The sequence below is a fragment of the Bacillus sp. NP157 genome, from assembly GCA_018889975.1.
In the GTDB taxonomy this organism is placed as follows: Bacteria; Pseudomonadota; Gammaproteobacteria; order Xanthomonadales; family Rhodanobacteraceae; genus Luteibacter.
The window spans coordinates 4,150,172-4,207,842 of record CP076546.1; the positions used below are offsets into that span (position 1 = coordinate 4,150,172).

General features: G+C 64.7%; 37 protein-coding genes (2 of these 37 running past the window's edge). 16 read left to right on the plus strand and 21 right to left on the minus strand.

The annotated features are described in order from the left end of the window. On the minus strand, window positions 1-549 hold the 5' portion of the coding sequence (locus tag KPL74_18875) for an AraC family transcriptional regulator (protein QWT19796.1). The gene continues 378 nt to the left of window position 1, outside the view; the window shows 549 of its 927 coding nt (coding positions 1-549); its start codon is at window positions 547-549; its stop codon lies beyond the left edge, outside the window. A 49-nt stretch (window positions 550-598) separates the two neighbouring features. Here KPL74_18875 and KPL74_18880 point away from each other — a divergent pair, with 49 nt between their 5' ends. Together KPL74_18880 and KPL74_18885 are read left to right on the plus strand one after the other, a co-directional pair. Next, on the plus strand, window positions 599-1,198 hold the full coding sequence (locus KPL74_18880) for a short chain dehydrogenase (protein QWT19797.1): 600 nt from the start codon (window positions 599-601) through the stop codon (window positions 1,196-1,198). Window positions 1,199-1,239: 41 nt separating this feature from the next. Further along, a complete protein-coding gene (locus KPL74_18885; GenBank protein QWT19798.1) occupies window positions 1,240-2,439 on the plus strand; it encodes a hypothetical protein in 1,200 nt (399 codons plus the stop codon). A gap of 193 nt (window positions 2,440-2,632) precedes the next feature. On the opposite strand, the gene ilvN is transcribed toward KPL74_18885, so the two are convergent. The 9 genes from ilvN to KPL74_18930 form a co-directional block, all read right to left on the minus strand. Further along, window positions 2,633-3,112: an acetolactate synthase small subunit gene (gene ilvN / locus KPL74_18890; GenBank protein QWT19799.1), complete on the minus strand. Its 480-nt coding sequence runs from the start codon at window positions 3,110-3,112 to the stop codon at window positions 2,633-2,635. Between the two features lie 2 nt (window positions 3,113-3,114). Then, window positions 3,115-4,980 (minus strand): biosynthetic-type acetolactate synthase large subunit, encoded by a 1,866-nt coding sequence (gene ilvB / locus KPL74_18895; GenBank protein QWT19800.1) that lies wholly within the window; start codon window positions 4,978-4,980, stop codon window positions 3,115-3,117. A gap of 90 nt (window positions 4,981-5,070) precedes the next feature. After that, window positions 5,071-6,102 carry a ketol-acid reductoisomerase gene (ilvC, locus tag KPL74_18900; protein QWT19801.1) on the minus strand — a complete coding sequence of 344 codons (1,032 nt, stop codon included), beginning with the start codon at window positions 6,100-6,102 and terminating at the stop codon, window positions 5,071-5,073. 82 nt (window positions 6,103-6,184) lie between these two features. Continuing rightward, a complete protein-coding gene (ilvD, locus tag KPL74_18905) occupies window positions 6,185-7,945 on the minus strand; it encodes a dihydroxy-acid dehydratase (protein ID QWT19802.1) in 1,761 nt (586 codons plus the stop codon). Further along, entirely contained in the window at window positions 7,942-9,009 is a 1,068-nt protein-coding gene (gene leuB, locus KPL74_18910) for a 3-isopropylmalate dehydrogenase (protein ID QWT19803.1), read from the minus strand. The genes ilvD and leuB overlap by 4 nt, the downstream gene beginning before the upstream one ends. Next, the gene (leuD, locus tag KPL74_18915; GenBank protein ID QWT19804.1) at window positions 9,006-9,602 is read right to left on the minus strand and encodes a 3-isopropylmalate dehydratase small subunit; all 597 of its coding nucleotides are present in this window, start codon (window positions 9,600-9,602) and stop codon (window positions 9,006-9,008) included. The genes leuB and leuD overlap by 4 nt, the downstream gene beginning before the upstream one ends. Continuing rightward, window positions 9,599-11,014, minus strand: coding sequence for a 3-isopropylmalate dehydratase large subunit (leuC, locus tag KPL74_18920; GenBank protein ID QWT19805.1), 1,416 nt, complete (start codon window positions 11,012-11,014; stop codon window positions 9,599-9,601). Before leuC ends, leuD begins: the two co-directional genes overlap by 4 nt. Then, window positions 11,011-11,958 carry a branched-chain amino acid transaminase gene (locus KPL74_18925; protein ID QWT19806.1) on the minus strand — a complete coding sequence of 316 codons (948 nt, stop codon included), beginning with the start codon at window positions 11,956-11,958 and terminating at the stop codon, window positions 11,011-11,013. The genes leuC and KPL74_18925 overlap by 4 nt, the downstream gene beginning before the upstream one ends. Before the next feature lie 11 nt (window positions 11,959-11,969). Then, window positions 11,970-13,199, minus strand: coding sequence for a 2-isopropylmalate synthase (locus tag KPL74_18930; protein ID QWT19807.1), 1,230 nt, complete (start codon window positions 13,197-13,199; stop codon window positions 11,970-11,972). A 743-nt stretch (window positions 13,200-13,942) separates the two neighbouring features. On the opposite strand from KPL74_18930, the gene KPL74_18935 reads away from it, so the two are divergent. The 5 genes from KPL74_18935 (at window position 13,943) to KPL74_18955 (ending at window position 22,173) form a co-directional block, all read left to right on the plus strand. Next, complete coding sequence (locus tag KPL74_18935; GenBank protein QWT19808.1) at window positions 13,943-18,490, plus strand: hypothetical protein; 4,548 nt, start codon at window positions 13,943-13,945, stop codon at window positions 18,488-18,490. Between the two features lie 526 nt (window positions 18,491-19,016). After that, window positions 19,017-19,898 carry a hypothetical protein gene (locus KPL74_18940; GenBank protein ID QWT19809.1) on the plus strand — a complete coding sequence of 294 codons (882 nt, stop codon included), beginning with the start codon at window positions 19,017-19,019 and terminating at the stop codon, window positions 19,896-19,898. A gap of 219 nt (window positions 19,899-20,117) precedes the next feature. Further along, window positions 20,118-20,990 carry a hypothetical protein gene (locus KPL74_18945; protein ID QWT19810.1) on the plus strand — a complete coding sequence of 291 codons (873 nt, stop codon included), beginning with the start codon at window positions 20,118-20,120 and terminating at the stop codon, window positions 20,988-20,990. A gap of 83 nt (window positions 20,991-21,073) precedes the next feature. Continuing rightward, window positions 21,074-21,622 carry a hypothetical protein gene (locus KPL74_18950; protein QWT19811.1) on the plus strand — a complete coding sequence of 183 codons (549 nt, stop codon included), beginning with the start codon at window positions 21,074-21,076 and terminating at the stop codon, window positions 21,620-21,622. Further along, window positions 21,619-22,173: a hypothetical protein gene (locus tag KPL74_18955; protein QWT19812.1), complete on the plus strand. Its 555-nt coding sequence runs from the start codon at window positions 21,619-21,621 to the stop codon at window positions 22,171-22,173. Before KPL74_18950 ends, KPL74_18955 begins: the two co-directional genes overlap by 4 nt. Window positions 22,174-22,285: 112 nt before the next feature. Here the strand turns inward: KPL74_18955 and thrC are convergent, their stop codons facing one another. From thrC to KPL74_18980, 5 genes are all read right to left on the minus strand, one after another. After that, window positions 22,286-23,569: a threonine synthase gene (thrC, locus tag KPL74_18960; GenBank protein QWT19813.1), complete on the minus strand. Its 1,284-nt coding sequence runs from the start codon at window positions 23,567-23,569 to the stop codon at window positions 22,286-22,288. Between the two features lie 2 nt (window positions 23,570-23,571). Continuing rightward, window positions 23,572-24,528: a homoserine kinase gene (locus tag KPL74_18965; protein ID QWT19814.1), complete on the minus strand. Its 957-nt coding sequence runs from the start codon at window positions 24,526-24,528 to the stop codon at window positions 23,572-23,574. Next, window positions 24,516-25,664: a hypothetical protein gene (locus tag KPL74_18970; protein QWT19815.1), complete on the minus strand. Its 1,149-nt coding sequence runs from the start codon at window positions 25,662-25,664 to the stop codon at window positions 24,516-24,518. Before KPL74_18970 ends, KPL74_18965 begins: the two co-directional genes overlap by 13 nt. 307 nt (window positions 25,665-25,971) lie before the next feature. Continuing rightward, on the minus strand, window positions 25,972-27,966 hold the full coding sequence (locus KPL74_18975; protein QWT19816.1) for a bifunctional 2',3'-cyclic-nucleotide 2'-phosphodiesterase/3'-nucleotidase: 1,995 nt from the start codon (window positions 27,964-27,966) through the stop codon (window positions 25,972-25,974). Window positions 27,967-28,076: 110 nt separating this feature from the next. Then, the gene (locus tag KPL74_18980; protein ID QWT19817.1) at window positions 28,077-30,002 is read right to left on the minus strand and encodes an alkaline phosphatase family protein; all 1,926 of its coding nucleotides are present in this window, start codon (window positions 30,000-30,002) and stop codon (window positions 28,077-28,079) included. Window positions 30,003-30,165: 163 nt separating this feature from the next. Here KPL74_18980 and KPL74_18985 point away from each other — a divergent pair, with 163 nt between their 5' ends. From KPL74_18985 to KPL74_19020, 8 genes are all read left to right on the plus strand, one after another. Next, on the plus strand, window positions 30,166-32,457 hold the full coding sequence (locus tag KPL74_18985; GenBank protein ID QWT19818.1) for a TonB-dependent receptor: 2,292 nt from the start codon (window positions 30,166-30,168) through the stop codon (window positions 32,455-32,457). 56 nt (window positions 32,458-32,513) lie between these two features. Further along, window positions 32,514-33,554, plus strand: coding sequence for a glycerophosphodiester phosphodiesterase (locus KPL74_18990; GenBank protein QWT19819.1), 1,041 nt, complete (start codon window positions 32,514-32,516; stop codon window positions 33,552-33,554). 149 nt (window positions 33,555-33,703) lie between these two features. Continuing rightward, complete coding sequence (locus KPL74_18995; protein ID QWT19820.1) at window positions 33,704-35,209, plus strand: amino acid permease; 1,506 nt, start codon at window positions 33,704-33,706, stop codon at window positions 35,207-35,209. A gap of 151 nt (window positions 35,210-35,360) precedes the next feature. Continuing rightward, a complete protein-coding gene (locus tag KPL74_19000) occupies window positions 35,361-37,073 on the plus strand; it encodes a ShlB/FhaC/HecB family hemolysin secretion/activation protein (GenBank protein QWT19821.1) in 1,713 nt (570 codons plus the stop codon). A gap of 16 nt (window positions 37,074-37,089) precedes the next feature. Then, the gene (locus KPL74_19005) at window positions 37,090-46,740 is read left to right on the plus strand and encodes a hemagglutinin repeat-containing protein (GenBank protein ID QWT19822.1); all 9,651 of its coding nucleotides are present in this window, start codon (window positions 37,090-37,092) and stop codon (window positions 46,738-46,740) included. Window positions 46,741-47,360: 620 nt separating this feature from the next. Beyond that, window positions 47,361-48,515 (plus strand): hypothetical protein, encoded by a 1,155-nt coding sequence (locus KPL74_19010; GenBank protein ID QWT19823.1) that lies wholly within the window; start codon window positions 47,361-47,363, stop codon window positions 48,513-48,515. 319 nt (window positions 48,516-48,834) lie between these two features. Beyond that, window positions 48,835-49,545: a hypothetical protein gene (locus tag KPL74_19015; GenBank protein QWT19824.1), complete on the plus strand. Its 711-nt coding sequence runs from the start codon at window positions 48,835-48,837 to the stop codon at window positions 49,543-49,545. A gap of 478 nt (window positions 49,546-50,023) precedes the next feature. Further along, window positions 50,024-50,308 (plus strand): hypothetical protein, encoded by a 285-nt coding sequence (locus KPL74_19020; protein ID QWT19825.1) that lies wholly within the window; start codon window positions 50,024-50,026, stop codon window positions 50,306-50,308. Between the two features lie 29 nt (window positions 50,309-50,337). On the opposite strand, the gene KPL74_19025 is transcribed toward KPL74_19020, so the two are convergent. From KPL74_19025 to KPL74_19040, 4 genes are all read right to left on the minus strand, one after another. Further along, window positions 50,338-50,763: a hypothetical protein gene (locus KPL74_19025; protein ID QWT19826.1), complete on the minus strand. Its 426-nt coding sequence runs from the start codon at window positions 50,761-50,763 to the stop codon at window positions 50,338-50,340. Window positions 50,764-51,636: 873 nt separating this feature from the next. Further along, a complete protein-coding gene (locus KPL74_19030; GenBank protein ID QWT19827.1) occupies window positions 51,637-51,930 on the minus strand; it encodes a DUF1697 domain-containing protein in 294 nt (97 codons plus the stop codon). Between the two features lie 21 nt (window positions 51,931-51,951). Further along, window positions 51,952-52,152 (minus strand): DUF1697 domain-containing protein, encoded by a 201-nt coding sequence (locus KPL74_19035; GenBank protein QWT19828.1) that lies wholly within the window; start codon window positions 52,150-52,152, stop codon window positions 51,952-51,954. 50 nt (window positions 52,153-52,202) lie between these two features. Then, window positions 52,203-52,865: an outer membrane beta-barrel protein gene (locus KPL74_19040; GenBank protein ID QWT19829.1), complete on the minus strand. Its 663-nt coding sequence runs from the start codon at window positions 52,863-52,865 to the stop codon at window positions 52,203-52,205. 326 nt (window positions 52,866-53,191) lie between these two features. On the opposite strand from KPL74_19040, the gene KPL74_19045 reads away from it, so the two are divergent. Next, window positions 53,192-53,896 carry a glutathione S-transferase N-terminal domain-containing protein gene (locus tag KPL74_19045; protein QWT19830.1) on the plus strand — a complete coding sequence of 235 codons (705 nt, stop codon included), beginning with the start codon at window positions 53,192-53,194 and terminating at the stop codon, window positions 53,894-53,896. Between the two features lie 96 nt (window positions 53,897-53,992). Here KPL74_19045 and KPL74_19050 read toward each other — a convergent pair whose 3' ends face one another. Then, window positions 53,993-57,040: a TonB-dependent receptor gene (locus tag KPL74_19050; protein ID QWT19831.1), complete on the minus strand. Its 3,048-nt coding sequence runs from the start codon at window positions 57,038-57,040 to the stop codon at window positions 53,993-53,995. 310 nt (window positions 57,041-57,350) lie between these two features. Next, window positions 57,351-57,671 carry the 3' portion of a porin family protein gene (locus KPL74_19055; GenBank protein QWT19832.1) on the minus strand. 324 nt of this gene lie beyond the right edge of the window, so the window shows 321 of its 645 coding nt (coding positions 325-645); its start codon lies off the right edge, out of view; it ends in the stop codon at window positions 57,351-57,353.

Here is a 57,671-nt window from a genome sequence, read left to right on the forward strand (position 1 = left end):
TGGACGGCGGGTCTCGTCTTCGGCGAGCGCTTCGACCATCTCGAAGAAGCTGGCGACGCGGCGCAGGCCGGGATGCTCGGCGACCCTGCGAAAATAGGGCTCCAGCGCGCGGCCCAGCTCGGGGTTGAAGACGATGCCATGCCGCGCTTCTTCGAGAAGCAGCGACTTCACGTGCTTCGCGGACGGGAAGAATTCGGTGCAGCGGCGGACGAAGGCTTCGGAAAACAGGATGACGCGGTCGCGCAGGGCCGCGGGCTCGCACGCCTCGTCGGTGACCCAGTTGTGCGGCACGTTCGGCCCGGTCAGCATCAGCGTGTACGGGGCGAAGCGGCCTTCGTAATCGCCGACATACGCCGTGCCTTCGGTGGCGACGATCAGGTGCAGTTCGTACGCGGGGTGGTAATGCCAGCGGATCAGCCGGCTACGCGATCCATGCTCGAGGTAATGGATCGATGGTTCGTCGGATAATCCCAGCAGGTCCTGCTCGCGGCCGAGCGCCGAAGTATCGGCGAGTGGCGGCGGCAGCGAGAGGGCGGCGCGACGGTTCATGCCGCTGAGCGTACTCTTTCCGGTTGGCAATCACCAAGGAGTCAGTGACATGAAGATCCTCATCGTTGGCGCCGGCGGTACGCTGGGCCAGGCCGTGGCGGCGGAGCTGGGCCAGCGCCACGAGATCGTGCGCGCGGGTCGCAGCAGCGGCGACGTACATGTCGACCTGCGCGATGCGTCGAGCGTGGCGGCCATGTACGACGCCGTGCCCGACCTGGACGCCGTGGTCTGCACGGCGGGCAAGGTGCCCTTCGCACCGTTGGGCGAGCTCACCGAGGCGAAGTATCTCGAAGGCCTCAACGACAAGTTGCTCGGCCAGGTAAGGCTGGTGCAGGCGGGCATGGCCAGGTTGCGCGACGGTGGCTCGTTCACCCTGATCACCGGCATCCTCACCGAGCAGCCGATCGCCGCGGGTGCCTGCGCGAGCATGGCGAACGGCGCGGTCGAAGCCTACGTGCGCGCCGCCGCCATCGAACTGCCGCGCGGGCTGCGCATCAACGTGGTCAGTCCCAACGTGCTCGTCGAGTCGATGGGCAGCTACGGGCCGTTCTTCCGCGGCTTCGAACCGGTCACCGCGGCGCGTGCCGCGCTGGCGTTCTCCCGCAGCGTGGAAGGCCGGCAGACCGGGCAGGTGTTCAAGGTCTGGTAACCGCGCTGGTATGGTGGGCCACCATCACGCTAAGGACAGCCATGCGTCGCCTGTTGATCGCCCTTGCCACCAGCGCGTGCACGTTGTCCGCGCATGCCATGCACGCAACCGCGTTGCCGCCGCCCGATCCGGCGATGGCGGCGATCGATATCCTGCTGAACAAGGGCGACCCGTGGCACGACTACGTCGCGCTGCGGGCGCGGCTCGCTGGCATACCGGCCAGCACCCGCCATCCCGCACTCGATCCGTTCGCGCAGGCCGATACCCTGTTCGGACGCTACGCGGATGCAACAAGGCATTACCTCGAGTACGCACCGAACGCCGCCGCGCCGATCGCGTGCCCCGGCACGCCGTGGCATCGCAGTGGCCTGGATGCCTTGCCGGCACTGATCGGCGATGCACGCGTCGTCGTCATCAACGAGGCGCACATCGAGCCGGCGACGCGGGCGACGGTCATCGCGTTGTTGCCAGCGCTCCGCAAGATGGGCTTCAGGCATATCGCGCTGGAAGCGCTGGTCACCGGGAAGGCCGAGGCACTCGGCAAGCGCGGCTACGCGCACGACGACACCGAGGCGGCGGTGTACCTGCGCGAACCGGTGTTCGCGGAACTGATCCGCGAAGCCGCCGCGCAGGGTTTCGACTTCGTCGCCTACGACCAGCCCGAGGCGGCCAACGGCGGGCGTGAAGCGGCCAGCGCGGCGCTGCTGAAGGCGTGGCTCGATGCCCATCCCGGCGAGAAGCTGCTGGTGCAGGTGGGCTATGCGCATGTCCGTCGCGAGCAGGGCTGGCTCGCCGAGCGGCTGTCGAAGCTGCCCGGGCTGGCCATGGTCACCATCGACCAGGTCTCGGGGATACGCGGGTGTGCTGGCGACGGCGCGGTCGCCGCCGCGCCCTCGGTGTGGACGCAGGCGGGAAAGGGCTGGAGCCTGCATCCGGCGCTGATCGACATCACCCTGACCTGGGCACGCGACGACCGGCGCGGCGCGGCGAACAGCTGGATGACGCTCGGCGGACAGCGACGCGAAGTGACACTTCCGTCATCGACCTGTGGCGGGAAACGACCGTGCCTGGTGGAGGCGCTGGTACCGGGCGAAGACAAGGGCGTGCCGGCGGACCGGCTCGGGCTGGCCGGGAAGAACGAGCAGCCGATCCTGTACCTGAAGCCGGGGAATTACGCGTTGCGGGTGACGGCGGGTTCGTCCGCCCCGACCACCACCACCCTAACCGTCCCCCCACTGTAGGAGCGCGCCTGCGCGCGATTGAGCGAAGCGATAACCTGTACTGACTGTAGTCATATCAACATGGACTGTGCCCATACCAATATGGACTGTGCCCATATCAACATGGATTGTGCCCATACCAACATGCGACACCACGCAAGAAGATGTCGCGCACAAGTGCGCTCCTACAGTGGGAGGCAACGTGTTGGGTCGCTTAGGCGGTGACGGTAGGCCGCTCGATCGCTGCGATCCCGCTGCGTGCATGGTCGGCGACATCCCCGGCGCGACGTAGCGCATCGAGGAACGTGTCGACTTCGTCCGCGCGCCCCGTGTACTCGACCACCGACTGCCCGGCTTCGCGTTGCAGTAGCCGGCCGCCGAAGCGTGCGAGGCAGCTGTCGACGGCGTCGCCGCCGGCTTCCACGCGCGCCACCAGCAGTTCGCGTTCCACGTGTTCCTTGCGGGTGAGTTCGCCGATCTCGAGCACGTCGACCAGCTTGGCGGACTGCTTGATGATCTGTTCCACCATCGCGTCGTCGCCGAAGACGACCAGCGTGAGCCGGGAGACATCGTCGTCCGGCGTGGCGGCCACGGTGAGCGATTCGATGTTGTAGCCGCGCGACGCGAACAGCCCCGCGACGCGGGCGAGCGCGCCGGCTTCGTTCTGCAGCAGGATGGACACCGTGTGGCGCATGGTCAGAACATCCCCGTCGGTGCGGCGGTGGTGGCGACGGGCGCGTTCCGGCTGCGGATCCAGTCGCCGGTGATCATCTCGGCGTAGGTTGCCCCGGGGCCGACCATCGGATAGACGCCGGCATCGGGATCGATCACCACTTCGAGGAAGGCCGGGCCGTCGAAGGCCAGGAAATCCGCGATGGTCGCGTCGATCGCCCTGGGGTCGTCCAGGCGCTGGGCCCATTCGAAGCCGTCGGCCTGTGCGGCGCGGACGAAGTCCTTCTTGTGCAGGCTCTTGTCCGACGCCGAGAAGCGTCCCTTGAAGAACAGTTTCTGCCACTGGCGAACCATGCCGTCGCCGCTGTTGTTGAGCACGACGATCTTCACGGGCAGGCCATAGGTCGTCACCGTTTCCAGCTCGCCGATGTTCATGCGGATGGACGCATCGCCGTCGATGTCGATCACGGTGAGGTCGCGGCGAGCGAACTGTGCACCGATCGCGGCCGGCAGGCCGAAGCCCATCGTGCCCATCGAGCCGGAGGTGAGCCAGCGGCGCGGTTCGCGGAAGTCGAAATACTGTGCGGCCCACATCTGGTGCTGGCCGACGCCGGTGGTGATGATCGCGTGGCCATCGGTGATGCGGTTGATCGCCTCGAGCACGGCGCACGGCTGGATGCTCTCACCGTCGCGCCGGAAGTCCATGGCGTGGTCACGCTTCAGCGCCGCCACGTGGGCATGCCACGCGCTGAGATCGCGGCGGAAGCCGATCCGCGCGCCGTAGGCCAGCAGGCGGTCCAGGGTCGTGTCCAGCGAACCGACGTGATGCCAGTCGACCGCTTTCACCTTGCCGATCTCGGCCGGATCGATGTCGACCTGGGCGATCGCCCTGGCCTTCGGTGCGAACTGGTCCGGCACGCCGACCACGCGGTCGTCGAAGCGTGCGCCCAGGGCCAGCACGAAATCGCAGTCGTCCATGGCGTAGTTCGCATACGCGGCACCGTGCATGCCCAGCATATGCAGGGCGAGCGGGTCGGTCGTATCGAAGCCACCAATGCCCATCAGGGTGGTGACGACCGGGATCCCGAACGCGTGGGCGAACTCGCGCAGCGGACCCGCCGCAGCGGCCGAGACGATGCCGCCGCCGGCGTAGATCAGCGGGCGATCGGCGGCGCCCAGTGCCTTGAAAAACTCTGCGCAATGCGCGTCGGTCAGCTTCGCGGATTCGACGGCATGCAGGCGGGTACGGTAACCGCGCACCGGCAGTTCGCGGCTACCTTCGAAGGTGAGCGGGGTGTTCTGGATGTCCTTGGGGATATCGATGACGACGGGGCCCGGGCGGCCGCTGCGCGCGATGTGGAATGCGGTGCGCAGCGTCGCTTCCAGGGTCGACGCGTCGGTGACCAGGAACACGTGCTTCGCGCAGGCACCCATGATCTGGCTGACCGGCGCCTCCTGGAACGCATCCGTGCCGATCGCCTTGGTCGCGACCTGGCCACAGACCACCACGAGCGGGATGGAATCGGCCATGCAGTCACGCACCGGGGTCACCGCGTTGGTGGCGCCGGGCCCCGAGGTGACCAGCGCCACGCCGACGCGACCCGACGCCCGCGCATAGCCGGCGGCCATGAAGCAGGCACCCTGTTCGTTGGCCGGCACGATCAGCGGCAGCGGCTCGCTGCCGTCGTCGCCGGCGTGGGTGCTGTTGTAGCGAAAGACCGCGTCGTACACGGGAAGGATGGCGCCACCGGAATAGCCGAAGAGCACATCGAGGCCTTCGTCGGCGAGTACCTGCACGACGATGTCAGCACCGGTCATCGCATGGCCGGCCAGGGGATGTTTCGCGTCGGGGCGACGAATGTCGCCGGGGGATTCCAGTTGCGCGTTCACGATGTTTTCCTTCCTATCAACCAACCCATGTAGGTGCGCGCCTGCGCCCGATAGCCCAGGCACGATCCCCCCATCAGGAAACAATGAATCTCAAGACGCCTTGGCCGCCGCATCCGCCGCATCCGCCGCGGCCTTCGGCTGGTTCGCCGCCAGCCAGGGCATCCGCGCACGCAGCTGTGCACCGACCTTCTCGATCGGATGCTCCAGGTCACGCTGCTTGAACGCCTTGTAGTTCGGCAGGCCAGCCTTGTACTCGGCCGTCCACTCGCGGGCGAAGGTGCCGTCCTGGATTTCGGTCAGCACGGCCTTCATGCGCTCCTTGGTGCCTGCGTCGACGATGCGCGGGCCGCGGGTGTAGTCGCCGTACTGCGCGGTCTCGGAGATGAACTCGAGCATGCGCGCGATGCCGCCTTCGTAGAACAGGTCGACGATCAGCTTCAGCTCGTGCATCACTTCGTAATAGGCGATTTCGGGGCGATAGCCGGCTTCGACGAGGGTTTCGAAACCCTTGATCACCAGCTCCGACGCGCCACCGCAGAGCACGGCCTGCTCACCGAACAGGTCGGTCTCGGTCTCTTCCTTGAAGTCGGTCTGGATCAACATCGCACGGGCGCCGCCGATGCCGGCAGCGTACGCCGTCGCGCGTTCGGTGGCGTGGCCGGTCGCATCCTGGTGCACGGCGTACAGGCAGGGAACGCCGCGACCGATCTCGTACTCGCGGCGCACCAGCGCGCCCGGGCCCTTCGGCGCGACCAGCACCACGTCGATGTCTTCGCGCGGGGTGATCTGGCCGAAATGCACGTTGAAGCCATGCGCGAACAGCAGCGTGGCACCCGGCTTGATGTTCGCCTCGATGGCGTCCTTGTAGATGCCCGGCTGGGTCATGTCCGGGGTGAGCACGGCGACCAGGTCGGCACCGCGTACGGCTTCGGCCGGCTCGGCGACGGCGAAGCCATCGACATAGGCACGGTTCCACGACGGACCGCCGGGACGCAGGCCGACCACGACGTCGAGGCCGGAGTCCTTCAGGTTGAGCGCATGCGCGCGGCCCTGGCTGCCGTAGCCGAGCACGGCGATACGGGCGTTCTGCAGGGGAGCGGTGGTGGCTTGCTTGTCGGTCATGGCGTTGTCCTTGGGGATGACTGATGAATGGATGCGAAAAAAAATCGCGCGCAGGCGCGCTCCTACACGGGCATTGCGGGGGTTAGTTGCCGATCAGTTCCTGGGTCATGTCTTCGTCTTCGATTTCGCGGCGCACGCGCTGGGGGCTGGCGGGTGCGTCGTCGAAGGCCTGGGTGACGGCGCCTTCCGCGGCCGAGCCGACGAGGCGTGCGTATTTCGCCAGCACGCCACGCGCGACCTTCGGCGGTGACGGCCGCCACGCGGCACGCCGCGAGGCCAGGTCGGCATCGGTGCGCAGCTCGCGGGTCGACGCGTCGATGAAGATCGCATCGCCTTCGCGCAACAGGCCGATCGGGCCGCCGCGGGCGGCCTCCGGTGCGATGTGCCCGACCATGAAGCCGTGCGTCGCACCGCTGAAGCGGCCATCGGTGATCAGCGCGACGTCGTTGCCCAGGCCGCGGCCGACCAGTGCGGCGGTCACGGCCAGCATCTCGCGCATGCCCGGGCCGCCGGCGGGGCCTTCGTTGCGGATGACCATGACGTCGCCCGCGCGGATCCGCCCGGCCTGCACCGCGGCGAACGCGTCCTCTTCGCTTTCGAACACGCGGGCCGGGCCCGCGAAGCTCATCCGGCCGTGGCCGGCGAGCTTGAGGATGCAGCCCTCGGGCGACAGGTTGCCGTAGAGGATGCTGTAGCCACCGCGCGGCTTGAACGGCTCGGCCACCGGGCGAACCACGACCTGGCCTTCGGTCGCCTTCGGTGCCGCGTCCAGTTCTTCGAACATCGAGCGTCCGGTGACGGTCGGGGTGTCCTTCAGCATGCCGGCCTTGCGCAGTTCCTGGGCCACGATGGCGACGCCACCGGCCGCCGACATCTCGACCGCGCTGAAGCGTCCACCGGGCATCAGGTCGGCGATCACCGGCGTGTGCTTCGAGGCCGGCTCGAAGTCTTCGATCGACAACGGCACGCGGGCTTCGTTGGCCATCGCCAGCAGGTGCAGGACGGCGTTGGTGGAGCCCGCCGTGGCGGCGACCACGCGGGTCGCGTTGTCGAAGGCTTCGCGGGTCATCACATCGCGCGGCTTCAGGTCGGCGGCCAGGGCCGCCATCGCCAGTTCGCCGCAGCGATACGCCGCATCGCGCTTGGACGGGTGGGTGGCCGGGATGTCGTTCAGGCCGACCGGCGTGAGGCCGAGCATGGTCAGCACCATCGCCATCGTGTTCGCGGTGTACTGGCCACCACAGGCGCCCGCGCCGGGGCAGGCATGCCGTTCCACGTCGTCCAGCTCTGCGTCGCTGATCTTGCCGGCACCATGTGCACCGACGGCCTCGAACACGTTCTGCACGGTGATCGCGCAGCCGTTGCGCTTGCCGTGGTCGATGCTGCCGCCGTACAGGGCCACGCCGGGGATGTTCAGGCGTGCCAGCGCCATCGCGGCCGCGGGGATCGTCTTGTCGCAACCGCACAGCACCACCATCGCGTCGAGGCAATGGCCATCGACCGCCAGCTCGATCGAATCGGTGATCACTTCGCGGCTGACCAGCGAGGCACGCATGCCGGTCGTACCCATGGCGATGCCATCGGTGACGGCGATGGTGTTGAATTCCACCGGCGTACCGCCGGCGGCGCGGACGCCTTCGGCCGCGGCCTCGGCGAGGTCGCGCAGGTTGAGGTTGCACGGCGACACGTTGGACCAGCTATGCACGATGGCGACCATCGGCCGGGCGATGGCGTCGTCGTCCAGGCCGGTGGCACGCAGCATCGCGCGGGCCGGGGCGCGGTCCGGGCCGCTCTTGATCGCATCGCTGCGCAGCGTGCGGATAGGGATGTTCCGGGTGCTCATGCGGCCTCCGCCTTGGCTGAGATGGCGTCCAGGACGGAACGGGTGACGGCATGCGTCGTCGCCGTGCCGCCGAGGTCGCGGGTGAGGTTGGCGTGCTCCAGCACGTGGTCCACCGCGCTTTCGATCGCGGCGGCTTCGTCGGCCAGGCCCAGCGAATGGCGCAGCAGCATCGCGGCGGAGAGGATCGTGCCCAGCGGGTTGGCCGCGGACTGGCCGGCGATGTCCGGGGCCGAGCCGTGGATCGGTTCGTAGATGCCGGCGCCCGGGCCACCGATCGACGCCGACGGCGACAGACCCAGTGAGCCGGCCAGCACCGAAGCTTCATCGGTGAGGATGTCGCCGAACATGTTCTCGGTCACGATCACGTCGTAATCGGCCGGATGGGTGAGCAGGTGCATCGCCATCGAATCGACCAGCTGGTGCTCGAGCGACACATCGGGGTAGTCCGCGGCGACCCGGGTGGTCACCGAGCGCCACAGGCGCGAGGTCTCCAGCACGTTGGCCTTGTCGACCGAGGTCACCTTCCCGCGGCGCGTGCGGGCCAGTTCGAAAGCGTGGCGGACGACGCGCTCCACTTCCTCGACGCTGTAGCGACACTCGTCGGTGGCGTCGGTGTCGCTGCGCGTCTTCGCACCGAAGTAGATGCCGCCGGTGAGTTCGCGGATGAAGACCAGGTCGACGCCCGCGGTGCGTTCCGGCTTCAGCGGCGACAGCGCCGCCGTGCGTGGATGCAGCTTCAGCGGACGCACGTTGGCGAACACGCCGAGCATCTTGCGCATGGCCAGCAGGCCCTGTTCCGGACGCACCTTGGCCGACGGATCGGACCACTTCGGGCCACCGACGGCACCGAGCAGGATCGCATCGCAGGCGAGCAGTGCGTCGCGGGTGGCCTGCGGCAGCGGGTCGCCGAAGCGGTCGATGGCGTCGCCACCGATGGCGTGCTCGGTGAAGGTGAAGGCGTGGCCGAAGCGCTCCGCCACCGCGCGAAGCACGGCGACGCCCGCGGCGGCGACCTCGGGGCCGATGCCGTCACCCGGCAATACGACGATGCTGGCTTTCTTCATGCGGCTTTCTCCATGCGTTGTTCATAGGCGCCGATGGACGCGTCCTGCTGCAGCAGGAAGCCCATCTGGTCCACGCCGTTGAGCAGGCAGTGGCGGGCGAACGGTTCGAGGTCGAAGTGGATGTTGCCGCCGTCGGGCAGGCGGATCGTGCCGGCGGCGATGTCGATGCGCAGCTCGACGCCGGGGTTGTCGAGCAGCCAGCGGTGCTCGGCGTCGGAGAGGACGATGGCGAGCAGGCCGTTCTTCAGCGCGTTGCCGCGGAAGATGTCGGCGATCTCGCTGGAGATGACCGCCTGGATGCCGTAGTCGAGCAGGGCCCACGGCGCGTGTTCGCGCGACGAGCCGCAGCCGAAGTTGTGCCCGGCGACCAGGATCGAGCAACCGCGTGCAGCGGGCTGGTTCAGCGGGAAGGCCGGATCGTCGCTGGCGTCGGCGGCATAGCGCCAGTCTTCGAAGCAGTGCTTGCCCAGCCCCGTGCGCTCGGTGGTGGTGAGGAAGCGCGCCGGGATGATCCGGTCGGTGTCGATGTTTTCGTCGCGCAGCACGGCGGTGCGCGAGTGCACGTAGGTGAGCGGGCGGCTGGTCTGGCTCATGCGGCGGCCTCCTGGGTCATGTATTCGCGCGGATCGGTGACCCGGCCGGCGACGGCGGACGCGGCGGCGACCAGCGGGCTGGCCAGCACGGTGCGTGCGCCCTTGCCCTGGCGACCCTCGAAGTTGCGGTTGCTGGTGGCGACGACGAGCTGGCCCGGCTGGGCCATGTCCCCGTTCATGGCGATGCACATGGAGCAGCCCGGCTGGCGCCATTCCGCGCCCGCTTCGAGGAAGACCTGGTGCAGGCCTTCGCTCTCGGCGTCGCGGCGCACCTGTTCGGAGCCCGGCACGACCAGCATGCGCACGCCATCGGCGACGCGGCGGCCGCGCATGATCTCCGCGGCGGCACGCAGGTCGGACAGGCGCCCGTTGGTACAGCTGCCGATGAAGACGACATCCACCGCTTCGCCGGCGATCGGCTTGCCCGCGGTGACCTTCATGTAATCCAGTGCGCGCTGTTCCAGTGCGTCGGCCGCGGCGGGCACCGAGGCGTGGATGGCCATCACCATGCCCGGGTGCGTGCCATACGTCACCGACGGCTGGATGGCCGAGGCATCGATGCGCACTTCGCGGTCGTACGCGGCGCCCTCGTCGGTGGCGAGCCCGCGCCAGCGGGTGACCGCGTCGTCCCATGCCGCGCCCTGCGGTGCGCGCTCGCGCCCCTTCAGCCAGGCGAAGGTGGTTTCGTCCGGGGCGACCAGCCCGGCGCGGGCGCCGGCTTCGATCGACATGTTGCAGACGGTCATCCGCTCTTCCATCGACATGGCGCGGATCGCCTCGCCGGTGTACTCCAGCACGTAGCCGGTGCCGCCGCCGATGCCGATCTTCCCGATGATGTGCAGGATCAGGTCCTTCGCGGTGACGCCCTGTTGCAGCTGGCCGTCGACATGGATGGCGAAGGATTTCGGCTTGCGCTGCAGGAGGCACTGGGTGGCCAGCACGTGGCCGACCTCGGTGGTGCCGATGCCGAACGCCAGCGAACCGAACGCACCGTGGGTAGCCGTGTGGCTGTCGCCGCAGACGATGGTCATGCCCGGGTGGGTCGCGCCCACTTCCGGCCCGGCGACGTGGACCACGCCGCGATGCGGGCTGTCCCAGCCCATCAGGTCGATGCCGAACTCACGCACGTTCGCTTCGAGTTTCGCGACCTGTGCTTCGGCTTCCTTCGTGAAATAGGGGCGCTTGCCGTCGGCGCCGGCGGGCAGGGTGGGCGTGGAATGATCCAGCGTGGCCAGCGTGCGGTCGGGGCGACGCACCTTCAGGCCACGCGCGCGCAGCTCGTCGAACGCCTGCGGCGAGGTGACTTCGTGGACCAGGTGCAGGTCGATGTACAGCACGCCCGGCGTGCTTTCGGTCTCGGCCGTGACCTGGTGGGCATCCCACAGCTTGTCGAACAGCGTGCGTGCGGTCATGCCGCGACCCTCCCGGCGGTGGCTTCTTCCACCGGCGTGAGCCAGCCCCAGCGATCCTCGGTGCGGCCGTCGAACAGGCCGAAGAAGGCGTCCTGCAGTGCACGGGTGATGGGACCCGGGCGACCGCTGCCCACCGGCTTGCGATCGACCGAGCGCACGGCGGTGACTTCGGCGGCGGTGCCGGTCATGAACACTTCGTCGGCGAAGTACAGCAGTTCGCGCGGCAGCGGCTGCTCGACCACCTCGTAACCCAGTTCCTTCGCCAGGGTCAGCACGGAGTCACGGGTGATGCCGCAGAGGATCGATGCAGCGGCCGGCGGCGTGTAGATCACGCCCTTGCGGACCACGAACAGGTTTTCGCCGGCGCCTTCGCTCAGCAGGCCGTCGGTGCCCAGCGCGATGCCTTCGGCATAGCCGCCGTTGATGGCTTCGCGGGCGATCAGCTGGCTGTTGAGGTAGTTGCCGCCGGCCTTGGCCCCGGACGGGAAGGTGTTCGGTGCGGCGCGGTTCCACGAGGACACGCACACGTCGACGCCTTTCTCGATGGCGTCCGCGCCATGGTAGGCACCCCACGGCAGCGCGATGATCGCGACATCGACGGCGGTATCCAGCGACGGGGCGAGGCTGAAGGTGAAGCCGCTACGGAACACGATGGGACGCACGTACGCGGACTTCAGGCCGTTCGCGGTGATCAATTCGCGGCAGGCGCGGTTGAGCGTCGCGGCGTCGTACGGCATCACCAGGTCGTACACGCGTGCCGAGTGGAACAGGCGCTCGGTGTGCTCCTCCAGGCGGAAATAACGCGGGCCGTCCGGGGTGGAGTACACGCGCACGCCTTCGAACACGGAGGAGCCGTAGTGCAGCGCATGCGCGCCAACGTGGCAGGTTGCTTCGGCCCAGGCCTTGATGCGGCCGTTGTGCCAGAGATGGGTCGGGGCTTCCATGGGGTTCCTCCTCAGGACTGGACCGCGACGGACGCGGTCTCGTGTTCGGCCTCGAACGCGCCCATCAGCGCGGCGAGGTCGTCGTTGGTGACGGAGCGCTGGCGGTCGGCGACGACCTTGAAGCGCTCGAAGATGCTGTCCAGCATGGTTTCGTCGACCTCGTAGTCGAGTTCGGCCAGGCGCTGGCGCAGGGCGTGGCGGCCGGAATGCTTGCCCAGCACCAGCGAGGTCTTCGCGCCGACGTCCTGCGGGCTCATGATTTCGTAGGTGCCGCGGTGCTTGAGCATGCCGTGCTGGTGGATGCCGGATTCATGCGCGAAGGCGTTGTCGCCGACGATGGCCTTGTTGCGCGGCACGGGCTGGCCGGTGACCTCGGCCAGCAGGCGCGAGGTGGGATACAGGTGCTGGGTGACGATGCCGGTATCCAGTTTGAACAGCGGGCGGCGCGTGTGCAGCGCCATGACGATCTCTTCCAGCGCGGCGTTGCCGGCGCGTTCGCCGATGCCGTTAATCGTGCATTCGACCTGGCGGGCACCGGCGCCGATCGCAGCCAGGCTGTTGGCGACCGCCATGCCCAGGTCGTCGTGGCAATGCGCGGAGAACACCACCTTGTCGGCCCCGCGCACGTTCTTGCGCAGGTAATGGAACATCTCGGTGATTTCGGCGGGGGTGGTGTAGCCGACGGTGTCGGGGGCGTTCAGGACGCAGGCGCCGGCTTCGACGGCGACCGAGAAGATCTCGGCGAGGTAGTCCGGCTCGGTGCGCAAGGCATCTTCGGCGGAGAATTCAACTTCGTGGGCCAGGGCTTTGGCCCGCATGATCGACGCGGCGGCGATGTCGATCACTTCCTGTTTCGATTTGCCGAGCTTGTGTTCGCGATGCAGTGGTGAGGTGGACAGGAACAGGTGGATCCGTGAGTGCCTTGCGCCTTCCAGCGCCCTTCCCGCGGAGTCGATGTCGCCGGGTTGGCATCGGGCCAGCGCGGCGACGGTCGGTTGTTTCAACGTCCTCGCGATCTCGGCGACGGCGGCGAAATCGTCGGGCGAGGCTTGCGGGAACCCGGCCTCGATGATGTCGACGCCCAGTGCTTCCAGGGCTTGTGCCATGCGCAACTTGGCCCGCCGGTCCATGGAGAAACCGGGTGCCTGCTCGCCATCGCGCAAGGTGGTGTCGAAGATGCGCACGCGGCCTACGTCGCTTTCGACAGTGCCGGTGTTATCGCCCTGGTGTGCTGGATTCATGTCTGGCTCCGCTCGTTGTCGAGGCGGGCCGGGCAATAAAAAACCCCGCATCCGTTTCCGGGTGCGGGGTTCTTCAGGAGTCTTCAGGTTATTTTCGTTTCACCTGGACACTTGCCCTTAGCCCGCACCTCCGCAGGTAATAAGTACAAGGTTAATAAGAAGGAGGCCGTTGCCGAGACGCAGCTTGCCGTCGACCTTGTTAAGTCGAACCGGGGCAAAGCGGCCAGTGGTGGTGCGCTGCGTCATGCGGTCGAACGTACGTCACCCGTTCGACGCGTGTCAACAGTTTCAGCGGAAAGTTTTTCTTAGGAAGGTTTGGACGGCTAGACATCCGAGCCGTGGTTTGCCCGAGAAAACCGCGCCAGAATGCGGCCGCCAGCGAAGTGGTATGGCCCGATTCCACGGTTTTTCGTACTCGCCCCCTGTAGGAGCGCGCCCGCGCGCGATCACACCCATGCGAAACCTCCCCGGTCCTCGAATCCAAGATTGAGAATCCTCGACGACCCAAACCCCCGCCCCCCAACAACCATCCGTTCCATAGCCGTAGGAAAGCTCTGAAAAACCAATACGTGTGACAGCTGCCACACAAGACGTGCGTACGCCGCCGTACCGATTCCGTAGAGTCCGCCGCCCCAACCACTGACGGACACGGGCCCATGTCACGGACTTCACTCAGGCACGTCGGGTGCCTGCTTCTCGCCCTGCCTTTGCAGGTTTTCTCGCATCGTTCGATGGCGGCTGACGTGGCCGCGATAAAAGTTGAGCCGTTCTGGGACTACGGCACTATCGACGATCAGTTCTTTCCGGAACTCGAAAAGGCAGCCGAGGCAGACATGAATGCCGACTGCCGCCAGCGGAATCGGCAACGGTGCGAGCTTCTGGATTCGACCCAGACCGAAAGGGGCTACAGCTATAACTACAGGTACCTGAAGAAAGGCCGCCCGGGCGACAAGGACGACGATTGGGAAGCCTGGGATGGCGCGGGATGGGCCTATCTGTCGTGCGAGGCAAACTATTCGGTGTACCTGAACGCCTTCGGCCAGCTTCTCGGTCCGTACCCTAACCATGAACTCGAAGTCGGGTCTGGGTTCACCGCGGTATGCAGTTACAACCCCACGCCGCAGACGGCGACCGAATTCCAGGCGAACCTTGGCGGTTCACAATGCTCGGCAGAGCCTTCGGCAATGGTTGGCAACCCGGTCAACGTCGCGGCGTCCAACAAATTCGAGGTCGTGACCGATATAGCCCCCACCGCGGCCTCGGCGCTGACGTGGGTGCGCTATTACAACAGCGGCGTCGTATACAGCGACGTCGGGAACGGCCGCCCTATCGGAAAGACTTCGGCGAGAAGCGGCCGCGTCGGGAGCCAGTGGCGTACCACCTACGATCGCAGTGTCGAAAGTACGGTGATGACCACACCGAGCGGCTTCGAAGAGGTCGCGCGCCTGCATCGCCAAGACGGAGCCCGCATTGACTACGTAAAGCGTGGTTCGGGATATATCAATGCCGCGGACGGTCGCGGTAGGCTCTTGCGCGATCGCAACGGGTGGATCTACCGGTCAGACGACGGCGACGTGGAAACCTACGATGCGCTGGGGCGGCTCGTTCGGCTGGAAATGCTTGGCGGCGCCGGCTTTTCTCTTATCTATAGTGATAATGGAACCCCTCCGGATGTTGCACCGGCGCCGGATCTCCTGATCAAGGTCGTCGATGCGCAAGGGCGTACCCTCTCGGTCAAATACGATCTCGCCGGACGCGTCGAAAGCGTAGCGGACGGGCACGGGGCAGCCGTTACGTACAGCTACGTCGAGACGGACGGTAAGCTACTTAATGCCGATCTGTCGATCGTTGCGTACGGTGACGGAACGGCGGTCCACTACAAATACAACGAGCGCGAATTTACCGAAAGCAAGTCAATTCCGCACGCACTCACTGGCATCGTGGATGAGAATGGCGTGCGCTTCGCCACCTTCAGCTACGACGGTCAGGGCCGGGCGCAGAACACAACGCATGCCCTTGGTTCGGGGTCGACTTTTATCTTGTCCGAGACAGACGATAAAAAAACCGTGCGTGGACCGAATGGCGCACTGCACGCGTACGGGTTTGCAAAAATCCGTGGATCACGCCGGCTTGTGTCGGTGAATCAGCCGGGTGGGGCGGGTTGTGGTGCTGCGTTTTCATCCATTGAGTACGATCCCGACGATCCCGACGATCCCGACGGTCACGTGTCGGCGACGAAGGATTTCGACGGTTCGCTGACCCGATTTGTACACAACAGTGATGGAAAGGAAACCGAGCGGACGGAGGCAGCCGGAACGGCGCTTGCGCGTCGAATCGTCACTGAGTGGCACGCGGATCTCGGTCTGCCGACCCGGCGCGCGCGCCAAGGATACGAAGAGCTGCTGACCTACGACGCGCGCGGCAATGTCACGGATCGTACCGTTGCTGGCAGTGTCGACCCGAGCGACGCCTCGTCACCGCTGGGCGTCGTCCGAAAATGGCACATCACATACAACGCTGATAACAAGCCACTTGTTGTAGAGGGTCCCAGGAGCGACACCGGCGCGATGGGTCTTCTTACCAAATACACCTATCGCGAAGCGGACTCGGCTGACTGCAATGCGTCCGGGATTTGCTCTTACCCAAAGGGTGATCTCTGGACAACAGAGAACGCCATCGGCCAGGTCGAGGAAATCCTTTCATACGATCGGGCAGGTCGCGTGCTTTCGCGGAGGGACGCGAACGGAATCATTACGCGATACGCTTACACCGCCCGTGGATGGCTGGCCTCGACTGAGGCGACTGACCTGTCTGGCGTGAGCCGGATGACAAAACTCGATTACACGCCAAGTGGTCAGGTCAGTCGTTTTGTCGACCCCGACGAGGTCACGCTCGAATTCAGATACGACGATGCCCAGCGGGTCGTTGCAATCATCGATGCCAGCGGAAACAGGGTTGACTACGAACTCGATGCCGCCGACCAGCGCCTGAAGGAAGTCGTCAAGGATGCAAAGGGCACGATGGTGCGCCAGCTTGAGCGCACGTTCGACGCACTGGGGCGAATTGCGTCGGAGAAAGACGGCATGGGCCGTATCTCGCATTTCACGTACGACGAACTCGACCGATGGACGGGTACCACTGACGGCGCGGGTAACCGCATTGCCGCGACACGCGACGCGCTTGGCCGACTCCGTGACGTGATTGGCGACGTAAGTGGGGTTCAGGCAAAAGTCGTGAATGCTTACGATCCCCTTGACCAGACGCTTTCTATCGAGGATCCCAAGGGGCTCAAGACCAGCTACCTGACCTCCGGTTTGGGTGATCCTGCACACGTAGCGAGCCCGGATTTGGGAGATGAGTGGAACGAGTTCGACGTTGCTGGACGCGTCGCTGCCCATGAGGCGGCGCAGCCTAAAGGCTCGTTCACCGTGACTCGCGATGCTCTTGGTCGAACCCTTGCACGGACCTATGCCACCGGTGGTGAGCGCGTTACCTATACTTATGATGCTCCCCCATCGGTATGCCCAGCATCCGAGCAGTATTCCTTGGGTCGGCTTTCCCAGATGGTCGATAGTTCTGGTACCACGGCGTATTGCTACAACGCTGAGGGCCAAGTGGTCCGGCGTGCCTGGACGACAGGTGGTGGTGCTACCCTCACGCTCGCCTACCGATACACCAAGGCCGGTCGCTTGTCTGGACTCACCTATCCGGACGGCATGGCCGTTGAGTGGGTCCGCGACGGGGCTGGCCAGGTCAGCGGTGTTGATGTCGCCACGGCGACAGGCTCAAGCCAGCACCTCCTTTCGGATGTCAAGTGGGCTCCCTTTGCTGGGCCGAGTGAGTGGACGTATGCGAACGGCCGGAAATTGCGTCGCGAGTTCGACCTGGCAGGGAAGCCGTTGTCGGTGCGCGATACGCAACGCGGAGGCCTCAATTACGGTCTGACGTACAACGATGCGGCTCAAATTTCGCGCATCGATTCGGTAACTGCGAGCCGAAGCTACGGCTATGACGGCCTGGGTCGTCTGCGAACCACTCATGACGGCTCTTCTGGCGTTCTTTTGGCTCAATACGATTACGACGCCACAGGAAACCGAACTGCGATTCATATGCATGGGGGCGCTGATCGTTACGAATACGCCGCCGGGAGCCATCAACTCCTAATGGCCTCCGGATCGAGGAGGACCTACGACGATAGCGGAAACACGGCTAGCATTGGAGGGCTCAACCTCAACTACGACTCTGCTGGCAGGTTATCTTCGATTGACGACGGCCCCAACGTTCGAGTGAAGTATGTTTATAACGGAACTGGGGAGCGTGTCGCCAGGTTCGAATCAGATGAAACAAGGCTGTCGGTCTATGACCGCAATGGGCGCTGGCTAGCTGATTACGACAATGGCGGGAAGTCGATCGTACAGATCGTGTGGATGGATGAGTTTCCGGTAGGCATGTCCACTGATGGTGAACTGTTCGCCGTCGAGCCCGACCACATAGGTTCGCCTCGGATTGTCGTCGATACGAAACGCGATGCTGCTGTTTGGGCCTGGCCTCTAGAGGGTGAAGCATTCGGTTCAGATGGTTCTGACACCGACCCGGATGGCGATGGAGTTCCGACCAATCTGGATATGAGGTTTCCCGGTCAGCGGTATGACGCGCTGTCTGGTCTGCATTACAACTACTATCGCGACTACGATCCAGGTACGGGTCGATATATACAAAGCGATCCTACTGGGCTTTCCGGAGGAGTCAGTACATATGCCTATGTAGGGTCCGACCCGCTGTCCCTGAGTGACATATACGGACTTCGAGCTGACACCGATTTCTGTGCGGGCTTAAGCGCGAAGGCGTGTATGCAAATTGGAGTTGCATATACACCAGACTACGTTTCAATCAACGTATCGTTGCTTGGTCTGTCATTGGGTTTGACAGCGACAGGCGATACGCTTTACTGGAACAAGGCCGTATCTAAGTCGTGGGGTGAAAACGTCAAGTTCAACACTTCGACTATCGGCACGCTGCTGAAGCCGTCAATCTCGGCGGACATTGGATTCCTCAACTCGAACGTAGGTAAGAGATGCCAGTCAAGCGAAGGGCTGTCAGCCCGCCGTGCCGCCGTAAACAGTTTTGTTGACGGATTCGGCATGGGGGTCGGTGCGTACTATGGGCCTGGAGCGTCCGTGGTCGTCCTTCCTGACGGCCGCACCGCGACGCAGATCGGCTTTGGCTGGGGCTTTGGCGTTACGCCTGGAGGCGAGTCCAAGCCATTGTTTGGTAAAGGTGCCTCGAATTGAAAGGTTCAGTTTGGCTAAACGGTGCAGTAGCTCTCCTCATCGTTGTCGGTTGTGCGTTCGGTGTCGCGAGAGATCGGCAGCTGCAAATGCAGACGCACCCCGGAACTGCAGAGCTAATACGTATCGTTAAGTCGATCGCGAGGGACGTTGCGGGCGATAAGTCAGTTCCGATCGAGATCAGGGAGAAGTCCTCGTCTGTCTACGTCACGGCTCAGACGAGCACTTCTTTTCGCTTGGTCGATCTGGCTGCGACCGCAGCCAGGCTTGAGCATGATGGCTTCAAGCGGCATCTGCTGACTGAAGGTCGGACGGCGGTCCTATGTAAAGGCGAGACCGTGGTGGAGATAGATGTGTGGCCTGCCCGACCGCCTGGGCCAGCATCAGTTTGGGTCCAGGCGACCTGGGGTGCGGCTCCTGTATTCGGAGGGACTCGATCCACGTGCCCGCTTGATAGCCGCTAAACGTTGGCCGCCTACGGAACATTTGTTGGCTCGCCGCATGAGGGAGCGCCTAAGGAGTTCTAACTGTGCTCAGATCAGGCCAGGAATTTGTTGCACTCATCATGTCTTCCTCCAAAGCCGATCGGGTGCGTGCTTTAAGTAGCGAGGCACCCGCATCAGTTTGGATGAAGGTCATTCACGAGTTCCCTGGGCTCATCAGGTTCGTCGCGTTCAATCGTTCACTTCCCGATGAAGTGCTAATCGAGCTTGCAGAAAGTGCGAGCGCCGAAGTCCGGGAGGCTGTCGCTAATAGGAGCCGCCTGCCGGAGCAAGTGCAGCGGAGGCTGGCTCGCGACGCTTGCTCTCGGGTCCGCCTCGCGCTTGTTCGGAAATCCATGCTCAGCGACGACCTGCTTGCTGATCTTGCTCGAGATACGGATTCCGAGATCGCGAGGTTCGTTCGAAGGGAAATCGATGCGAGAGTTCGAAAGCAGCTGCGTGCGGCGGACCTTGAGAAGGAAAAAGGTCTCCGCCCATTTGGCAAGGGATTCAAGCCGATCCAATCGGCAGCCGAATTTGAACGGTTGCTGCATAGTGATCAACAGGACGAGTATTTAAGCGCGGCGCATTCCATCGCTTCGTTTGACGTATGGATGGATATCGCGAAAAGCTATCCCGAACTGAAGGAATGGGTCGTGCTCAACAAGACGGTAGGCGCTGACGTGTTAGCCGCGCTTGCCAGCGACGAGGACGAGAACATTCGTGCTGCTGTTGCGAGGAAATCAAAGGCTGGCAGCGATACGCTGGATCACCTTGGTCGTGATAGGACGGCCTGCGTCAGGCTCGCTGTTGCAAGGAACCGTAAGACTTCATCGGCTTGCCTCAATGATTTGAAAGACGACCTTGATGCGGAGGTTCGGTCGGCTGCCATTGCGAATCTGCAGCGCAGGCATGGTGAGCGTTTGTAAGGCTGACCTGTCGCGCGACGTCCTGCGTCTGCGATGAGAAACGTCTTCTGACGATCGTGCAGGCTAGACACACCAACGCCTGAAATATCCGACCGTTTGAGAAGATTCCAATCTTCGGAATTATGTGATTTTCATCGCATTTTTGCCGTTGACCGGGCTCCGCGGCGATACCTAAGCTCGCCGCCTTTCGCAGTCGAAGAACACCCCAAAGGAAGAGTCATGGCCAATGTCCGGATGGCCGGGAGGCGCGCGCTGGCGCGGCTCGCGGTATGTTTTTGCCTCGGTTTCCCCATCGCCGCCTTCGCGGCCGACGACGCGGCCCCGTACCCCGAATACGAAGGCGACTACCGCTGGTCACCGATCGCGGCGGAGGCGTCCGGCTGGCAGCTCGCCGCCAATTGCGCCTGGGAAGGCTACCTCGGCTGCCAGCTGCAAACCGTGCAGGTCACGGGCAGCGGCTACGTCTACAAATACCAACACCATCGGACGACGCCGGGCGGCGGGATCGAACTGCTCTACGGCGAGGGCTTCGGCCAGGCGGCGTGGTCCTGCCCCCCGGGCCATGCCCTGTATGCCGTCTTCATGGGGATGGACGTGGGGCCGTATCCAAACCGGTCGATCGATCTCATCGATGGTGCCGTCGTGAAGTGCAAGCCGGCGGGCGGCGGGCTGGGGAGCCTGGCCGTCGCCGGAACAGCCGCGATCGAAGAGCAATTCGACGAACGCGGAAGGCTGGTCGAGCGTCATGTCGGGGGTGGGGACCCCGCGGCATGGTCGGTGGCATGGGACGCCACCAGTGCAAGCGTGTCCGGGCATGGGGAGAGCTGGACGCTGCAGGCAACGATCGACCAGGGGCGGGCGGTGTCGCTCGGGCAGATGGAGCTCGAATACGACGCCGAGGGTGCGCTGGACACCGTGCGAGGCCCTGGGGGCACGGTGTTCGCGCGGGCCCTCGTCCACGACCCGGACGGCAGCCTGGTCGCCGCGCTCCGCGCAGCACGCCACCACCTCCCCGACCCCGGCGCACCCGGCCCCCTGGCCACGCTATCGCGCCTCGGCCCCGCCATCGACGCCCTCCTGGACGCCCGATAGCGCCCCCGCGCGCGACCGATCCACGACCACCCATCACAACCAACGGGCGCCCCCTCCGGGCGCCCGCCTCAACCTGAACGCCCATGCCCACCAAACACACCTGGCTAGCCCTGCTAGCCCTCCTTTTCGCGTGCACGGCGCAAGCCGAATCGCACCTCGTGGCCACCCTCCGCGACACCACGCCGGCAGGTATCACCGACCGCGTGCTGGTAACCCTGTCGCTGGAGAACACGGGCGACATGCCCGTGCACTTCTACACGCCGATGACGCCGTTCATCGTTCCGTATGGCGAACTCTCCAAGGACATGTTCGAGGTCAAGGATGCCTTCGGCCACCGAGTGACCTACACCGGTGGCATCTCCGATTTCGGTCCGCCACCGATGAAGTTGTTCCGCTTGCTACAACCAGGCGAACGGCTTGAGCAGGAGGTCGACCTCGCGCCGATGTACGACTTTGGCAACGGTGGGCCGTTCACGATCTCCTACACGCTTCGGCCGGATGCCGCCCATCCCGACCCGCGTGTTACGTCCGACGAGGAACGCCAGGCATTCCGACAGAGTGTCCAGCGCGACGTCGCCTCGAACGTGCTGACCGTGCTCGTTTCGCCATATCGACACCAGGATCAGCGATGACTCGAGTAAAAGCCTGGCTGGCGCTGCTGGCATCCCTCTTCGCGTGCGCAGCTCAAGCTGAATCGCACCTCGTTGCCACCCTCCGAGACACCACCCCACCGGGTGTCCGCGACCGCGTCTTGATAACCCTCGCGCTCGAGAACACAGGCGACGTACCAGTGCATGTGTTCACGCCAGCGACGCCGTTTATCGTCCCATTGGGGCACCTGAGCAACGATCTGCTGGATGTGACGGATGCCTTTGGAAAAAGGGCCAGCTTCATAGGCGCCCGGGCCCACTTCAGTTCACCCGGTATGAAGCTTTTCCGTCTCGTGGCACCCGGTGAACGCCTCGAGCAGGAGTTCGACCTCACCGAAGCGTACGACTTTGGCCATGGTGGACCGTACACGGTGAGATACACGCTTCGTATGTGGCACCGACCGGCAGCGGAGTCCGTGACATCCGATGAAATGGCGCAGTTCAAGGCGAGCGAGCAGGATGTCGTTCTATCCGATGAAATCACAGTTTTCGCTCCGCCAGGCGAGGGCACTGGAGGACGACGGGGTGGCTGAGAGTCACCGGCGCGTGGGGCATGGACGGGGCTGTCCGTGAGCGCTACGTAGTGACCCGGTCGCGCGCAGGCGCGCTCCTACAACAGCAGGAGCTGGGGGACGTCGTGCGGGGTTAGTGCCAGCTGCGGAGCCAGTCGGCGAACAGGCGGTGGTCGGCGGCCAGGGGGTCGGCCGTCGCTTCGCGCGACAGCATCGCGGCCAGCGCTTCGGGTACCTCGACGTCGCGTCCGATCAGTGGCTCGACGATGGTGTCGAACTTCGCCGGGTGCGCCGTCGCGGCCATCGTCCATGCGCGCATGTCGCCCGCCATGCGGCGTTGTTCGAACACGCGCATGGCCGTGGCGGTGTGCGGGCAGAACACTTCGCCATCGTTGGCGGCGTGCCGGCGGATGACATCGCGGATGCAGGCGTCGTCGACACCGTGTGCGCTGCCGTTGAGGCGTGCCTCGTCTTCCCCACCGAACAGATGGCTCAGCCGTTCGAAGTTGCTCGGCGCGCCGACATCCATCGCGTTGGCGATGGTGGCGATCGCATCACGTGCGCGGTAGGGCTGCCCGGCGAAGAACTCGGGCAGCGTGTCGTTGGCATTGCAGGCGAAGACGACGTCGCCGATCGGCAGGCCGATCGTCCGTGCCCACAGGCAGGCGACGGCGTTGCCGAGGTTACCGGTCGGCACGATCACGTTCATCGGGCCGTCGCTGGCGTGCAGCGCCGCGTGGCCGAAATACGCCATCTGCGGCAGCAGGCGGCCGAGGCTGATGCTGTTCGCCGACGACATCGGCACGTCGGCCTGCAGCGTGGCATCGCCCAGCGCGGCTTTGACCAGCCGCTGGCAGTCGTCGAAGCTGCCTTCCACGCGTAGCGCGCGCACGTTGCCGCCGAAGCTGCCGAGCTGGTGGGCCTGGCGCGGCGACACGCGGTTGTCGGGGTAGAGGATGGCGACGCGCACACCCTCCAGGCCGTGGAATGCCGCGCCGACGGCCGCACCGGTGTCGCCGGAGGTCGCCACCAGGATGGTCAGCGGACGCTCGGCGTCGCGGCGCAGGCGGGTGATGCAGGCCGCGAGGAAACGCGCGCCGAAATCCTTGAACGCCGCCGTGGGTCCATGGAACAGTTCGAGCACGTGCGCACCGTCGATGCGCAGTTCACGGCGCGGCGCCGGATGCGCGAAGGCTTCCGCGCAGATCGCGTCGAGTTCGTCGGCGAGCGCGTCGCCATCGAAGAAGGGCGCAAGCATCGCCGCCGCCGTGCTGGCGAGGTAGCCACCCGGCGCGAGCTTGCCGACACGCGGCATCGATTCGGGAACGTAGAGGCCGCCATCGGGCGCAAGGCCGGCGGCGATGGCGGAGGAAAGACTGGCCGGCGCGGCACCGCCGCGCGTACTCACATAGCGCATCGTCACACCACCCGCGCCGCGGGGCCGTCGACCGGTGCCACGAGGGCGTCGCTGGCGTGGCCGGCGGTGCGGAACGCGGCCTGCATGTCATGCGCCGCGGCCACGGCGGCCGCGCGGTCTTCGAACCAGCCGAACACGCTGGGGCCGGCGCCGGAGATGCTGGCGCCGAGCGCGCCATGGTCGAGTGCCGCCTGCTTCACCTGCGCGAAACCGGGGATCAGCGGCGCCCGGCGCGGTTCGACGAGCACGTCGGCAAGGCCTTCGCGGACGAGCGATGCATCGCCGCGATAGCAGCCGGCGAGGACCAGGGCCAGGTTGGCACTCTGCGCGACGAATTCGCCCAGCGCGTAATGGCCGGCCAATGCCGCGCGTGCCTTGCGGGTTTCCAGCACGACGTGCGGATGGACCAGCGCGCAATGCCATTCCGCCGGCACGGGGATGCGCACGAGGCGGCGATCCGTGGCCAGCACCAGCCCACCGAGCAGCATCGGGCCGAGGTTATCGCCATGCCGGCTGCCGCTGGCCACCACTTCGCCGTCCATCGCGAACGGGTAGAGCGCTTCCCGCGGCAACGGCGCATCGAGCAGCGCGTTGGCGGCGACCACGGCGGCCACGCACGACGCGGCGGAGCCGCCCATGCCCGAGCCGAGCGCGATGCCCTTGTGCAGGGTGAGTTCGAAGCCGAAGGGCAGGTCGAGCGCGCGCTGCATCGACAGCAGTGCGGCGCCCGCGGTGTTCCCGGCCGCGTCGAGCGGCAGGTCGGTCACCACGCCGTGGATGGCCGCGATGCGGACGCCACGCCCGGGGATGCGGCGGACTTCGGCACGGTCGCCGGCACCTTCGACGCAATGGCCGAGGATGTCGAACCCGATGCCGACGTTGCCGACGCTGGCATAGGCCTCGGCCACGGCGACGTCCGCGTGGGCGAGGGGCGAGGTGTCTTCTTTCAGCATGCGCATCGTTTTACTCCCATGGCGCCGGCCACGCGCAGCAGGTCCGTGAAGACCGCCGCCGCGGTGACCTCGGGTCCGGCACCCGGACCCTGCACGACCAGCGCATTATCGCAGTAGCGGCGGGTGGCGAAACGCACGACGTTGTCGGTGAGCTGGCCATGGGCGAAGGCGTGGCTGCGGTCGAGGATGCGTACGCCCACCGCGGCGCCCTCCCGGTCCAGCCGGGCCACGTGGCGCAGCACGCCGCCCGCGGCCCGTGCGCTGGCGAGGAGCGCGGCCATCGGCGCGTCCATCGCCGGCAGGGCCTGCATGAAATCGTCGCGGTCCAGCGATGCCAGCTCCGCGGGTACCAGGCTCTCCACGGCCACGTCGTCCAGCGAAAGGGCCACGCCGGCCTCGCGGGCGAGGATCACCAGCTTGCGGGCGACATCCATGCCGGACAGGTCGTCGCGCGGATCGGGCTCGGTGTAGCCGAGGTCGTGCGCCTCGCGGACCAGCTGGGAGAACGGCACCGAGCCGTCGAAGCGGTTGAACAGCCAGGCCAGCGTGCCGGAAAGCATGCCTTCCACGGCCTGCAGCTCGTCGCCGGTGTCGATCAGGTCGCGCAAGGTCTGCACCACCGGCAGGCCCGCGCCCACGGTGCCTTCGTAGTGCAGGCGGGCGCCGCTGGCGTCGGAGGCGCGGGCGATGGCGTGCCAGCGGTCGAGGCAGCCACTGGCCGCGCGTTTGTTCGGGGTCACGACGTGGATGCCGGCCGACAGCCAGTCGGCGTAGTGGTCGGCGACCTTGTCGCTGGCCGTACAGTCGGCCAGGACGGCGGCTTCGCCACGGTGCCCGGCGACATAGGCCGCGAACTCGTCCAGCGCCGCCGGCCGCCAGGTCTGGGCGCCGCCGAGGCGGCCGTTCAGGGCCTCGTCGTCGCAGTCGAGCCACATGTGCCGGCTGTCGCTGACGGCGCGCAGGCGCAGTTCCAGCCGGCAATCCTGCAGGAGGCGCGGCGCCGCGTGGCGCAGTTGCTGGAGGAAGGCGCTGCCGACCTTGCCCGGCCCGATCACGCCGACATTGACGACGAGCGGGGCCGTGGCCGCACGCAGGGGCGCGGCACGCAGGAAGGAGCGGGGTAAAGCGACGGCGATGGACACGGTAAAGCCTCCGGTAGAGGCCCGTCATTCCACGTCAGGGGGGATTTCGGCTGTGGATCCCGGCGCCGGTCCCGTCCTGCGGGAGGTCGGGGCCGGCAGCGACATGGAACCTAAGCGCGCGCGGACTCCGATCCTCCGACCGTAGTGGTCGTGGTGGTAGTCGTCGTCGCGGTAATCATGGACGCCAGTGCGCCGGCCACGAAGGTGGCCGGGGTGGAACGCAGCACGGGCGCGTTGGGATGCATGGCCCGACGTTAGGCCGCCGTTATGCGGCGTGTCAAGCGCCGCGACGGCATATGCCCGTGCCTTACCGTTTGGACAGGTCGATCGCGTAGACGGCCGTGCCGTCGCCGTTGTCCTTGAGCTGGGTGATGTGCAGGCCGAGGGCTTTGGCGATGTCTTCCTTGCCGGAGGCGGCGGTGAACGTCACCGGGCCCTTCGTCTTCACCGGCACGAACGACCACGAGCGCTTGTCGACGTCCTTCGCCGTGACCGTCTTCTTCGCCTGGATCCACTTGATGACGACTTCGCGGTTGCCGTCCGGTGCGTTGAGCACCACCGAATCACCGTTCATGCCCGGGAACTCGCCGCCGCCGTTGGCGCGGTAGCTGTTGGTCACGACGATGAAGGGCTGGCCATCCTTCACCGGCTTGCCCTTGTAGCGCAGGTTGCCGATGCGCTGGCCTTCCGGCTTGCTGATGTCGATCGTGTAGGTGAGGCCACCCTGCATCTGGTCGAAGTTGTACGGCACGAGCTTGCCGGTGAGTGCCTGCTCGCCGTCCTTCGACGGGTCGATCTGGTTGAAGCGCGTCGCGGACTTCTCCAGCCATGCCTTCACGCCGGCGCCGTCGATCTTCACCGCCGCCAGCGTGTTCGGATAGAAGTACAGGTCGGCCGCGTTGCGGATCGTCATCGGCCCTTTGGCGACGTCGGTGTAGTCATCCGGGCCGCCGAAGCCGGTGCGGAAGGCGGACGCCGCGGAGATCACTGGCACGTCCTTCAGGTCCGGCCGCGAACGGGCGAGTTCGTCGCGGGCGTAGTCGATCTGCGCCGCATTGACGATGGCCAGCGCGCTCATGTTGCCTTCGTCGGCGAAGTAGCTGCTCAGCTGGTGGTCGGTCGCGCCGATCGGCGTGTTGACGTAGGCGATCGCGGCATCGTGCGCTTCCTTCACGATCGGCGCGATGGTCGGGTCCGCCGCCACGCATTCGTTTTTCTTCGGGCAGATCGGACGCACTTCGCTGTGGCTCTTGTCCTTCTGCACCACCCAGCGGTCACCCTCGCGCGTGAGCGAAAGGTTGATGACGCCGAGGTCCTTGCCGAAGAAGCCGCCCATCACCGCGGGCACGCCACGGACGATGCCGCGCTTCGCGTCCACGTCCTTCATGCCGGCGTAGCGCGGCCCGGGGAATTCGGTGTGCGAATGGCCGAGCAGCAGCGCGTCGATGCCCGGCACGCCGGCGAGGTACCAGCCACCGTTCTCCATCTGCGGCGTGTACGGCGCCGTGTTCAGGCCACCGTGCAGGATCGCGACGACGAGGTCGGGGTGCTGTGCCTGGATCTCGGGCATGTATTTCTGCGCGGCTTCGACCACGCCGGTCACGGTGACCTTGCCCTGCAGGTTGCGCTTGTCCCAGTCCAGGATCGGCGGCGGGGTGAAGCCGACGATCGCGATGCGCAGGGTGGTCGGCACGTCCTTGCCGTTCGCATCCTTCGCGTTGACCGTCTTGGTGACGATGGTCCACGGCTTGAAGATCGGCTGGTTGTCACGCGCGCTGTAGACGTTCGACAGCACCAGCGGGAACTTCGGGCCAGCGCACTGCTTCGGGGTGACGCCATCGACGTTCATCGCGGTGTTGGTCACCTGGGCGAGGAACGGCAGGCCGTAGTTGAACTCGTGGTTGCCGGCCGTGCCGCCGTCGTAACCGACGCTGTCCATCGCGGCGTAGATGCCCAGCTCGGTGTCGCAGCCGATCGGCTTCACCAGCGCCTGGTAGTCGGCGAGCACGCTGCCCTGGATGGTGTCGCCGCTGTCGAACAGCACGGTGTTCGGGAATTCCTTGCGTGCCTGGCGGATCAGCGTGGCGACCCGCTCGTAACCGAGCGACGGGTCGTCCTTCTGCTTGTAGTAGTCGTACGAGAGGATGTTCGAGTGGACGTCGGTGGTCTCGAGGATCGCGAGGTCGAGCGTCATGCCGTTGCTGGCGCGGGCGGCGGCCTTGCCGGCGTGGTCGGCGGGCGTGCTGGCGCACGCAGCAAGCAGGGCGGCCGAAAGCGAGGCCAGCGCGAGGGGCTTGAACATCATCAGGTCCGTTTATCGTTCGATCAGGAGGCGCAAGCTAGCAGAAAACCCATGACCGCCGCTGCCCCGCCAGCCCCGCCCCAACACGGGCGATGGCGGCATTCAGGGGATCAGGGGCTGCGCTCGGCCCTGGCCTGGTCGAAGTACGTATACGTCTTGCCGTTATCGGTCAGCTGTTTGGTCTTCAGCACGAACCGATACGTGCTTCGCCCCATCGGCGTGCCGTCCACCCGGCGCACGTCCAGCCCCGTGGCGGCATCGGTCGCGATGTCGACGGGCCTTGCCGACAGCCCCTTGTCGTCCCGCCCTTCGAGCCCTTCGCGCAGCACCCGGCCGTCTGCTTTGGCGAGGTCCAGGCCGAGCACCGCCGCCAGCGTCGGCGCAAGGTCGACGTTGCCGCTCGGCAGTTCGCTGCGCAGGTTTTTGCGGAAATCGGGGCCGCTCATCAGCAGCGTGTTGTGCACGTCCACCGGGCTGAAACTGCCGTGCATCCCGCGCTCGTTGCTCATGCTGGTGTACACCGTGCCGCGGAATCCCTGGACCATGGCATCCGGATCGAAGTCGTAGCTGGCGACGATGTCCGGGGCGCGCTGGTTCGCAAGATGCACGGCGGCCAGCGGTAGCGTGCCGGGGATCTTGCCGTAGCGCGCATCGACGAAGATCGCACCGACCATCTCGCGCGACTGCAGGAAACGCACGGCCTTCCCGACCAGCGCGCGATCGTGCGAGGGCAGGTAGAGGTACTCGCTGCCGCCGTTCGGCGCGATCACGAAGGCATTCTTCGGCAGCTCGGCCGGCACCTTGTACGAAGGCGTCGTATACGGACCGGGCTTGCCGCAGACGCGCCCATCGTCGTCGTAGCGCGTCGGGTGCAGCAGCGTCCCGTCACCGCGGACACCGGCCATCACCGGCGCGTAGATGCAGCCGAAGCCGTCGAAGGCGGTGAAGCCCGCCGCGCTCATCTCGTCGGCGAGGCGGATGGCGCCGGATACCGAGAAGCCCCATTCGCCGTCCGGCTTGCCGACCCGTCCATCGGCGATCTGGCGCAGCGGGAACAGGTCGCGGGGACCGGCGACGTTGCTGTGCGCATGGTCCGACACGATGACCAGGTCGGTATCGCCGTCCATGCCGAGCGCCTTCAGCTTCGCCTGCAGCTCGCCGAGCAACGCATCCTGCGCGCGCAGGGCGAGATGGAAATTGGGCGAGCCCACGCCGTACTGGTGTTCGGTCGAATCCGGGTTGCGCAGCCAGACGAAGCTGAGGTCGGGCTTCTCCACGGGCAAGATGTACTCGAGGAAGGCCTTCATCAGGTAGGCATTGGAAGCACTGGGCGGGGCGCCGGCACCATCGGAAGCATCCGACGTGCTGCCATCCTTCAGCGTCACCAGCGGCAACTGCGCGGTCGGGGTGCCGTTGTCCGGCTCCAGGTGGAAGTGGTCGGGGTCGTAGGCATGCACCGTGTTCGCGGGCAGCGCGAATCCGGCCTTCGCCAGCTTCTGGGCGAACGCCAGCGGCAGCGCCACGTTCTCGTCGAGGATGGTGCCGCCCTCGTGGATGTCCTGCAGGAACGCCGGGCCGGACTTGCCCACCACGGCCGTCTTCAGGCCCTTCTTCCGCGCACGTTCCAGCAGCGTCGGTGCCTGCAGCAGGTCATGGTGCCAGTGGTCGTCGAGGGCACGCAGCACGGCGTAGTCTTCGGTGTAGATCGGTGCCGCGAAGTCGCTGGGCACGCCCTTGGCGTCGAAGCCACTGGCCCCCGGCGCCCAGAAGCGGTTGCCGAAGAAGCCGATCGTGCCCGGGAACGAACCGGTGGCGAAGCTCGATGCGTTGACCATCGTGAAGGTCGGATACGTCGCGTGGTTATCCGCGAAGAACGTGCCCTGCCGGGCCAGGGCGGCCAGGTTCGGGGTGTCGTCTTCGCTGATCGCGTCGGGCCGCATGCCATCCCAGACAAAGACGATGACCCGATGGGCGGCGTGGGCTTGCAGCGCGGTGGCAAGCAGGATCAGGGCGGTCAGGCGGCGACGCAGCGACATGGGCAGGTCCTTACGGGGTGCGCCATTGTTGGGCCCAAGTGTTGCAGTTTTTCGCAACATGAGACGGCGGTCACTCTTCGAAGGATCCGGCTGTCGTCGTAAGAAAACGTAAACATCGCACCTGCACGCTCGTCGGCTTCCCTGATGTCGAGCTCCCCCATCGATGAAGCACGCGCGCACTGTCCTGTTCCTCGCCCTCACCGGCGCGATCGCCGCCACGGCCCACGCCGACGACGCCCCGCCGCCGAAAACCCAAGACCTGGAAACGGTCTCGGTGATCGGCCAGGGCGAGACCCGCCAGGTGCAGCGCATCGTGCCGGACGACGAGAAAGTGCTCCCGCCGGGCACCAGTCCGCAAAAGATCCTCAATCGCCTGCCCGGTGTCAGCGTGCAGTCCAACGATGCCTTCGGTGCCAACGAGGAATCGCAGAGCATCACGCTGCGCGGCTTCAACACCACCCGCCTGGGCTACACGCTGGACGGCCTGCCGCTGGGTGACAACGCCTATGGCAACTACAACGGCCTGAACATCTCGCGCGCGCTGATCGCCGAGAACATGTCCACGGTCGAACTCTCCGAGGGCATTGGCGCGCTGGGTACGGCATCCACCAGCAACCTCGGCGGCACCATCCAGTATTTCTCGGCCGATCCGTCGACGAAGTTCGGTGGCAAGGTCGCGCAGACCTTCGGCAGCGACCACAACCGCCGTACCTACGCGCGCATCGACACCGGCGATTACAAGGGCTTCTCCATGTATCTCTCCGGCGTGCACGCCGGCGCGGACATGTGGGCGCAGCCGAACTCGCCGACCGACACCAAACAGTTCAACGGCAAGGCGGTGTACGAGTTCGGCAATGGCAATCGGATCACCGGCTTCGCCGATACCTCGCGGACCAGCCAGGCCGACTACGCGTATCTGTCGAAGAGCGGCATGAAGCGTGGGTTGGGCTGGGACTGGAACCTGTACGCGCCGGACTGGAACCGCGCCCTCGCCGCGGCCTACTGCGCCCCCGCGTACACGATCGGCGGCGTGAAGGATCCGCGCTGCGGCTTCTCCGGTGGCGTCGACAACATCGACGATGCCTATTACCAGAGCCGCGCCTTGCGCCGCGATGATCTCTATTACATCGCCGGCGACTTCACCGTTGCCGACAGCGGCACCCTGCATACGCAGGTCTACCATCACGAGAACGCGGGGCAGGGCCACTGGTGGTCGCCGGGCCAGAAGTCGTTCCCGGGCACGCCCGAGGAACTGCCGATCAGCATCCGCAGCACGAACTACACGATCAACCGCAACGGCGCGATCGCGTCGCTGGCCTGGGACTTTGGCACCCACCATGTCGAAGGCGGCGTGTGGTACGAACAGAACGACCACCACGTCGAACGCAATTTCTATTACATCGACGGCCCCGTCAGCGATAAGTACTACCTGCAGGATCCGGACCGCCAGCTGTTCGCGCAGGACTACACCATCACGACGAAACAGGCTTACCTGCAGGACAGCTTCAAGGCGTTCGACGACCGGTTGTCCGTCGATGTCGGCGTGAAGAGCCCGCACACCACGATGAAGGCGGTCGAGCTGCCCGGCGTGGAAAGCCCCTACGCCACCGGCACGCTGAAGGCGCAGAAGTCGTTGCTGCCGCAGGCCGGCCTGGCCTGGAAGCTGGCGCCGGGCCAGGAGTTGTTCCTTTCCTATGCGAAGAACATCGCCTCGTTCCAGGGCGGCGGCGCGGGTGGCCCGCAGTCGGTGTCGCAGGCGGCGTTCGATGGCACCCGGTCGAGCCTGAAGCCGGAGCAGTCGCGCAGCATCGACGGCGGCTTCCGCAGCGTCGGCTCGTTCTACGAGGGCTCGGTCGCGTTGTACGACGTGAAGTTCGACAACCGGCTGCTCTCGCTCAATCCCTGCCCGAGCATCGAGGTGGGCACGCGGCCGGAGTGCAACACGGCGTTCGTCAACGTCGGCTCGGTCAGCAGCCGCGGCGCGGAGTTCACCTTCATCTGGAAGCCCCTCAAGGGGTTCCAGTGGTACAACTCGGCGTCGTTCAATCGTTCGAAGTACGATGACAACTACGTGGCCAACGGCGTGGTGGTTCCGGTGAAGGACAAGACGACGGTGGATACGCCCAAGCGGATGTTCGCCAGCGAGGTGAGCTACACCACGGGGCCGTGGTCGGCCAGCCTGCGCGGCAAGTACACCGGCAAGCGCTACTACACGTACACCAATGACCAGGGCGTGGCCGGCGCGACCTCGTTCGACTTCGGCGCGAGCTACGACTTCGGTGCGCTTGGCGAGCTGAAGGCGCTGACGCTGGCGCTGAACGTCACCAACCTGACCGACCATCGCTACGCCACCAACCTGACCGCGTTCGCGGCGACGGATCCGCAGGGCCGGGCCCTGGCGTTCCATGCCAGCGCGCCGCGGCAGAGCTTCGTGACCCTGTCGGCGGACTTCTGATGAAGGCAACGGCGCTATCCTTCGGCATCCTTGCCTTGTTGAGCGGAGCCCTGCCGATGACCGTGGAAGCCCAGGCCGCCCGGCCGATCGCCGCGAAAGGGCTGGTGATCGGCCATCGCGGGGCCAGCGCCCTGCGCCCGGAACACACGCTGGCCTCGTATGCCTTGGCCATCCGCGACGGGGCCGATTTCATCGAGCCGGACCTGGTGTCGACGAAGGATGGCGTCCTGGTCGTCCGCCACGAGAACGAGATCGGCGGCACCACGGACGTGGCCGCACATCCCGAGTTCGCCTCGCGCAAGACGACGAAGACCGTCGACGGCGTACAGGTCACCGGCTGGTTCACCGAGGATTTCACCCTCGCGGAACTGAAGACCCTGCGCGCACGTGAGCGCCTGGCCGATATCCGCAAGGCGAACACCGCCTTCGATGGACAGTTCACCGTGCCGACCTTCGACGAGATGATCGAGTTCGTGGCGGCCGAGGCCTCGGCGCGCGGGAAGGTGCTGGGCATCATTCCGGAGATCAAGCATTCGACGTACTTCCGTGGCGTGGGCCTGCCGATGGAAGACAAGGTGCTGGCGACCCTGGCCGCGCATGCCTATACCCGCACGGCCCCGGTGGAGATCCAGTCGTTCGAGGTGGGTAACCTGAAGTACCTGCGCGGCAAGCTGGGCAAGGACCACCCGAACATCCGCCTGCTGCAGCTGATGGAGGCCGGGGAGGAGCGCCCGGCCGACCAGCCCTCGCTCACCTACGCGCAGATGATGACGCCCGCGGGCCTCAAGGCCATCCGCGGCTACGCCGACGCCATCGGCCCGTCCACCCGCAGCATCATCCCGCTGGGCAAGGACGGGAAGCTGGCCCCCGTGGCGCCCCTTGTCCACGACGCCCACGCGGCCGGCCTGGAGGTGCATCCGTACACCTTCCGCCCCGAGAACCACTTCCTGGCGGCGGATTTCCGCAACGGGGCGGGCGATGCGGCCCGCAACGAGGCAGGCTCGGTCGCCGAGATTCGCGCCTATATCGCCACCGGCATCGATGCCTTCTTCACCGACGACCCCGCCCTCGGCCGCCAGGCCCTAGACACCCCGTAGGAGCGCGCCTGCGCGCGATAACCAGCCCGCGACCCACCCCATCGCGCGCAGGCGCGCCCCACGGGCCCGCGCCTGTGGGGGCCCACAGCGACACACCCCCACCCAGCCCGCTATGATCCGCGGTCATTTGCCACACCCCGGATTGCCCCATGTCGCTAGCCAGGTTCCTTCGCCATAAGTCGGTCGAGCAGTTGCAGGCGGAAGTCGGCAAGCGATCGGATTTCCGCCGCGTGCTGGGCCTGTGGCAGCTCACCGCCATCGGCATCGGCGGCATCATCGGCGTGGGCATCTTCGTCCTGGCCGGCCAGCAGGCCGCCATGAACGCGGGCCCGGCGGTGGCCCTCAGCTTCATCATCGCCGGCCTGGGCAGCGCCTGCGCCGCGCTGTGCTACGCGGAATTCGCCGGGCTCATTCCCGTCACCGGCAGCGCCTACACCTACGGATACGCGGTGCTCGGCGAGGGCGCGGCGTGGATCATCGGCTGGGATCTCTTGCTCGAATACGCCCTGGTGGTGGCGGTGGTCGCCATCGGCTGGTCGGGCTACGTGCAGGTGTTGCTGGCCACGGCGGGCGTGCACCTGCCGGAGTGGGCGCAGAAGAGCATGAGCGCCGACACCATGAAGTACTACTGGCAGCACGCGGTGGGCTCGCTCGGCGTCAGCTTCGCGAACCCCGTGCCGGCGCCGACGGACGGCCATCGTTTCAACATCATCGCCGCGGGCATCTCGCTGCTGGTGGCGATCATGCTCTCGGTGCGTACCGAGTGGGGCGCGCGCCTCAACACGCTCATCGTCACCATCAAGGTGATCGGGGTGGCGCTGGTCATCGGCGTCGGCGCGTTCTTCATCAACACCGCCAACTGGCATCCGTTCATCCCCGAGCGCGTCTTCGACGACAAGGGCATGAGCCACTTCGGCTGGCACGGCGTGCTCACGGGCGCATCGGTGGTGTTCTTCGCCGTGTTCGGTTACGACACACTGACCACCGCCGCCGAGGAGGCGAAGGACCCGCAGCGTGACCTGCCGCGCGCGGTGTTGCTCTCGCTCGCCGTCGCCATGGTGCTCTACATCGCCGTCTCGCTCGTGCTCACCGGCATCGTGCCGTACAGCTCGCTGGGTGGCGAGGCCTCGGTGTCCGACGCCTTCAACGCGATCGGCCTGCCGTGGATCAGCAACATCATCGCCGTCGCCGCCGTTATCGGCGTGGTGAGCGTGCTGTTCGCCTTCATGCTCGGCGCCGCGCGGATCTGGTTCGCCCTGTCGCGCGATGGCCTGTTGCCGGCCTGGTTCTCGAAGGTGCATCCCCGCTTCGGTACGCCGGCGCGTCCGACGATGATCCTCGGCGGATTCACCGCCATCGTGTCGGGCCTGCTGCCGATCGGCGAAGTGGCCGAGCTGGTCAATATCGGCACGCTCAGCGCGTTTATTCTCATCTGCGCCTCGGTCCTGGTGCTGCGCGTGCGCCGGCCCGGACTGCACCGCAACTTCCGCACGCCGGCCGTGTGGTTCACCGCGCCGCTGGGCATCGTGTTCTCGCTGGCGCTGATCTATGGATTGCCGTGGATCACCTTCGAACGGTTCGCGGTGTGGATGGTGATTGGTCTCATTGTCTACTTCGCTTATGGCGCGCGGCATAGCCGGCTCAATGACCAATAATCTCATTCGTATCTAAGGTTTCCCCTACAAGCGTCGGGCAAAAATCCGGCACGTTTTTCAGAATCCTTCTACTGCGTAGCGCCCTGCGGCACTCATAACATTCCCTGGCACGGAAGCACTTCGACCCGAAGTGATCGCGGCCAGGGACGTTATGAGCAACAGGCACTACATCGCCAACACCCGATGCGGCCTCGCATCGATGGCCTGTGCGGCTGCGGTGCTCGCCGGTGCATCGTCTCCTGTCGGCGCCGTGGCGCTGGAGGACATCGACACCCAGGAGCGTCGCGCTCGCACCCAGCGTGAAGCAAAGTCGCGCGACGACCAGCGTGCCCAGCCGGCCGTTCGGCTGGGCAGCGCGCCGCCTGCGGACTTCCACCGCACCGACCTGCCTGTCGAAAACGAATGCTTCCGCATCGACGCCATCGTCCTGGATGGTTTCCCGGGGCGCGCGTTCGACTTCGCGCGGCGCTATCTGCGCGCGTACGTCGGTCGCTGCATGGGCCACGACGGCATCAACCTCGTCGTCCGCCGCGTATCCGACCTGATCATCGATCGTGGGTATGTCACCACGCGTGTCGGCCTTGCGCCGCAGGATATCCATTCGGGTGTCCTGCGAATCACCCTGGTCCCCGCTACCGTGCGTGCCGTTCGCTTCGCACCGGGCTCGGCAAGCGGGTTCTGGCGCACGGCCCTGCCGTCGCGGGTCGGTGGCTTGCTCAACCTGCGCGACATCGAGCAGGGGCTGGAGCAATTCAAGCGCGTGCCGTCGCAGGACGTCACCATCGATATCGCCCCGGGTGACGTCCCGGGCGAGTCCGACCTGGTGGTGTCGATCGCGCGCACGCGGCCCTGGCATGTCGTCGCGACGCTGGACGATACCGGCTCGCGCGCCACGGGCCGGCTGCAGGGCGGCCTCCAGCTCGGGCTGGACAATCCGCTGCGCATCAACGACGTGCTCACGCTGGGCTACAACCACGATGTCGGTCGGAGTAGGGGGCACGGTACGCGCGGCAACAGCGCGAACTACGCCGTGCCGCTCGGCAATGGCTCGGCCAGCATCAGCCTCTACGACTACCACTACCACCAGACGGTAACGGGCTCGCAGCAGGCCTTCCTGTCGAGCGGCAAGTCGCGTTCCGTCGATCTCACCCTGCAGCGACTGTTGCACCGCACGGCGTACGGGAAGACCTCGCTGGAGTTGCGCGTCGGCAAGCGCCTCGCGCACAACTTCATCGAAGGCACGGAACTGGTGAGCCAGCAGCGGCATGTCGCCACGGCCGAGCTGGCGCTGGTGCAGCGGCAGTTCGTGGGGCGTGCGCAGGTCGACCTGCGCATCGCGCGCCGGCAGGGCCTGCATGCGCTCGGCGGACAGCGCGATGCCGCGAACCTGCCGGCGGGCTATCCCACCTTCCAGTACCGCATGGGCATTCTCGATGCCTCGCTCTCGCTGCCCTTCAGCGTGGGCGGCGCGCCACTGCAGTGGACCAGTGAACTGCGGGCACAACGCAGCGGCGACGTGCTGTACGCGTCCGAGTTCATCACCGTCGGCGGTCGCTACAGCGTGCGCGGGTTCGATGGCGAGCAGAACCTGGCCGGCGAAAAGGGCTGGTACTGGCGCAACACGCTGAGTGCTCCGCTCGGTTCGCTGCCCGTGGCCGTCTACCTCGGCATCGATGGCGGCCACGTCGGTGGTCCCAGCATCAAGGCGCTACCGGACAAGACGCTTCGCGGCGCATTCGCCGGCGTGCGTGGCGGGGCGGGTCCCCTGAACGTCGATTTTTTTGCCGGGTGGGCGGGCAAGGGCGGTCGCGCCCTGCAGACCGTGCGCCCTGCGACGGGCTTCCAGCTCGTCTATCAGTACTGAACGGATCGCATACCTCATGAAGAGCCTTTCTTTTCCCCACGGCACCGCCCAGTCGCTTGCCCTCGCCATCCTCGTCGCACTGGCCGGTGGCCCGGTCGCCGCACAGGCGCAGGTCGCCCCCGCGGCGGGTTCGGCCCACGCGCCGGGCGTGGATCACGCCGCCAATGGCACGCCGGTGGTGAACATCGTCGCGCCGAACCAGCGCGGTGTGTCGCACAACCAGTACCAGGACTTCAACGTCGATCCGCGCGGCCTGGTGCTGAACAACAGTGGTGCTGTCAGCCAGGCCCAGCAGGCGGGCTACATCGTGGGCAACCCGAACCTCGCGAACGGCGCGTCCGCACGGATCATCGTCAACGAGGTGACCTCGGCCAATTCGTCTCGCCTGCGAGGGTTCACCGAAGTCGCGGGCCAGCGGGCCGAAGTGGTTATCGCCAATCCCAACGGGATCAGCTGCGACGGCTGTGGCTTCATCAATACCTCGCGCAGCACGCTGGTGACCGGCACGCCGTTGTTCGGTGGCGATGGAAGCCTCGCGGCGTTCCGCGTCACCCGCGGGCAGATCGCGATCGAAGGCGCCGGATTGAACGCCTCCGGGGCCGACCGGCTCGATCTCATCGCCCGGACCGTCGCCGCCAATGCGAAGGCATGGGCCAACGAACTCAACGTCGTTACCGGTGCCAATGAGGTGGATTACACCGGCCTCGGTGCCAGGGCGATCGCGGGCGAGGGCGCGGCGGGCGTCAGCCTCGACGTGGCCGCGCTCGGTGGCATGTATGCCAACAAGATCCGGTTGGTGGGAACGGAGACCGGCGTCGGCGTGCGCAACGCGGGCGAGCTGGCGACGCAGGGCGGTGACTTCACCATCGACCAGGCCGGCCATCTCGAACTGACGGGGAAAACGACGTCGACGGGGCATCTCGGTATCCAAGCCGCGGCGCTGGCCAACAGCGGCACGCTCGCCTCGGGCGGCAATGTGACGCTGTCCACCACCGGGGCCATCGACAACAGCGGCACGATCTACGCGGCGAACGATGCCGCGCTCAGCAGCGGTGGGTCGCTGGCCAACAGCGGCAAGCTTTACGCCGTCGCGGGGCTTCTCGATATCCATGCAGCGGGGTTCCGCAACACGGGCGCTGGCGATGCGTACGCGGGCAAGCAGCTGGCGGTGCGTGCGGACAACATCGCCAACGAGGCGTCCATGGAGTCGGGCGGCGGACTGCTGCTGCAGACGGGCGGCACGCTGCGGAACACCGGGACGGTCATTGCCGGTGGGGCGGCGCGCGTGGAAGGTGGCGACATCGATAACAGCGGCCGTCTCAGCCTGGCGGGCCCCGCCGTGCTGTGGGCGACGCGTGCAGTGGTCAACCGCGGGACCCTCGTCGCGGGTGGCGAAACGTCGGTGCGCGCCGCTGGCATCACGAACGACGGCCACTGGCAGTCGGGTGGCGACATGGCCCTTTCGGGCGCGTCGCTTTCTGTCGGTGCGCAAGGCGTGTTGTATGCGGAGCGCGGCTTGACGGTCGATGTCGACGGCAGCGTGGATAACGCCGGCCAGGTCTACGCCGCTGGCACGCTGGGTCTGCGTGCTGGCGCGCTCGATAATGCGAACACCCTGCGCGCTGGTGGCGACCTGTCGGTCCGCGTGGCTGGCGACCTCGGCAACACCGGCAAGCTGATTTCCGACACGGGTAACGTGACCCTGGCTGCCAACCGCATCACCCAGGACGGCATGGTCAGCGCCGTCGGCGATGCCGCCCTGTCGGCCGCGAACGTGCTCAGCAATACGGGTACGACGGTGGCAAGGGGCAACCTGGTCCTCAACGCGGGCACGCTCGTATCGTCGGGCGTGCTCGGTGCGGGGATCCAGGCCGATGGCAGCCTTGGCACCGCCGGCATCCTCAACGCCACTGTCGCAGGGGCGCTGTCGGTCCACGGTGACACCCTGGCGGCGAGCGGGCTCACGCTGTCGGCGGCGTCGCTTGACCTGGACCATGCACACCTCCGCTCGGCGGGCGACATCTCGCTTACCGCCCGCCAGGGCGGGATCGACACCGGGGACGCCGACGTCGCGACGAGTCGTGCGTTGGCGTTGCACGCGGCCGGGGCGATCGGCAATCGCGGCGGTACGTTGCAAGGTGGCACGCTGGCGATCGCGGGCGGCAGCCTCGACAACCGGGGCGGCACCATCACCCAGACGGGATCGGCCGATCAGGTGCTGTCCTTCGGGGGTGGCATCGATAACTCCCGTGGACGCATCACGTCGAACGGCAAGAACGTCACGTTGCGTGCGTCGTCGATGCTCAACAACGACGGCGCCATCGAGCATGCGGGTGATGGCGTGCTCACCATGCGCAGTGGTGGTGGCGTTGCCAGCCGTGGTGGCCGCATCGTCGGCAATGGTGCGCTGGATCTCGATACGCAGGGCGCACTCGATTCGACCGGTGGCACGATCAGCCTGGCCCAGGGCGTGACGCTCAACGCCGCGAGCATCGCCAACGATGGCGGCACGCTCGTCGGCAGCGCACTGGCGGTGACGACGGCGGGTGTCCTGTCCAACGATGCCGGGACGATCCAGTCCGGTGGCGCCACCCTTATCAACGCAGGCTCGCTCGCCAACGGCAGCGGCCAGCTCAAGGGGCTCTCCGGCGAACTGATTCGGCTCGGCATCGCCAACGCGCTCAGCAATGGCGTCGGTGGTTTCATCGGTGGCAACGGCGGCCTTTGGTTGCACGCCGCTGCGCTGGATAACGCGGGCCAGGTCTATACCGGTGGCAGCGCCAACATCGCCACGACGGGCCAGCTCGTCAATCGCGGTGCGATCCAGGCCATGGGCGGCCTGTCGGTCGCCGCGGGCACGGCACTGGACAACAACGGCGGCCGTATCGAGGGCGGTAGTGGCGACAGCGCGGCGGAGCTCGCCGTCAGTAGCCGATCGCTGGCGAATGTCGGTGGCCGCATTGCCAACGGCGGCGCCGGGCAGACCCGCTTCAGCGTCGGCGGTGGCATCGACAACAGCGGAGGCACCCTGGGTGGCCAGGGCAATGTGTCGGTCAACGGCACATCGATCGACAACAGCGACGGTCGCGTGGTCGCGGGTGGCGACCTGGCCCTCGGCACCGGAGCTTTGTTGAACGCCCGCGGCAATGTCTACGCCGCGGGGACGCTCGCCTGGCACAACGGCGATGCCGTGCTGACCAACACCCAGGGCCAGTTTGGCGCGGGCGCACGCCTGGCGCTCACCCTGGCGTGGCTGGAAAACCTTGAAGGCAATGCCTCGTCCAACGGCGACGTGGCGCTGTCGCTCACCGGCGGCATCGTCGGCGACGGGCGCGTCATCGCGGGCCGCGACCTCGACATCAGCCTGCCGGGGCATTTCGTCAATAGCGGTGGTAGCCAGTTCAAGGCCAACCGGAACTTCGGCCTGCACCTGGGTGGTTCGTTTTACAACGGCGATGGCGCGGTGCTGGAGAGCGTTGGCGCGCTCACGATCGACGCGGCGTCCATCGACAACGGCACGGGCGCGCGGATCAGCAGCGCCGCCACTACCCTGAACTCACGTGGCCAGGTCACGAACCGTGGGCGCCTCGAAGGCGATACGCTCGACGTCAGTGGTACCGATATCGATAACACCGGCTCGATCATCGGCGACACCATCACCATCCGTGCGCTTAACCTCACCAACGGTGCCGACCTTGGCGGTGTCACGGACAATGCGGCCTACCAGTCCGCGCTGATCGCCGCCACGAAGGATGTCAGGCTGCTGGTCGGCGGCACCTTCCTCAACCGCGACGCGATGGTGTTCGCGCTGGGCGACATCTTCATCGCCGCCGACGAGGCCGGTAATCGCACGCAGGCGATCGTCAACCGCTCCGGTGATATCGAAGCCGACCAGCGCGTGACGCTGGCCGCGCAGCAGATCACCAACGAACGTCGTGTCTTCGAGACCGAGACCGTCCGACTTGCCGACGACGCGGTGAAGCAATCGAGTGGCCCCGTGGTGCGCTATGCGTACAACGATCCGGATCCGAATCATCGGCCGCCGAACATCGATCCCTCGCAGGTCGTGTCCGCGGAAGAGATCGCGCTGGCGCGGGCGTATTGCCAGCAGAGCGGTTACGACAACCACCGCTGCATCGGCTTCCGTGATGGCGACGGGATCCCTTCGTCGTTCGAAGGCTCCTTCGTCGACACGCTGGTGTCGTACGAGCGGCTGAAGCGCACCAGCGCCGAAGGGCGCATCGTCGGCGGTACCGACATCGTGCTGTCCGGTTCGGTGACCAACGACAAGTCCACCGTCGCCGCCGGCAACAACCTCATCATCAACGGAGCCGGCCAGGGCTCGGTGGGTGCGGGCGAGACCGCCATCGGCGGCGAAATCATCCGCAATATCGCCTGGGCCCCGACGGGCACGGTCCGCACGGTGGCCTTCAACGGCGTCGGCTGGGAGGCGCTGGTGCATGACCCGCGTCGCTGGGTGCCCGACGGGTTTCGTATCTACGGCACGAGCAGCAACATCGCGACCATCGCCCTGGGCGACGGCCAGCGGCCCGCATGGATCACGATCGACCCGGGCCAGGGCCTGGCCTCGCGGATGACCGCGGGTGGCTCCCTAAAATTCCACGGCGAGGCGATCGAAAACACCACCGTCGGTGCCGATGGCAAGCCGATCAGCGGCGTACAACTGGGTGCCAACGTGGGCGGTGGCAATGTCGTCGGCAAGGGCGCTGGCCAGGTCGGCCACGCCGGCGGCGACGTCGACCTCGGCGGCCTGGGTGACGCACCGGGCAACAGCCACGCCGGCCCGCGTCCGGGCTCGCAGAGCATCGGTGGTCCCGACGCGCCGGCCGGGCAGATCCGGCTGCCGTCCAATGGCCTGTATACGACGCACGCCGGCAGCGGCAGCCCCTACCTGATCGAGACCGACCCGCGCTTCGCCAGCAAGGCCGGCTTCCTCGGCAGTGACTACCTGATGCGCCGGCTCGGCTTCGACGGCACGCGCCTGATGAAGCGCCTCGGCGACGGCTTCTATGAACAGCGGATGGTGCTCGACCAGATCACCTCGCTGACCGGCCGCCGCTACCTCACCGACAACACCGATGCGATGGCGCAGTACCGCGCGCTCATGGATGCGGGCGCCGAAACGGCGGGCACCATCCAGCTCGCCGTCGGTGTCGCCCTCACCTCCGACCAGATGGCGAACCTCACCCAGGACATCGTCTGGATGGTGAGCCAGGAGGTCAACGGCGAGAAGGTGCTGGTGCCGGTGGTCTACCTCTCCGCCGCGCACGCGCAGGAAGCGGCGCAGGGCGGGGCGATCCTCTCCGGCAAGTCGGTGGTGCTCGATGCGTCGGGCGCGCTGACGAACACCGGCACCATCGCGGCAAGCCGTGACGCCAGCCTCAAGGCGGGCACCCTGCTCAATGCGGGCAACCTCACCGCCGGCGGTGATCTAAATGTTACCGCGGCGCAGGACATCCTCAATGGTGGGGTGATCAAGGGCGGGAACGTCAGCCTTGCGGCTGGCAACGACATCCGCAGTGGCGCCGATATCGGCCGCGTCGACCTCGGCGGACTGAAGCTCGGCGACGCCATGGCACCGTTCGATGCCGGCCGCCTCGGGCTCGCCACCGGCGGTTCGATCGCTTCGACCGGCGACCTCAGCGCAAATGCGGGCCGCGACCTTGCGCTGGGCAACGTGCTGGCGACGGCCGGTGGCGATCTGTCTCTGTCAGCGAAGCGCGATCTCTCACTTGACGCGACGTCGGTCAAGGCGGGCGGTGATGCGCAGCTCGTCGCCGGAGGGGACATCAGCCTGGGTGCGACCAGCCAGACGACGGCTGTGCAGGGTGGAATGCATAACAGTGAGCGCACAGCGCACGCGGTGACGACGATCAGCGCGGGTGGAAGTGCCGCACTCGTGGCTGGGCGGGATGTGATCAGCGAAGGGGCAAAGGTCACTGCGGGTGAGCAGTTGGTTGTCAGCGCCGGTCGCGACGTCGTTCTGAATGCCGTCACCGACACCGAGCGGCACGATGCCCATGACAAGGAAGGCAAGAAGCTGATCCGCACGTCGACCATGGACGAAACCCTCAACGGCACGCAGCTGGCAGGCGCGCAGGGCGTAACTATCAGCGCAGGCCACGACGTCAACGCCACCGCCCTGAGCATCACCAGCGAAACGGGTGGTGTTGCACTGGCGGCGGCAAACGACATCACCCTGAATGCTGGGGCTGAGCGGCACACAACCCAGCAAACAACCCAGAAGAAGACGTCCAGCACCTTCTCGAGTAAAAAGACGAGCACGCGGGACACCACGGATGACACGTACGCCATCGGTTCCGCTATCCATGGCGCCGATGGCGTTATCCTCGCAGCGTCGCGCGACATGAGGCTGCAGGGCACCCAGGTCAGTTCCGATGGTGCCATCGCGCTCGCGGCGGGACGCGACATCGCCCTTGAAGCCACGCATGACAGCTACAGCGAAAGCCATGCCTCGCGGACCAAGAAGTCCGGCGCGGTCCTCAACCGCGGCCTGGCGCCGGTGCACCAGGGCAAGGCCACTACCCGCGACTCGTCTACGACCCAGACCATCGCACATGGCACGACCGTGAGCGGTGACAGTGTCACCGTCGCTGCCGGCCGGAACCTTGTCGGCCAGGGCGTGCAGATCGCCGCGACGAACGATGTGCTGCTCGCCGCGGGGAACGATCTGCGCCTGACCACCGCCGAGAACACCTACAGCTCGAGCCAGGACAGCTCGGTGACGTATACCGGCTTTTCCCGTCAGGGCTTGAACGATCACTATGGGAAGGCAAGGGATACGCAGGGCCAGAGCATCACGGAACTGACCCACACCGGCAGCCTGGTCGGCTCAACCAATGGTCAGGTCACCCTGACGGCAGGCAATGACCTGCGCCTGACCGGGACTGACGTGATCAGCGAGCGAGCCACCACGATCGTTGGCAAGAATATGACGATCGACTCGACGGTCGGTACCGTCGATGCGACCCAGTACCAGCGCCACGACGAAGGCGGGGTCACCGTAGGCCTCGGAGGCTCCATGGCGTCCCTTGCGATGGACGCGCGGCAGTCCGCCCGGCGTGCCAGCGAAGTCGATGACGGTCGGCTCAAGGCACTGTACGCCGCTAAGGCCGCCTATGACATCAAGGACCTCAGCGACGCGTACGTTGCCAAGGGCGTTCGCGCCGGTGAAGGTGGGAAGGCAGGCGAAGAGGGCATCAACGTCCAGGCCAGCGTCGGCGGCAAGAGCGCGAGCAGCCGCACAACCAGCCACGACGAAGTTGCCTTCGGAAGCCATATCCGGAGTAACGGCGATGTCACCATTGCGGCTACCGGTGGCGATCTGAACATCATCGGGAGCGAAGTTACGGGCAATAACGTGGCCCTCGCAGCTGCGCACGACATCAACCTGCTGAGTCAGGCCGAACAGCACACACTCAAGAACGACTCAAAGAACAGCAGCGGCGGTGTGGGTGTGAGCTTTGGGACGAGCGGCTTGGGCATCTTCGCAGAGGCGAGCGTCGGCAACGGCAAGGTTCGGGGCAACGGCACGACGCACGCCGAAACAACAATCAACGCTGGCAATGTCCTCACCCTGCTTAGCGGGAATGACACGACCATCCAAGGCGCGCAGCTGAAGGGTGAGCAGGTCATCGCCGACATCGGGAACAACCTGACCATCCGCAGCGAGCAGGACACCGACGATTACGCCAGCAAGACCATGCAGGCCGGCGGCAAGGTCATGGTCGGCTGGACACAAAGTGGGTTCGTCAGCGCAAGCGGTTATTACAGCAAAGGAACGGTCGACAGCCATTACCAGAGCGTCAACGAAGTCAGCGGCATCAAGGCTGGCGCCGGCGGGTTCCAAATGGCGGTGGGCGGCACGACACACCTGGTTGGCGGCCAGATTGCCAGCACGGCCGATGCGTCGAAGAACCTACTGAGCACGGGAAGCCTTGTCTATGAGGATCTGCACAACGAGACCAAGTACAAGGCCACCCAGGTGACCATGAGCGGCGGGAGTACCCTGGCGAGCAACATTTCGGGCGCCGTGGGTGCCGCTGTTGGCCTGCTTACGCCGCAGCACGATAACGAGAGTAGCGACACCAAGGCGGGTATCGCTGGAGGCACGATCATCGTGCGTAATGAGCCGGGCAAGGATCTCAGCGGCCTCGATCGTACGCCGACACTGGCGAACGATTCCCTCAAGAATGTGTTCGATCTGGAAAAGGTTCGCGAGAACCAGGAATTGACCACGCTTACTGGCTATGTCGGGATGCGCGGCGTCGGCGATGTGGCTACCCACATGCAAAACAAGAGTAAGACCGAAGAGGAATGGAAGTCCTGGGGCGACGGCGGCCGAAACAAGGTGATCCTGCACGGCGTCGTCGGCGCTGCCATAGCAGCGCTGGGCGGTGGAAGCGCAGCTGAGGGCGCGCTCGGCGGCACCGCGAGCGAGGCTGCATCCAAGGCGATGCAGGAGTTCCTCTACAAGCAGGGCGTGGATCCGCGCAGTGACGAGTGGCGAGCTTTCATGGAGCTTGGAAGTGCCGCTGTAGGTGGCGTCGCGGGCCAAGGAACGGGTGCGCTTGCTGCTCTCAATGGTGAAAAGTACAACCGGCAGATTCACCCCAGCTTGGTCAACTTCATCACCGACGAGGTCGCCATAAAGTATGCGGCGGAGAAGGGCATCACTGAGCGTGAAGCACGCGGCCTGCTCATTCGTGCGGTGATGGCGGCGAACGATGACTTTTCCGGGAGATACTTCGGTGGAAAGGACGTTGGCGTGAACGATACCCCTGAGCAGCGCGACGACGCGCGGGATTTTCTCGGCCTCAACAATCCTGCCACTCTAGATGGATGGAAGTACGATCTAACATCGACGGGGGAGGAGCGAGCGAATTCGGAGCTCGGCGCCGACCAGCTGTTTAAAGATAAGCGCGCGTTGGCCAGTGTTCTGGAGGCTATGAATCCACTCGGAGATGTCGGCCGAGAGTCTGCGCTTCTTACGTACTACGAAAGCACGAGCTTGCCTGAGCGAGTCGATGCATGGGTATCTGAAGACACAGGTAAGTTCCTGAAGTTTAATGGTCAGCTCGTCATGACTGGCGTAAGTGGAGGCTTGTCAGCGGGCGTTCCATTCTTGGCGGCAGCTAATGCATCTCGCGAAGGCGCGCTAGTCGCGAACGCCGCTACCTACGTTCTGGCCTCGCGAGCTGGCGCAGGCGCGTTGAATGGAGGGGTCAATGCTGCCTCGCAGCTCGCGCAAGAAGGGCATGTCCGGTGGACGAACGTCCTTATAGCGACGGCTGGAGGATCCCTCGGTGTCGGTGGTGGTGCTTCGTGGAACATGGCAGTCGGTTCGGTTGGAGCGTTTGCACAGACCGAACTTAACAATCGAATCTACAACGAAAACAACGATCCTTTCTTAAGCTCGCTTTTCTCCGGAATCGCTAATGGCGCGGGCTATAAAAATGGAGGTTTGATCACCAACTGGATGCGAAAAAAAATGCCGTCGTCTGTCTTGCCATATGTCTCAGGTAATGCGGCTGGTCCTATGACAGCGGAGGCCTTTCAGGCACTTATGAATTCGGTGCAAACGCAGGCGCCAAAGGAAGGTACCGCACGAGTCCATGAAAAATGACCCGCCTACTTCTTAGCATCGCGGTCGGATTGAATTTCTTTGTGTTCACAACAAGCCTGACCGTCATCTTTGCGTGGATAGCATGCGCAATAAAGGGTATTGACTTTGATTTCGTGTTCGCCGTGACATTCGCGAGTAAGCGAGGATTGGTGTCGGCAGTCATGGGTATGCTTCTCGTCTATCTGCCGCAACCAAGACCTCGAAGACCCCACTAGCGAACATTCAGGCTATCAACGGTTTTGAAACATCGCTTCAGTCGTTAGACCAAGTACGTGAGAAACGAAGGCAGACTTCTGTTGCCTAGCTCTTTTGACGTCTTCTTGGTCGATACCAATTTAAATGACGCAATTGAGCGACGGGTTGAGTCGATGCGGGATGTCAGGATCAATCGTGCGATGTTAGAGAGCGAAACAATATTTGACTACGCGCTTTTCGACAAATTCGTCGAACCCGTGCGCGTGGGCCTGGGGAAGCGAGGCTGTTGCGAACGCCGCTGTCTGGGGTGACAGCATTTAGGGATTCGTGAACCAGTTGACGAGCGAACATCACGATTGTTGCCTCCCGAAGTATTGATGAGCCCCAATCGAGAAGTGGGTGCCAGGGTTTGACGAAGTTATTTAGTGATGAAGGAAAGAGAGGGGTTTTTGATGAAAGGCATTTTTGCCAGAGCTACTATGCTCGCTTCAATATGTGTTTCTGGTATCTGCCAAGCGGGCGATGAGGCGCCTCGTACGCTGCGCTTTCTTGCAGATCGCTCGAGGTTTATCGCGGAGCTCCAAGCAAAGAGCGAGGCGTCGAGGCTCAGGGCCCTCAACAGCAAGGCTATCGTCGAAGGCGCCGCCTCCCTGGCGCGGCTCGACGAGCGATCGGCGGCGGCACGGAAGGGCTCGTTTGTCGAGGCCGATGCTCTCGGTTCGGACCTGCGAGCTTACCTGCTTGGTAAAGGGGTCGATCTGAATTCAGACGATGGGCAGGAAGTGGTCAGCCGTGTAGCTGCCGCGGTCGCTGTAAGTGCGGCGAGCGAAGCAGATGAGAAGAAGCCGCAAGACACGGGCGTCTTGCTTCGTCCCCTCACGGACGTAGAAGTCGCTTGGATTCATCAGCATGCGGAGCAATACGGATTTGAGCGTCGTCTGCCGCCGCAAGAAGCAGCACTGCTGCTTCTTGCGCAGGCGGGTCGCCAAGTCCGCGATGGTTCAAATGCAGACTGGGATCTAGACTCCAGCAGGTTTCTCTCGCGCGCGACGAGAGCAAGATTCGTTGACTCCGACCACCCAGGTCTATCACTTCGGATGTTCCACCCGTCGTTCTCTTCTAAAGGAGAGAGCCTTGCTAACGCACGACGGTCACTGTCCGGTGAAGAGCTTGCCTTCGCAGTCAGATTTGATCTGGTGGACCCGCCCAATGCTGCTCATCTCTACGGAGCCACTCACTATTCGATGAAAGGCCGTGTGAGATCGGGCGTCGACAGCGGAGTGGAGGTCGCTATCCTTTCGACTGTTCGGCCGGCCACACGAGTAGCCGGTCGTTTGGCAGTAGCTTGCGCGGCGATTGATTTAGTGGCATGCCGACAAAGCGACGGTCTATCGTTGGCGTTCTCCGGTGACCGCCGCATTGGCGGACCCACGTTTGGAGGGCCGTCTCAGCTCTCGGAGTCTATGCCTTATTGGGTAAATGTGAATCGCTTTTACCAATCAATGACTGACTATGGCGTGAGCGCTGTTACGCAAGAACAGTTTGCGATTGACATGGCCAAGGTTGGTGGCCAGAACTAGTTCTTGCAATTCGAGCGTGTGAGTACCTCTTGGGGAAGCAGGAAGATTTCTCCCTTGAGTTCGACTCGGATAACGTCCTGCGGATTATCAGGTGCGGATTTGCGGGTGGATCGTGCCTCGGAGTTTCATCTTTTCTCTTGGCATATTCTGGCCGTCACCGATGAGTCGGGAAGAAAGCGACGCACGGCCATGCACGGAACAAGCTCGTTCGTAGATCTTCCATTCTGGATTCCGGATGCATCCGCCGAAGCCGTGCATAGCCCGCGTCTCACAGCTGCGCAACTACGTGCAGGAATGAACTTATGACAAGGAGTCATACATGCGTCACTACGTCATTTCGACAGTTTTCGTTGCCATCGCGCTCTCCGGTTGCGCCGGTGGCCCGAAGCGTCCGGCGCTGAGCTCGGATGTCATCGACACGATTCGCGCCAAAGGTCTCAACATGAAGCCTGCAGACGACGCGACTTTCCTCACGCAAACGAAGGAAAAGATCGCGGCGCTCGCCGTGTTGAGCTTCGCTACCGCTGCGCTGGGCGGAGGCAATCCGATCCCTGTCGGCCAGCGCAACAGGATGCCAGAAGGCGGGTATCTCGATGCGAACGCTTGGCCCTTATCTCAGGTCGTCGTCGATGCCGGTGAGTTCAAAGACCCTGGGAAAGCAATGGACGTGAGTTTGCGGGACCGTTTGGCAAAGATAGGCATCATCCACAACCCAGCCGCGAACTACTCAATGATCGCCTCTGTCGATTTCTGGGCACTCGACTTCGAGAATCTCACCGAGTCCGATAACTACCGCTTGTACTTCGACCTGAGGCTGACCTTGAAGCGCGGGGTCTTCTTTGCGAAGACGGTCCGATGCGCGGGTGCGTCGCTTGAGAAACATAACTATGACGACTGGATGGCTGGTGATCACGAGCGCATCCATCGTACGGCGGCGGTGATTGGCGATAGCTGTGCCAGTCGGATGTTGGCAGAGCTTGACCTTGCGGGTGGTGAGACTGTGCCTTTGGTCTTGGAGGCCGAAGGTTGAGCTGATTAACGTGAACCCCTGGAGTACGAGTCGCGCGCAGGCGCGCTCCTGCGGGAGGGCGGCGGCCAGGACGGTTAGGTTGGCGACGGTGTTGAATGTTCGTGCGATGCCGACCTTGAATCAGGCCGCCATCTAGACCTATTGATGCAGGGCAATGAGAGCATACCTAGCGGTTACCTCTACGATGTTTGCAGTTTCTTTCATTAGTGTCGCCTTCTGGGGGGTGATAGCGACGATCCTTTATGGGGCGGCATTCACTGTTGAAGGCATGCTTTTCCTTCTCAAGCAATCACTGATTGCTGGATCGGGTACTGCCGCCACGTGCTTTGCTATTGCCGCCTTCTTTCTGCGCCGAAGAAGTCGTAAGTAATGCGAGTGATGCCCTCATAGAAAGAATGGTCTAGCGCAGAAGGTTGCGGGTGTACCAAGAGACGAAGAAGTGAGAAGGCTCTTTAATGCGGCAAAGTTCGGTTCGGTCATGTTTGCGACGGTGTTCGTCATGGCCGTGGTGTCTGGGGTGATCGTAAACCTGATCTACGAATTTGACTTTAGCGAGCGAAGTCTCCGGCTTTTATTCACGCTGGCATTCTTAGCCGGCGTCAAGACTGGGTTTGTATGTTTTCTGCTGGGAATCTTCAATGTGTACTGGAAAATTGGGTCAAAGGCGCGTGGACGTGGTTGTGATCTCGCACGATCACTAGGACGCGATAGACAGATTGAGCGTTTCGAAAAAGCTCAACCTAACGATGGGGCGTCGAAATGAGACGGCTAGTCAGCGCTGTGATCTACGGATCAGCAATGTTCTGTACTTCGTTTGTAATTGCGGCGTCGTGTGGCGTGATTTACACGATATACGACGGCTTGAAATTTGACGAAAAGGTTGTCTTTTTCTTTCTTCGGAAAGCGTTTATTTCTGGTGCGGTAGCGGGGGTTGCGTGCTTTTTGATCGGCTACTTTGGAGTTCATCGACGAATCGGGTCCAAGTAGCTTAGCGACGGTCTTCTGCCTTGTCAGAAACGGCACGAACAGCGCCGCGAACGCAATGATTGAAAGTCGAAGCCAAAGAGGCGGTGGGCCAGTGATCGATGGGCTCTGGTCTGGCGTTATCGGCGCGGTTATGGCCCAGTTCTCGAAGGTGAAGCCATCACCTTTGACATACGGCTTGGTGTTCTTAGCCGGAGCAATCGGGGCAGTAGTCTTTATGGTCTTCTGCTTCACTGAGCACGGACGATGGAGAGAAGGTATCGACATCTTTATCAGCGTGCTGTTTACGCCTCTCGTCCCGATATCAATGATTGTCGGCGGATTATTTTTGACTTCGATATTCTGGTTCAGGATTGATCGATAGCTTGTTGATATCCCATTGATGCCATGTTTTCGGTGACATTCGCGTGGAAGTGGGGAATGGTTCCTTCGGTCATGGATAAGCATCAAATGCTGAAGAAAAGTGCCAGATCACTCGGCATCGAGGTGCTCATGCTGAGCAGTCTGGAGAGTCACGGTGTGACGTTTGCGATAGACGAGTCTCGATCTGATGTGGTGGGCGCCCAGTGCGCAAATTGCAACACGATAGTCTGGAAGAGCGGTAGGGAAGATAAGATCCTGAGCGAAGTGCCTCCGGTAGGCGTACCTGACTCTGGCGCTGGCTATCGAGCGTATTACGCTTCAAAGGTCGATCGCTTTCTCGCAGCTATTCCGGCTTGTCCGGACTGTGGAGCGACTAACTTTGATCGGTTTGTGACAAACGTCCGAACACCAAGATTCTCCGACGGAACGGTTTGGTGTGCGGATGCATCGCACAGTGCCATCCCAACATCCGATCGGGACGTGTGGTGGCTTGGATAGGGTGTCTGCATCGACATCAGATAAAGCAACGAACAGACGGCATCATAATCTTGCCGTTCTTACAAGAGATATCCGACTTGTTCGACGCCGCATCTGTTCCGTGGACGTCGTTCCCCCTGGTACCCATTGGGGCGTGTGAAGTCGAGGTCCCCGCGGGTGGTGCGGCTCTGCCTTTGGCCTCTGAGGCTGATGGGTAAGCGGACGATTGTGACCTTCTGGATGTAGGGGTCGCGCGCAGGCGCGCTCCTACAGGAGGGCGGTGGCGAGGTCGGTTAGTTTGGCGACGGTGTTGATGTTTCGCGCGGTGCCGGCTTTGGCGGCTGGGATCACCAGCTTGGACGAGGCCATGCCGTCGTCGTATCGGACGTAGATCTCACGCTTGCCCAGGCGGATTTCCTCGTTCGCCTGGTGGCGTACCGAAGCCAGGGCGTCTTTGGGCGGTGGCGCATCGAGGAAGATGGCTACCACGCGGTTGCCGGGCGCATCGGGGAAGGGATTGGCGGCGAGCACGGCGGCCATTTCGGCGGCGGTGCGGACCATGACTCCGACGGGCTTGCCGGCCTAAGCCGCCAGGCGGGCCTCAAGGGCGGCCTTGACGGCCTTCTCCTTGAGCGTGGAGGTAAACACCACATTGCCACTGGCGATATAGGTCTTTACCGCAAGGAAGCCCTCCGCCTCGCACATGGCCTTCAACTCGGCCATCGGTAGCTTCCCGGTGCCGCCGACGTTCACGGCGCGGAGCAGGGCGATGAAAGCGGGCATGCAATGTATCCCCCAACGGAAGGCATGCCCGCAGTGTAAGCCGCCGCCGATCAGAAGGCGTATTCGGCGCCGACGCCTACGGTGTTAACGGCCAGGAGTTGCGTACGGCCGTCGGTGTAATTTACCCGGTTCGCGAAGTAGCGGGTCGCATCGATGCTGAGGGTCAGCTTGGGAAGGACGGCGTAGCCGAGGCTGACGCCGAAGTACGGGCGAGTGTTGCTGGCGTTGACCCACGACTTCCTGAGCAGGCCGGGCCCGATGAGCCGGTCGCGCTGGCGGGCCTGGTTCCAGGCAACGCCGCCATGGGCGACCAGCGAAAGCTGGTCGGCGATATGCCATTTGAAGGTTCCGCCCAGGAGGTAGGCGCGAAGGTCGAGGTCGCGGGTGTATAGCGCCTTGTTCTTGCTGCCCGCGATGGGCAGGTATTGGCGGTGGCCCAGGTGGCCAAGCCACGCGTACCCGCCTTCGGCACCCAGGGCGAACTGGTCGGCGACGGCCCAGCGGTAGCCGATCAAGGCATTGCCGTAGCGGCCGTGGGTGTCCTTCTGCACGTTGCGATCGATGTTGAACGAGGATTTCCCGAAGGTGGCATGGACGAAGAGGCCGCTTTGCGCGCCCCCCGACCTGGAGGATCCGCTGCCGCCATCGGTGGCGTGCGCGGCTAACGGTACGGCGCCCAGCAGCAGGGCGGTAAGGATGAGCTTTCGTTTCATGACAAGTCCCTTGTCGGTGAGGGTGGGTCGGGTGGTGCGCGAGGAGTTTAGGCGCCACGCATCGCCCATTTCGGCGTCCCCTACAGCCACGCCCCCGGACCCCGCGAAGCCCAGGAAACGCCCCAGCCCGCGCCCACACTCGCGTATCAGCCGACGCCTACATCACCCCCAAGGCATTCCCCTACACCCCGCAGCGACATCACCCGACGCACAGCACCGCCGCATGCCTTCACCCATCCGGGAACAACGGCAGGCTACGGTTGAATCCGCCACGCCGCCGCCCTACCTTCGAACGATCACTCCGCGCAAAACCCCAAGGAATCCCCATGGCCGACCTCGACTCGTTCCCGATCACCGCCCGCTGGCCGGCGAAGCACCCAGATCGCATCCAGCTGTATTCGTTGCCCACGCCGAACGGCGTGAAGGCGTCGATCATGCTCGAGGAGCTTGGCCTGCCGTACGAGGTACACCTCGTCGACATCATGAAGAACGAGAGCAAGCTGCCGGAGTTCGAGTCGCTGAACCCGAACGGCAAGATTCCGGCGATGATCGATCCGAATGGCCCAGGTGGCGAAGCCATCGGCCTGTTCGAATCCGGTGCCATCCTGCTCTACCTCGCCGAGAAGACCGGCAAGTTCATCCCGAAGGATCCGGCGAAGAAATGGGAAACCATCCAGTGGGTGTTCTTCCAGATGGCGAGCATCGGCCCGATGTTTGGCCAGGTGGGGTTCTTCCACAAGTTCGCCGGGCGCGAATGGGAAGACAAGCGGCCGCTGCAGCGTTATGTCGATGAAGCCAAGCGGTTGCTTGGGGTGCTGGACAAGCAGCTGGCCGGGCAGGACTGGATTGTCGGCGATGAGTACACGATCGCGGATATCGCCACGCTGGGTTGGGTGAATAACCTGGTGACGTTTTATGGCGCGCGGGAGCTGGTGGCGTTCGACCAGTTCGAGAACGTCATTGCATGGCTGGAGCGTGGGACGTCGCGGCCGGGAGTGGAGCGGGGGTTGAAGATTCCGGCGCGGGGGTAGGTGAAAGGGTTCGAACGACTGGGAAAAAAGCATCGCGCGCGGGCGCGCTCCTACAGGGGAGTCGTGACCCGGCGCGATGCTTGCAACCCACTAACCTCAATAATCGTAATTAACGCTCAACCGCGCATACCGCGGCTGCTGCATCGACGTCGGCGTGCCGTACAGCGGGTTATTCAGGTTCGGGCTCGATTCGCTGTTCGGGAAGATCGCCAGCACCTTCTGCTCGTTGGTCACGTTGAAGACGTTGAGGTTGAATGCGAGCCTCGATGCGGCGAAGGCCGGACGATAGGTCACGCCCAGGTCCAACTGGCGGACCCAGGGCAACCGCCCATGGCTGCCGGGCGGTGACGGTTCGCCGTAGCAGAAGTGATAGCTGTTGCCGTAACCGGCCGGGTCGGTGCGGTCTTCGCCAAAGTAGCCAAGGCACGGCTTCGGCGCGCCGGAGATCAGGCTGAGGTTGGCGCTGGCCAGCCATTCGGACGTGAACTGGTAATAGCCGAAGAACTTCAGCTGGTGCTTGTGATCGTTGTTCTGCACACCATTGGTGTTGACCATGATGTAGCTGTTATCCCAGTCCTGCGTCGTCGATACCGCGGTCTGGCCCGTGCCGCGCGATTCGCGGAACAGGTCGGAGCGAAGCTGGCCTTCGGTGTTGCCGTAGCTGCGCGAGAACGTATAGCTCACCTTGCCGTACCAGCCATCCGCGAACGGATGCTCGAGGAAGCTCTCCAGCGCGTAGTAACGACGCTTCAAACCCTGGAAACCGAACTCCTTGTTGCTCAGCGGCACGCTCACGTAATTCCCCGAGGTATCGACGAGGTTGAAGGTGTTGGCCTTGCCCGGGTTGAACAGCCAGCAGCTCACCGGGTTGCTGTCGGTCGTCACGTCGTAGCCCAGCGACTGGGCCTTCGCGAGCACCAGGTCGATGTCGCAATAGTCGTCGATGGCGTTACGCAAGGTCCGCTGCGTTGCTTTCGCGCCGTAGACCCAGTCCGATCCCAGCGTCTTGGTGAAGCCGAGGATGAACTCGTCCTGGTACTCGGACTTCAGCCCCTTGGTGGTGACGGTCTTCGGATCCGGCAACTGGCCGAACGTATTGTTGGCCGCCACCGGCACCGAGATCGCGGTGAGCCCGGTCGGCGTGCCATCGGCCGCGATGCCGCCGTAGGTGAAGTACTGCGAGGTGGTGAGTGCACCGCCGGCCGCGTTGAGCGCCGGATTCAGCGGCAGGCCGAGGTAATAGCGGCCCGCGTTGGCGTACACCTTGAACGTCGCATCGCCCGTCACGTCCCAGCTAGCACCCAGGCGCGGGGCCCACTGCGGCTTGTGCTGGGTGATGAAGGCATCGCCGTCGGCGTTGTAGTTCTTGAACTGGTCGTTGCGGATGCCGAAGGAGAGCAGCCAGCGATCCGACACCTGCCACTTGTCTTCGATGTACTGCGCACGCTGCGCGGACCGCACGGTGGCCAGGCTGCTGTTGATGTTCTGGATGACGTAGTAGCCACCCGCGCCGTTGGGGAAGCCGCCGGTGGCGGGTACGCCCAGGCCGGTCGAGATCGGCGTGTTCGGGTCGCCCTGGCCGTAGGTCCACGAGTAGCCGTTCGGGCCCGAGGTCACCGAGCCCTGGTCGATCGCCGTGGCCGTCTGGTTATCCATGCCGGCGGTAATCGTGTGGTCGCCGATCTTGTAGGTGATGTCGATGCGGGTATTGGTCGTACGGTTGCCCTTGCCGGGCGGGAGCAGGCTCGACACGGTCTGCGAGTTGCCACGCGGCGCACCGCCATTCAACGCGGGATTCTGGTTGACGATGCCGTCGACGTAGGTGAGCGTGGGATCGTAGCCACCGGGTGAGTCGTAGGCCGTGGTGTGCAACTTGCCGTACTGGGCGCTGACGGTCAGGTCGTCGGTGATGTAGCCGGTGTACTTCGCCGTCCACAGGTCGCCACCGTTCTTGGTGTCGTCGTCCGCACCGATCCGGCCCAGCCGCGTGCGCGTGGCGTAGTTGTAGTCATACACCGTGCCCGAGGTCTCGTACTTGTCCGACGCTCCGGTGACTTCGAGGATGTTGCTGTCGGTGATGTTCCAGTCGAGCTTGCCGTACCAGCGCGGCGAGTTGTAGCGGTAGTCCTCGTAAGGCTTCGTGCTGGTGAAGCCGCTCACCGGATTCACCGTATTGCCCTGCTGTCGCTGGTATTCCGCCGCGACGAAGACGAACAGCTTGTCCTTGATCAGCGGGCCGCCCGCGTAGGCGCTCACCGTGGTGCTGTCGCTGCCGTTCTCGCTATCCGGCGCGTAGAGGTTGCCGGCACGGGGCGACGCGGGCAGGCCGTTCTCGTAATAGCGGTTGCGCGGGGCCGCGCGTGCGAAGGCGGGCTCCCACAACACCTGTGCACCGAAGTGCCATTCGTTGGTACCGCGCTTGCCGACCACGTTGATCACGCCACCGTCGGAGCGACCGTATTGCGCGCTGTAGCCGCCGGTGTAAACCTCCTGCTGTTCGATCGCGCCGTAGGGCAGGGAAAGACCGCCAAAGCCCTGCAGCGGATCGGTGGTGGCGAAGCCGTTGACGTAATACGCGTTCTCACTCGCCGCCGAGCCACCGAAACTCACCAGCGAGTTGCCGGTGGCGCCGCGGAAGTTACCGCCGTTGTTGACCACGCCCGGGGCGAGCAGGGCGATCGCTTCGGAGTTGCGTCCCAGCGGCAGCTTCGCCAGCTGTTCGGAGGTGACCACCGTGCGCGAGTCGATGGTCGACACGTCGATCCTCGCCAGCGCCGAGGCGGACACGGTCATCCCGCCCAGGTCCTGCGCGTTCGCGGCCGTGGAAACGAAGGAGACCTCGGTACCGGCGCCCACCTTGAGCGAGATGTTGTTGCGGGTATCCACGGTCTGGCCGTTGGCGCGCAGGCTGACGGTGTACGTGCCCAGCGGCAGCTGGCCGGCGCTGTAGCGGCCCCGTTCGTCCACCGCGACCTCGCGGCTCAGGCCGGTGTCGCTGGTGATGACGACCGTCTGCCCCGGGGCCACGGGGGCCTGGCCGAACAGGCCGCCGGTGGTGGACTGGCCAAAAGCCACGGGCACGGCGGCCAGGCCCAGGGCCACGGCGAGCGCGATGCGGTGGGGGCGGATGGTGCGACTGGACATGGGGCAACGTCTCCTCGGTACGTTTCTTGGGCGCACGGCTACCTGCGGGGCCGCGGCACGGCCTCGTCATGGCTTCGATGGACAAACCCCTGGGTGCGCTCCGCCGAGCCGGCCGTGAAGCCGGTGGCGAGAGGCGTCTGGATGCTTCCTTTCGGAATTCCCTGCGTGCTGCGGCGCAACACGTGCTATCGGTTATAGCCAACAACCGTAAGGTTGTATAGGGGTTTAGGCGGCTATACGAAAAAATCCTACGAAACGAAAAACGGCCGCTTGCGCGGCCGTTGTTTCCCTACCGGACGGATCCGGCGGTTTACCAGAAGCGATATTCCAGCGAGAGACCGGTCACGCCGACGTTCACCGTACGCTTGTCGCCGGTGATGTTTTCCGCCTTGGTGGCGTAGTGGTCGTAGACCAGCGTCAGGCCGAGGTTCTCGTTGAAGTCGTAGCCGAAGCCGAGGCCACCGTACACACCGTTATCGTTCGAATCGTGGTTCGAGTAATACGGGGTATAACCCGGCTGGCTGGGCGAAACGTACTCGCTGATCGAGTACTTCACGCGCGAGTGGGCAAGGCCGGCGTGCGCCGTGATGGTGAAGCCGTGCGGAAGATCCCACTTGCCGTTGGCACCGAC

Bases quoted from the DNA above. Each gene is read 5' to 3' on its own strand.
- KPL74_18880 (QWT19797.1), top strand. From the start codon at position 599: ATGAAGATCCTCATCGTTGGCGCCGGCGGTACGCTGGGCCAGGCCGTG.
- KPL74_18885 (QWT19798.1), top strand. From the start codon at position 1,240: ATGCGTCGCCTGTTGATCGCCCTTGCCACCAGCGCGTGCACGTTGTCC.
- ilvN (QWT19799.1), bottom strand. From the start codon at position 3,112: ATGCGCCACACGGTGTCCATCCTGCTGCAGAACGAAGCCGGCGCGCTC.
- ilvC (QWT19801.1), bottom strand. From the start codon at position 6,102: ATGACCGACAAGCAAGCCACCACCGCTCCCCTGCAGAACGCCCGTATC.
- ilvD (QWT19802.1), bottom strand. From the start codon at position 7,945: ATGAGCACCCGGAACATCCCTATCCGCACGCTGCGCAGCGATGCGATC.
- leuB (QWT19803.1), bottom strand. From the start codon at position 9,009: ATGAAGAAAGCCAGCATCGTCGTATTGCCGGGTGACGGCATCGGCCCC.
- leuD (QWT19804.1), bottom strand. From the start codon at position 9,602: ATGAGCCAGACCAGCCGCCCGCTCACCTACGTGCACTCGCGCACCGCC.
- leuC (QWT19805.1), bottom strand. From the start codon at position 11,014: ATGACCGCACGCACGCTGTTCGACAAGCTGTGGGATGCCCACCAGGTC.
- KPL74_18925 (QWT19806.1), bottom strand. From the start codon at position 11,958: ATGGAAGCCCCGACCCATCTCTGGCACAACGGCCGCATCAAGGCCTGG.
- KPL74_18930 (QWT19807.1), bottom strand. From the start codon at position 13,199: ATGAATCCAGCACACCAGGGCGATAACACCGGCACTGTCGAAAGCGAC.
- KPL74_18945 (QWT19810.1), top strand. From the start codon at position 20,118: ATGGCCAATGTCCGGATGGCCGGGAGGCGCGCGCTGGCGCGGCTCGCG.
- KPL74_18950 (QWT19811.1), top strand. From the start codon at position 21,074: ATGCCCACCAAACACACCTGGCTAGCCCTGCTAGCCCTCCTTTTCGCG.
- KPL74_18955 (QWT19812.1), top strand. From the start codon at position 21,619: ATGACTCGAGTAAAAGCCTGGCTGGCGCTGCTGGCATCCCTCTTCGCG.
- thrC (QWT19813.1), bottom strand. From the start codon at position 23,569: ATGCGCTATGTGAGTACGCGCGGCGGTGCCGCGCCGGCCAGTCTTTCC.
- KPL74_18965 (QWT19814.1), bottom strand. From the start codon at position 24,528: ATGCGCATGCTGAAAGAAGACACCTCGCCCCTCGCCCACGCGGACGTC.
- KPL74_18975 (QWT19816.1), bottom strand. From the start codon at position 27,966: ATGTTCAAGCCCCTCGCGCTGGCCTCGCTTTCGGCCGCCCTGCTTGCT.
- KPL74_18980 (QWT19817.1), bottom strand. From the start codon at position 30,002: ATGTCGCTGCGTCGCCGCCTGACCGCCCTGATCCTGCTTGCCACCGCG.
- KPL74_18985 (QWT19818.1), top strand. From the start codon at position 30,166: ATGAAGCACGCGCGCACTGTCCTGTTCCTCGCCCTCACCGGCGCGATC.
- KPL74_18990 (QWT19819.1), top strand. From the start codon at position 32,514: ATGACCGTGGAAGCCCAGGCCGCCCGGCCGATCGCCGCGAAAGGGCTG.
- KPL74_18995 (QWT19820.1), top strand. From the start codon at position 33,704: ATGTCGCTAGCCAGGTTCCTTCGCCATAAGTCGGTCGAGCAGTTGCAG.
- KPL74_19000 (QWT19821.1), top strand. From the start codon at position 35,361: ATGAGCAACAGGCACTACATCGCCAACACCCGATGCGGCCTCGCATCG.
- KPL74_19005 (QWT19822.1), top strand. From the start codon at position 37,090: ATGAAGAGCCTTTCTTTTCCCCACGGCACCGCCCAGTCGCTTGCCCTC.
- KPL74_19015 (QWT19824.1), top strand. From the start codon at position 48,835: ATGCGTCACTACGTCATTTCGACAGTTTTCGTTGCCATCGCGCTCTCC.
- KPL74_19020 (QWT19825.1), top strand. From the start codon at position 50,024: ATGTTTGCGACGGTGTTCGTCATGGCCGTGGTGTCTGGGGTGATCGTA.
- KPL74_19030 (QWT19827.1), bottom strand. From the start codon at position 51,930: ATGGTCCGCACCGCCGCCGAAATGGCCGCCGTGCTCGCCGCCAATCCC.
- KPL74_19035 (QWT19828.1), bottom strand. From the start codon at position 52,152: ATGCCCGCTTTCATCGCCCTGCTCCGCGCCGTGAACGTCGGCGGCACC.
- KPL74_19040 (QWT19829.1), bottom strand. From the start codon at position 52,865: ATGAAACGAAAGCTCATCCTTACCGCCCTGCTGCTGGGCGCCGTACCG.
- KPL74_19045 (QWT19830.1), top strand. From the start codon at position 53,192: ATGGCCGACCTCGACTCGTTCCCGATCACCGCCCGCTGGCCGGCGAAG.
- KPL74_19050 (QWT19831.1), bottom strand. From the start codon at position 57,040: ATGTCCAGTCGCACCATCCGCCCCCACCGCATCGCGCTCGCCGTGGCC.